52 protein-coding genes (2 of these 52 cut by a window edge) are annotated in these 55,604 nt (G+C 65.8%); 27 read left to right on the forward strand and 25 right to left on the reverse strand.

Annotated elements, in window-relative coordinates:
• Window positions 1-138, forward strand: partial view of an EamA family transporter gene (locus B7X65_RS06195; protein ID WP_293593419.1) — the final stretch only. 777 nt of this gene lie to the left of the window's left edge; only the last 138 of its 915 coding nucleotides appear in the window; its start codon lies off the left edge, out of view; its stop codon occupies window positions 136-138.
• Here B7X65_RS06195 and B7X65_RS06200 read toward each other — a convergent pair.
• Window positions 125-1,024 carry a LysR family transcriptional regulator gene (locus B7X65_RS06200; RefSeq protein ID WP_293593420.1) on the reverse strand — a complete coding sequence of 300 codons (900 nt, stop codon included), beginning with the start codon at window positions 1,022-1,024 and terminating at the stop codon, window positions 125-127. The genes B7X65_RS06195 and B7X65_RS06200 overlap by 14 nt on opposite strands.
• 130 nt (window positions 1,025-1,154) lie before the next feature.
• On the opposite strand from B7X65_RS06200, the gene B7X65_RS06205 reads away from it, so the two are divergent.
• The gene (locus B7X65_RS06205) at window positions 1,155-1,799 is read left to right on the forward strand and encodes an NAD(P)-dependent oxidoreductase (RefSeq protein WP_293593421.1); all 645 of its coding nucleotides are present in this window, start codon (window positions 1,155-1,157) and stop codon (window positions 1,797-1,799) included.
• A 111-nt stretch (window positions 1,800-1,910) separates the two neighbouring features.
• Here the strand turns inward: B7X65_RS06205 and B7X65_RS06210 are convergent, their stop codons facing one another.
• From B7X65_RS06210 to pyrF, 4 genes are all read right to left on the reverse strand, one after another.
• Window positions 1,911-2,885, reverse strand: a complete 975-nt coding sequence (locus tag B7X65_RS06210) for a succinylglutamate desuccinylase/aspartoacylase family protein (protein ID WP_293593422.1) — start codon at window positions 2,883-2,885, stop codon at window positions 1,911-1,913.
• The gene (locus tag B7X65_RS06215; protein WP_293593423.1) at window positions 2,882-3,862 is read right to left on the reverse strand and encodes a tripartite tricarboxylate transporter substrate binding protein; all 981 of its coding nucleotides are present in this window, start codon (window positions 3,860-3,862) and stop codon (window positions 2,882-2,884) included. The genes B7X65_RS06210 and B7X65_RS06215 overlap by 4 nt, the downstream gene beginning before the upstream one ends.
• A 164-nt stretch (window positions 3,863-4,026) precedes the next feature.
• Window positions 4,027-4,920 (reverse strand): LysR substrate-binding domain-containing protein, encoded by an 894-nt coding sequence (locus B7X65_RS06220; RefSeq protein WP_293593424.1) that lies wholly within the window; start codon window positions 4,918-4,920, stop codon window positions 4,027-4,029.
• Window positions 4,921-4,959: 39 nt separating this feature from the next.
• A complete protein-coding gene (pyrF, locus tag B7X65_RS06225; protein ID WP_293593425.1) occupies window positions 4,960-5,784 on the reverse strand; it encodes an orotidine-5'-phosphate decarboxylase in 825 nt (274 codons plus the stop codon).
• Between the two features lie 301 nt (window positions 5,785-6,085).
• Here pyrF and B7X65_RS06230 point away from each other — a divergent pair, with 301 nt between their 5' ends.
• Entirely contained in the window at window positions 6,086-6,967 is an 882-nt protein-coding gene (locus tag B7X65_RS06230; RefSeq protein ID WP_293593426.1) for a DMT family transporter, read from the forward strand.
• Window positions 6,968-7,085: 118 nt separating this feature from the next.
• On the opposite strand, the gene B7X65_RS06235 is transcribed toward B7X65_RS06230, so the two are convergent.
• The 4 genes from B7X65_RS06235 to B7X65_RS06250 are packed head-to-tail and all read right to left on the reverse strand — an operon-like array spanning window position 7,086 to window position 10,261.
• Window positions 7,086-7,973 (reverse strand): uracil-DNA glycosylase, encoded by an 888-nt coding sequence (locus B7X65_RS06235; protein WP_293593494.1) that lies wholly within the window; start codon window positions 7,971-7,973, stop codon window positions 7,086-7,088.
• Window positions 7,974-7,989: 16 nt separating this feature from the next.
• Window positions 7,990-8,490, reverse strand: a complete 501-nt coding sequence (gene rimI, locus B7X65_RS06240) for a ribosomal protein S18-alanine N-acetyltransferase (protein ID WP_293593427.1) — start codon at window positions 8,488-8,490, stop codon at window positions 7,990-7,992.
• A 6-nt stretch (window positions 8,491-8,496) separates the two neighbouring features.
• Window positions 8,497-9,225, reverse strand: a complete 729-nt coding sequence (gene tsaB, locus B7X65_RS06245; protein WP_293593428.1) for a tRNA (adenosine(37)-N6)-threonylcarbamoyltransferase complex dimerization subunit type 1 TsaB — start codon at window positions 9,223-9,225, stop codon at window positions 8,497-8,499.
• Window positions 9,226-9,241: 16 nt separating this feature from the next.
• Window positions 9,242-10,261 carry a DMT family transporter gene (locus B7X65_RS06250; RefSeq protein WP_293593429.1) on the reverse strand — a complete coding sequence of 340 codons (1,020 nt, stop codon included), beginning with the start codon at window positions 10,259-10,261 and terminating at the stop codon, window positions 9,242-9,244.
• A gap of 54 nt (window positions 10,262-10,315) precedes the next feature.
• Between B7X65_RS06250 and dacB the strand changes: the two genes are divergently transcribed.
• A complete protein-coding gene (gene dacB, locus B7X65_RS06255) occupies window positions 10,316-11,812 on the forward strand; it encodes a D-alanyl-D-alanine carboxypeptidase/D-alanyl-D-alanine-endopeptidase (protein ID WP_293593430.1) in 1,497 nt (498 codons plus the stop codon).
• 498 nt (window positions 11,813-12,310) lie between these two features.
• On the opposite strand, the gene trxA is transcribed toward dacB, so the two are convergent.
• Entirely contained in the window at window positions 12,311-13,210 is a 900-nt protein-coding gene (gene trxA, locus B7X65_RS06260; protein WP_293593431.1) for a thioredoxin, read from the reverse strand.
• A 160-nt stretch (window positions 13,211-13,370) separates the two neighbouring features.
• Here trxA and purE point away from each other — a divergent pair, with 160 nt between their 5' ends.
• The 5 genes from purE to B7X65_RS06285 all read left to right on the forward strand — a co-directional run bounded on the left by purE (window position 13,371) and on the right by B7X65_RS06285 (window position 17,370).
• Window positions 13,371-13,880, forward strand: coding sequence for a 5-(carboxyamino)imidazole ribonucleotide mutase (purE, locus tag B7X65_RS06265; RefSeq protein ID WP_293593432.1), 510 nt, complete (start codon window positions 13,371-13,373; stop codon window positions 13,878-13,880).
• Complete coding sequence (locus tag B7X65_RS06270; protein WP_293593433.1) at window positions 13,877-15,100, forward strand: 5-(carboxyamino)imidazole ribonucleotide synthase; 1,224 nt, start codon at window positions 13,877-13,879, stop codon at window positions 15,098-15,100. Before purE ends, B7X65_RS06270 begins: the two co-directional genes overlap by 4 nt.
• Window positions 15,097-16,092: an L-threonylcarbamoyladenylate synthase gene (locus B7X65_RS06275; RefSeq protein ID WP_293593434.1), complete on the forward strand. Its 996-nt coding sequence runs from the start codon at window positions 15,097-15,099 to the stop codon at window positions 16,090-16,092. Before B7X65_RS06270 ends, B7X65_RS06275 begins: the two co-directional genes overlap by 4 nt.
• A 28-nt stretch (window positions 16,093-16,120) precedes the next feature.
• Complete coding sequence (locus B7X65_RS06280) at window positions 16,121-16,351, forward strand: hypothetical protein (protein WP_293593435.1); 231 nt, start codon at window positions 16,121-16,123, stop codon at window positions 16,349-16,351.
• A gap of 173 nt (window positions 16,352-16,524) precedes the next feature.
• On the forward strand, window positions 16,525-17,370 hold the full coding sequence (locus tag B7X65_RS06285) for an ATP-binding protein (protein WP_293593436.1): 846 nt from the start codon (window positions 16,525-16,527) through the stop codon (window positions 17,368-17,370).
• 195 nt (window positions 17,371-17,565) lie between these two features.
• Here B7X65_RS06285 and B7X65_RS06290 read toward each other — a convergent pair whose 3' ends face one another.
• On the reverse strand, window positions 17,566-18,612 hold the full coding sequence (locus tag B7X65_RS06290; RefSeq protein WP_293593437.1) for a homocysteine S-methyltransferase family protein: 1,047 nt from the start codon (window positions 18,610-18,612) through the stop codon (window positions 17,566-17,568).
• A gap of 199 nt (window positions 18,613-18,811) precedes the next feature.
• Here B7X65_RS06290 and B7X65_RS06295 point away from each other — a divergent pair, with 199 nt between their 5' ends.
• The 3 genes from B7X65_RS06295 (at window position 18,812) to B7X65_RS06305 (ending at window position 23,043) form a co-directional block, all read left to right on the forward strand.
• Window positions 18,812-19,204, forward strand: a complete 393-nt coding sequence (locus tag B7X65_RS06295) for a rhodanese-like domain-containing protein (RefSeq protein ID WP_293593438.1) — start codon at window positions 18,812-18,814, stop codon at window positions 19,202-19,204.
• Between the two features lie 89 nt (window positions 19,205-19,293).
• Window positions 19,294-21,183, forward strand: a complete 1,890-nt coding sequence (recQ, locus tag B7X65_RS06300) for a DNA helicase RecQ (RefSeq protein WP_293593439.1) — start codon at window positions 19,294-19,296, stop codon at window positions 21,181-21,183.
• Window positions 21,184-21,318: 135 nt separating this feature from the next.
• Complete coding sequence (locus tag B7X65_RS06305) at window positions 21,319-23,043, forward strand: 7TM diverse intracellular signaling domain-containing protein (protein ID WP_293593440.1); 1,725 nt, start codon at window positions 21,319-21,321, stop codon at window positions 23,041-23,043.
• A 77-nt stretch (window positions 23,044-23,120) separates the two neighbouring features.
• On the opposite strand, the gene B7X65_RS06310 is transcribed toward B7X65_RS06305, so the two are convergent.
• Window positions 23,121-25,481 (reverse strand): ATP-binding protein, encoded by a 2,361-nt coding sequence (locus tag B7X65_RS06310; protein ID WP_293593441.1) that lies wholly within the window; start codon window positions 25,479-25,481, stop codon window positions 23,121-23,123.
• 172 nt (window positions 25,482-25,653) lie between these two features.
• Between B7X65_RS06310 and B7X65_RS06315 the strand changes: the two genes are divergently transcribed.
• Window positions 25,654-26,856 carry a threonine ammonia-lyase gene (locus B7X65_RS06315; protein ID WP_293593442.1) on the forward strand — a complete coding sequence of 401 codons (1,203 nt, stop codon included), beginning with the start codon at window positions 25,654-25,656 and terminating at the stop codon, window positions 26,854-26,856.
• Window positions 26,856-27,260, forward strand: a complete 405-nt coding sequence (locus tag B7X65_RS06320) for a PaaI family thioesterase (RefSeq protein WP_293593443.1) — start codon at window positions 26,856-26,858, stop codon at window positions 27,258-27,260. Before B7X65_RS06315 ends, B7X65_RS06320 begins: the two co-directional genes overlap by 1 nt.
• 9 nt (window positions 27,261-27,269) lie before the next feature.
• Here B7X65_RS06320 and B7X65_RS06325 read toward each other — a convergent pair whose 3' ends face one another.
• Together B7X65_RS06325 and B7X65_RS06330 are read right to left on the reverse strand one after the other, a co-directional pair.
• On the reverse strand, window positions 27,270-27,800 hold the full coding sequence (locus B7X65_RS06325; RefSeq protein ID WP_293593495.1) for an MOSC domain-containing protein: 531 nt from the start codon (window positions 27,798-27,800) through the stop codon (window positions 27,270-27,272).
• Between the two features lie 59 nt (window positions 27,801-27,859).
• Window positions 27,860-28,327, reverse strand: a complete 468-nt coding sequence (locus B7X65_RS06330) for a glycine zipper family protein (RefSeq protein ID WP_293593444.1) — start codon at window positions 28,325-28,327, stop codon at window positions 27,860-27,862.
• Between the two features lie 171 nt (window positions 28,328-28,498).
• On the opposite strand from B7X65_RS06330, the gene B7X65_RS06335 reads away from it, so the two are divergent.
• A complete protein-coding gene (locus B7X65_RS06335) occupies window positions 28,499-28,666 on the forward strand; it encodes a hypothetical protein (RefSeq protein ID WP_293593445.1) in 168 nt (55 codons plus the stop codon).
• Between the two features lie 723 nt (window positions 28,667-29,389).
• Entirely contained in the window at window positions 29,390-31,252 is a 1,863-nt protein-coding gene (locus tag B7X65_RS06340; RefSeq protein ID WP_293593446.1) for a phosphoenolpyruvate carboxykinase (GTP), read from the forward strand.
• A 146-nt stretch (window positions 31,253-31,398) separates the two neighbouring features.
• Here B7X65_RS06340 and B7X65_RS06345 read toward each other — a convergent pair whose 3' ends face one another.
• Window positions 31,399-31,935, reverse strand: coding sequence for a hypothetical protein (locus B7X65_RS06345; protein ID WP_293593447.1), 537 nt, complete (start codon window positions 31,933-31,935; stop codon window positions 31,399-31,401).
• Between the two features lie 142 nt (window positions 31,936-32,077).
• Between B7X65_RS06345 and B7X65_RS06350 the strand changes: the two genes are divergently transcribed.
• On the forward strand, window positions 32,078-33,034 hold the full coding sequence (locus B7X65_RS06350) for a LysR family transcriptional regulator (RefSeq protein WP_293593448.1): 957 nt from the start codon (window positions 32,078-32,080) through the stop codon (window positions 33,032-33,034).
• A gap of 73 nt (window positions 33,035-33,107) precedes the next feature.
• Here the strand turns inward: B7X65_RS06350 and B7X65_RS06355 are convergent, their stop codons facing one another.
• Complete coding sequence (locus B7X65_RS06355; RefSeq protein WP_293593449.1) at window positions 33,108-33,284, reverse strand: hypothetical protein; 177 nt, start codon at window positions 33,282-33,284, stop codon at window positions 33,108-33,110.
• Window positions 33,285-33,508: 224 nt separating this feature from the next.
• Between B7X65_RS06355 and B7X65_RS06360 the strand changes: the two genes are divergently transcribed.
• Window positions 33,509-34,363, forward strand: coding sequence for a metallophosphoesterase (locus B7X65_RS06360; protein WP_293593450.1), 855 nt, complete (start codon window positions 33,509-33,511; stop codon window positions 34,361-34,363).
• Window positions 34,364-34,421: 58 nt separating this feature from the next.
• Here B7X65_RS06360 and B7X65_RS06365 read toward each other — a convergent pair whose 3' ends face one another.
• From B7X65_RS06365 to B7X65_RS06375, 3 genes are all read right to left on the reverse strand, one after another.
• The gene (locus B7X65_RS06365; protein WP_293593451.1) at window positions 34,422-37,037 is read right to left on the reverse strand and encodes a CHASE domain-containing protein; all 2,616 of its coding nucleotides are present in this window, start codon (window positions 37,035-37,037) and stop codon (window positions 34,422-34,424) included.
• Between the two features lie 221 nt (window positions 37,038-37,258).
• Window positions 37,259-37,834: a TetR/AcrR family transcriptional regulator gene (locus tag B7X65_RS06370; RefSeq protein WP_293593496.1), complete on the reverse strand. Its 576-nt coding sequence runs from the start codon at window positions 37,832-37,834 to the stop codon at window positions 37,259-37,261.
• Between the two features lie 367 nt (window positions 37,835-38,201).
• Complete coding sequence (locus B7X65_RS06375) at window positions 38,202-42,272, reverse strand: PAS domain S-box protein (RefSeq protein WP_293593452.1); 4,071 nt, start codon at window positions 42,270-42,272, stop codon at window positions 38,202-38,204.
• A 259-nt stretch (window positions 42,273-42,531) separates the two neighbouring features.
• Between B7X65_RS06375 and B7X65_RS06380 the strand changes: the two genes are divergently transcribed.
• Window positions 42,532-42,855 carry a hypothetical protein gene (locus tag B7X65_RS06380; protein ID WP_293593453.1) on the forward strand — a complete coding sequence of 108 codons (324 nt, stop codon included), beginning with the start codon at window positions 42,532-42,534 and terminating at the stop codon, window positions 42,853-42,855.
• A gap of 131 nt (window positions 42,856-42,986) precedes the next feature.
• Here B7X65_RS06380 and B7X65_RS06385 read toward each other — a convergent pair whose 3' ends face one another.
• The gene (locus B7X65_RS06385; protein WP_293593454.1) at window positions 42,987-43,838 is read right to left on the reverse strand and encodes a M14 family murein peptide amidase A; all 852 of its coding nucleotides are present in this window, start codon (window positions 43,836-43,838) and stop codon (window positions 42,987-42,989) included.
• Window positions 43,839-43,877: 39 nt separating this feature from the next.
• Between B7X65_RS06385 and B7X65_RS06390 the strand changes: the two genes are divergently transcribed.
• Window positions 43,878-44,396: a flavin reductase family protein gene (locus B7X65_RS06390; RefSeq protein ID WP_293593455.1), complete on the forward strand. Its 519-nt coding sequence runs from the start codon at window positions 43,878-43,880 to the stop codon at window positions 44,394-44,396.
• Between the two features lie 28 nt (window positions 44,397-44,424).
• Window positions 44,425-45,318, forward strand: coding sequence for a DMT family transporter (locus B7X65_RS06395; protein ID WP_293593456.1), 894 nt, complete (start codon window positions 44,425-44,427; stop codon window positions 45,316-45,318).
• Between the two features lie 24 nt (window positions 45,319-45,342).
• Here the strand turns inward: B7X65_RS06395 and B7X65_RS06400 are convergent, their stop codons facing one another.
• Complete coding sequence (locus tag B7X65_RS06400; protein WP_293593457.1) at window positions 45,343-47,367, reverse strand: acetoacetate--CoA ligase; 2,025 nt, start codon at window positions 47,365-47,367, stop codon at window positions 45,343-45,345.
• Window positions 47,368-47,548: 181 nt separating this feature from the next.
• On the reverse strand, window positions 47,549-48,145 hold the full coding sequence (locus tag B7X65_RS06405; protein ID WP_293593458.1) for a hypothetical protein: 597 nt from the start codon (window positions 48,143-48,145) through the stop codon (window positions 47,549-47,551).
• A 177-nt stretch (window positions 48,146-48,322) separates the two neighbouring features.
• Between B7X65_RS06405 and B7X65_RS06410 the strand changes: the two genes are divergently transcribed.
• The 3 genes from B7X65_RS06410 to B7X65_RS06420 all read left to right on the forward strand — a co-directional run bounded on the left by B7X65_RS06410 (window position 48,323) and on the right by B7X65_RS06420 (window position 51,399).
• A complete protein-coding gene (locus B7X65_RS06410; protein WP_293593459.1) occupies window positions 48,323-48,925 on the forward strand; it encodes a helix-turn-helix domain-containing protein in 603 nt (200 codons plus the stop codon).
• A gap of 211 nt (window positions 48,926-49,136) precedes the next feature.
• Window positions 49,137-50,021, forward strand: a complete 885-nt coding sequence (locus tag B7X65_RS06415) for an alpha/beta fold hydrolase (RefSeq protein WP_293593460.1) — start codon at window positions 49,137-49,139, stop codon at window positions 50,019-50,021.
• Between the two features lie 79 nt (window positions 50,022-50,100).
• Window positions 50,101-51,399: a solute carrier family 23 protein gene (locus tag B7X65_RS06420; protein ID WP_293593461.1), complete on the forward strand. Its 1,299-nt coding sequence runs from the start codon at window positions 50,101-50,103 to the stop codon at window positions 51,397-51,399.
• A 33-nt stretch (window positions 51,400-51,432) separates the two neighbouring features.
• Here B7X65_RS06420 and B7X65_RS06425 read toward each other — a convergent pair whose 3' ends face one another.
• Both B7X65_RS06425 and B7X65_RS06430 read right to left on the reverse strand, forming a co-directional pair.
• Window positions 51,433-51,780, reverse strand: coding sequence for a hypothetical protein (locus B7X65_RS06425; protein ID WP_293593462.1), 348 nt, complete (start codon window positions 51,778-51,780; stop codon window positions 51,433-51,435).
• 183 nt (window positions 51,781-51,963) lie between these two features.
• Window positions 51,964-53,274, reverse strand: coding sequence for a glycine zipper domain-containing protein (locus B7X65_RS06430; protein ID WP_293593463.1), 1,311 nt, complete (start codon window positions 53,272-53,274; stop codon window positions 51,964-51,966).
• A gap of 152 nt (window positions 53,275-53,426) precedes the next feature.
• On the opposite strand from B7X65_RS06430, the gene B7X65_RS06435 reads away from it, so the two are divergent.
• On the forward strand, window positions 53,427-53,855 hold the full coding sequence (locus B7X65_RS06435) for a hotdog fold thioesterase (RefSeq protein WP_293593464.1): 429 nt from the start codon (window positions 53,427-53,429) through the stop codon (window positions 53,853-53,855).
• A 64-nt stretch (window positions 53,856-53,919) separates the two neighbouring features.
• Here the strand turns inward: B7X65_RS06435 and B7X65_RS06440 are convergent, their stop codons facing one another.
• The gene (locus B7X65_RS06440) at window positions 53,920-54,486 is read right to left on the reverse strand and encodes a cob(I)yrinic acid a,c-diamide adenosyltransferase (RefSeq protein WP_293593465.1); all 567 of its coding nucleotides are present in this window, start codon (window positions 54,484-54,486) and stop codon (window positions 53,920-53,922) included.
• A 146-nt stretch (window positions 54,487-54,632) separates the two neighbouring features.
• Between B7X65_RS06440 and B7X65_RS06445 the strand changes: the two genes are divergently transcribed.
• Window positions 54,633-54,986: an EF-hand domain-containing protein gene (locus B7X65_RS06445; protein WP_293593466.1), complete on the forward strand. Its 354-nt coding sequence runs from the start codon at window positions 54,633-54,635 to the stop codon at window positions 54,984-54,986.
• An 89-nt stretch (window positions 54,987-55,075) separates the two neighbouring features.
• Window positions 55,076-55,604: the start of an FAD-linked oxidase C-terminal domain-containing protein gene (locus B7X65_RS06450; protein ID WP_293593467.1), read on the forward strand. 896 nt of this gene lie beyond the right edge of the window; the window shows 529 of its 1,425 coding nt (coding positions 1-529); its start codon is at window positions 55,076-55,078; the stop codon falls past the right edge of the window.

The following is a 55,604-nucleotide window of genomic DNA, read 5'->3' on the forward strand; positions in this document are numbered from 1 at the left end:
GGCGTGCCGGTGGTGGGCCTGACCACCGGCATGCTGGTGCTCGGTGAAGCCATCACGCCCTGGCAGTGGGCCGGCATCACGCTGGTGGTGGCGGCGCTGGCCTGCGTGATGCTGGGCGGGATGCTCAAGCCGCGCTGAGACGCGTCGGCCCTGCGGCTGGCTGATTGAAATACGCGGCCAGCAGCTCCAGCGCATGGCGTACCTTGGCGGGCTGCTCGCCGCGCCGCGGCGTCACCGCGTACACCGGCAGGTCAGCCAGTTGCCAACCGGGCAGCACCGGCAGGAGTCGCCCGTCGGCCAGCGCACGGCGGTCATCGTCGCTGACCACAATGCTGATGCCCCAGCCCGCCACACACAAGGCGTGCAGGGCCGTCACCTGCGTGGCCTGCACGCGCCCCTGCATGCGCACCGTCTGGTGCTCGCCGTCCGGGCCCTGCAAGTCCAGCAGCTCGCCGCCGGCCGCGCCCGGCCGGCCGCCCAGCCAGTCGTGTTGCAGCAGGTCTTGCGGCTGCGCCGGCCAGCCCCGCCCGGCCAGATAGGCCGGCGATGCGCACAGTTGCCGCTTCATGCTGCCGAGCTTGCGCGCCACCAGCGTTGAATCCGCCAGCGCACCCACACGCAGGGCGATGTCCACGCGGGCGGCAATCAGGTCGATCACCGCGTCATCCAGCAGCAGGTGCAGCGACAGCTTCGTGTGGGCACGCAGGGGCGCAAGCGCCGTGGCGAGCAGCCCGCCAAAACCGATGGGGGCCGCCAGCCGCAACTCGCCTTCGGGCTCGTCACGCAGACGCGCCAGGGCCTGGTCGGCCGAGCGCGCCGCGGCGACCATGGCCGCACAACCCGTGTGGTAACGCTCACCGGCTTCGGTCAGCGTGAGCCGCCGGGTGGAGCGGTGCAGCAGGGCCAGACCCAGCGACTCCTCGAGCTGGCGCAAATGCTGGCTGACCGCCGACGGTGTCATGCCCAGCTGGCGCGCCGCCGCCGTCAGCGAGCCCGCGGCCACCACCTCGGCAAAAATCGCCATGCGTTTATAGGGGTCCAGTTTTGGCTCTATTGGTTAGTTGAGCTTCACAGTATTAGCGATTTTTGCCGGCTATTCAATTGTTTATGAAGAAATCAGACTACAGGCTTCTTCAATCACTCTGGAGTTTTTCATGAAGATCGCATTGATAGGCGCCACTGGTTTCGTCGGCTCCCCCATCCTTTCCGAGTTGCTGGGTCGTGGCCACCAGGTCACCGTGCTGGCCCGCACGCCGTCCAGACTCCCCGCGCAAACCGGGCTGACCGTGGTGCAGGCCGACGCGCTCGACGCCAAGCAGGTCGCCCAAGCCGTCGCCGGCCATGAGGCGGTGATCAGCGCCTACAACCCCGGCTGGAGCGAGCCGGCCATCCACGCCCTGCACCTGCAGGCCAGCCGGGCCATTGTGCAGGGCGTCAAGGCAGCAGGCCTGAAACGCCTGCTGGTGGTCGGCGGCGCCGGCAGCCTGTATGTCGCCCCCGGTCTGCAGCTGGTGGACACGCCCGAGTTTCCGGCCCAGTACAAACAGGGCGCGCTGGCGGCCCGCGAGGCGCTGAACGAACTCAAGAAAGAAACCACGCTGGACTGGAGTTTTGTCTCGCCGCCGATTGCCCTGGCACCGGGCGAGCGCACCGGGAAGTACCGCGTCGGCGCCGACGACCTGCTGCCCGGCCAAGGCGACCAGCCGGCCGGCATTTCAGTGGCCGACCTGGCCGTGGCCATCGTTGATGAAATCGAAACGCCGCGGCATGTGCAGAAGCGGTTTACCGTCGCTCATTGAACCAAATCGGCCTCCAGCCCTTTAAACACGGGCGCCGACAGCTACTGAAAATATAGCAAACCAGCCCGCTGCAACGCCTGCGAAAAACCTGCAGCAACGCAGCGAGGCTTTTTACAAAGGCCGGCGGCGCGCGAAACGAACCACGGTGACACCGGCGCGGGCTTGGCGCACCGAAGGCATCACCAGCACACAGTCGTCGTAGGGCGTGCTCACAGGCTCGCTGTCGTTCCAGCCAATCACGGTGCCGGCGTGTTCTATCAGCTCCAGCCCCTGGAAGGCGTGGGTAAAACGGAACCGGTCGTTGCACGCCACCACCGGGCCTGTGACTTCCAGCACCCACTGGCGCGGGGCATCTCCTTGCTGCCAGCCCGGCAGGGCGCGTTGCAGGGTCGCCTCGTCCAGCACCCCGGCGGCCAGCAGGAAACGCACACACATGTCCTGGGCCACCACGCGGCTGCCCAGGTCGCCATGAAAGCCGCATTCCAGCAGGAGTGAACAGGCCGCGTCCTCGCCCTGCGGGTTGAGTTCTCCAAAGCGGCCGAAGTCGCGCATGCGCACGCCGTCCTTGTGCCCGGCATCCACCACCACGTGTTCAGGCGCACGCAGACGGCGGGCCAGCGCCAGGTTGCGTGGCTGCATGCCGGCCAGCAGCAAGGGGGCGGCGCGTTCGTGCATGGAGTGCAGATCCAGCAGCCAGTCGGCCTGCTCGACAAAGGGCAGCAAGGCCGCCGCACGCCGGCGCTCCTGTGTGCCACCGACGTGCATGCGCTCGGGCGACCATTGGCGGTTGAGGTCCTCGTCCACGAAGCGGGAGGCATCGTGGTTGGCCGCATCGAAGCGGTCGAACGCGGCCAGGTTGCAGAACGCCAGCGTCAGACGCCCCTGCTTCGGCCGTACGCCGGCCTCGAGCAGGCCCTTGAGCGCCCAGGCGCCGCACAGCTCGTTGCCGTGGATCAGGGCGGTGATCAGCACCTGCCTGCCCGGCAGGCCCGAATCAAACTGCCAGACACCTTCGGTGCCGGTGTTGCCCGCGCGCCAGGCGGCGATGTCCGGCTTGGGCAAATCAAATGGCAAGGCGGTGCTCATTCTTTGATGTTCGCAAACTCGACAATGCGCTTGTATTTGGTGGTTTCCTGGCTCAGGAACCGGGGCATGTCCACATTGAGGGGCGAAACCGTCGAGCCCGAATCTTCCAGCTTCTTGCGCAGCTCGGGCGTCTGCAGGGAATCGTTCAGGGCTTTCTTGAGCTTGGCCACCACCGGCTCGGGCAGGCGGGCCGGTCCCATCAGCGCAAACCAGATGTTGATGTCGATGCCCTTGAGCCTGGGCGTCTCGGCCAGGGCCGGGATGTCGGCAGTCATCGGCGAGCGCCGGGCTTCGGTGGTGCCGAGCGCGACCACCTTGCCGCTGCGGATGTGCGGCAGGCCGCTGGACAGCACGAACACACCGAAGTCAATGTTGTTGCCCAGCAGATCGTTGGCCAGGGGCGCCACGCCGCGGTAGGGAATGTGGGTCATGAAGAGGCCGCCCTGGTCCTTGACCATCTCGCCGGCCAGATGCAGGGCGGTGCCCACGCCGGAGCTGCCAAAACTGTACTTGCCGGGGTTTTGCCGGACCAGGCTCATGAACTGGTCCACCGTCTTGACGCCCGACTTCTGCGAGGCCACCAGCACCATGGGCTGTGTGGCAATCAGGCCGATCGGCGTGAAGTCCTTGACGTCGTACTTGACTGCGCTCGACACCAGCCGGGTGATGGCGATTTCATTGCTGGCGCCGACCAGCAGCGTGTAGCCGTCCGGTGCGGCATTGGCGACCTTCTGCGCGCCGATCGCGCCACCGGCACCGCCCACGTTGTCAATAATCACCGGCACGCCCAGCTTGCGCGACAGTTCGGCGCCCAGGGTGCGGCCAGTGAGGTCGGTGCTGCCACCAGGCGGGTAGGCCACCACGATGGTGATGGGTTTGCTGGGATAGCTGTCAGGCTGGGCGCTCACGCTGGCGCAGGCCAGCAAAGCCAGGGCAGCGCAAACGGCGGTACGGCGCGAAAGAGGCAGGAACGACATGGTTTTTCTTTCAACAATCAGGGGAAGGGAGGTTATTCGGTGATCCTGGCGTAGCATGGGCGGACATCGCGACTCCTGAAAGGACACAGACCTTTTCATTGTCTTGATGGCGGCTTTCCGTTTGGTGCCGTTTCGGCACCGTTCATGGCTGTTTTGGCAACAGCTCAGCGCTGGGCCATCACCTGCCACAGACGTTCTGCCAGCGCGTTCAGGCGGTGTTTGGCGCGGTAAGCCCGCACTTCGAAGCCGACCTCCAGGTGCGCGTCGCCCAGCACCACCAGCTGGCCCTTCTTGCAGGCAGCCGACACCATGGACCACGGCAGCCAGGCCACCCCCAGGCCCTTGAGGGCATATTCGTACACGGCGTCGGCCGAGTCGCACTCGATCACCCGCTGCAGGCGCGGAGCATGCGGGTTGTTGGCCAGATGGTCCTGCACCAGCCGGCCCAGCGCCAGGGTGCTGGCATAGGCCAGGTAGGGCGTGTCGGCCCTTGCGCCGAAGCGGTGCTGCCCGCGCCCCTGGGCATTGGCCCGGGTGACCGGCACCAGCCGGTCCCGGGCCAGCGTCAGGTGCGCGTACTCGCGCGCACTGAGGCGCACGGCCAGCAGCGGGTGATGGTAAATCAGCATGAAGTCGACCTCGCCGCGTTCCAGCATCTGCGCGGTGTCGGTCAGGGAACGGGTCAGGATACGCAGCTCGCCCTCCCCCAGCAGCGGCCTGAAACGCAGCAGCAGATCGGCCGCCAGGGTGCGCGCCAGCGTGCGCCCGGTGGCGAGCGCGACCAGGTTCTCGTGGCGTCCGGCGGCATTGAGCAGCTCGTCGTGCGCGGACTTCAGGTTGCCCACCATCTGCTGCGCGTTGTCCAACAGGCTGGTGCCGGCGGCAGTGAGTGTCAGCGGGGTTTTCTCGCGCTCGATCAGCGTCGTGCCGGCCCAGGCCTCCAGCGCCTTGATGCGGCGCCCGAAGGCTGGGTGCGTGACGTGGCGCAACTCGGCCGCGCGGCTGAAGCTGCGGGTTTGCGCCAACGCCACGAAGTCTTCCAGCCATTTGAGTTGCATCGCTGACCCGGGAGTGGTGGCTGGGCTGCTACCAGAAGCTCAGCTTCGCGCGGCCTGCAGCACGTCCCGCGTCCGGAGGGCTTCACGCCGCGCGGCCTCGGCAAAGTCGTCACCCGACGAGGCGTAAATGATGGCGCGTGAGGAGTTCACGATGATGGGCGCGCCGGGTCGCCAGCCGGCTTTCACGGTCGCCACGGCGTCGCCGCCCTGTGCACCGACACCGGGAATCAGCAGCGGCAAGGTCGGCGCCACCGCGCGCACACGTTCGATCTCTGCCGGGTAGGTGGCGCCCACCACCAGGCCCAGCTGGCCGTTGAGGTTCCACGGGCCCTGCGCGAGCCGGGCCACGTGTTCGTAAAGCAACGGCTGCCCTTCGATGGAGGCCAGGCGCTGGTTCTGCAGGTCGTCCCCGCCGGGGTTGGAGGTGCGGCACAGCAAAAATGCGCCCTTGCCGGCGTGCTTGAGATAGGGCGCGACCGAGTCAAACCCCATGAAGGGCGAGAGGGTCACCGCGTCGGCGCCGTAACGCTCGAAGGCCTCGACCGCGTACTGCTCGGCGGTGCTGCCGATGTCACCGCGTTTGGCGTCCAGGATGATGGGCACCTGCGGTGCCACGCGGCGCATGTGTTCCATCAGGCGTTCGAGCTGGCCTTCGGCGCGGTGCGCGGCAAAGTAGGCGATCTGCGGCTTGAAGGCGATGGCCAGATCGGCCGTGGCGTCCACAATGGCCGCGCAGAAGTCGTAGATCTTGTTGGAGTCGCCCTTGAGCTTGCCCGGGAACTTCGTGGGCTCCGGGTCCAGGCCCACACACAGCATCGATTGGTTCTGGCGCTCAGCCGCGCCCAGCATCTCGAGGAAAGTCATGCAGTATTTTAGAGCCCCCACGGTCGCTCACTTCGTGTAGCTCCCTGCCCCCCGAGGGGGCCGCTGCGCCTGCGGGCCGGCAAAGCCGGACCCGCGGCCCCGGCTTGAACAGACATGCCTCCTACTGCCGCTCACAACGCGCAAGTTCCCTGCCCCCGAGGGGGCCGCTGCGCCTGCGGGCCGGCGAAGCCGGACCCGCGGCCCCTGCTGGTTAAGCCGGGGAGCCTCATAGCTGTCCACTGCAGGATTTCCTCGCCGCCCGGACAATAGCGGCACCCATCACCTTCCACCCCAGCCGCCCATGCAACTCTCACGCCGCCAGCTCATCCTCCTCGTCCTGCTGACCTTGGCCTGGGGCATCAACTGGCCCATCATGAAAGTCGGCGTCGCCGACTTTCCGCCACTCACTTTTCGCGCCCTGTCGATCTGGCTGGGCATTCCGGTGCTGGGCGCGGCGATGCTGCTGATGAAGGTGCCGTTTTTTGTGCCGCGCGAGAAATACCGCGAGCTGTTCTGGCTGGCGTTTGCCAACATGTTTGTCTGGCACGGGCTGATCATCCTGGCGGTCAAAAACCTCAGCAGCGGGCGCGCCGCCATCCTGGGCTACACCATGCCGATTTTTTCGGCGCTGTTTGGCGCCTGGTTCTTCGGCAACCAGCTGCAGCGCCGCAGCTGGCTGGGTGTGGCCGCAGCCGCGCTGGGCGTGTCGCTGCTGCTGTGGCACGAGTTGACCAACCTGTCGGGCCGGCCCATCGGGGTGCTCTGCGCGCTGGCGGCCGCGGCCACCTGGGCCGTCGGCACGCAGAAGCTGCGCAACACCACGATGCCGGTGGCCACCCTGACGATTTCCTTCTGGATGACGGTGATGACGGCGGTGGTGATGACCGGGCTGAGCGCGGCCTTCGAGATGCCGCAGTGGAAGGCGCCCCCGGCCGTGAGCTGGGCCTCGATTCTCTACAACGCTGTGATCATTTTCGGTTTTGCCCACGCGGCCTGGTTTTTCCTGGCGCGCAGCCTGCCGCCGATTGCCTCCACCCTGAGCGTGATGATGATTCCCATCCTGGGCGTGTTCTCGGGCGCGCTGGGCCTGGGCGAGGTCCTGCACTGGCAGGACTGGGCCGCCGTGGTGCTGATGGTGGTGGCGATTGCCTCGGTGCTGGCGCCGCAGCGGACAGCCAAGTGACGGGCTAGCACAGAGGATCTCTTCATACCAGCAGGGGCCGCGGGTCCGGCTTCGCCGGCCCGCAGGCGCAGCGCCCCCTCGGGGGGCAGCGCAGTACGCGAAGCGACAAGCGTGGGGGCTATAGCTGCGCCTGCGCAAGGCACAGGTCGTCCCAGGCCTTGGCCTTGTCGCCCAGGCTGCGCAGCAGGTAGGCCGGGTGGTAACTGACGACCACCGGCACGCCGAGGTAGCGAAACACCTGGCCACGCAGCTTGCCGAGCGGGATTTTCTGCACCTCGGGCACGCTGTCCTGCAGCAGCGACTGGGCGGCAAATTTGCCCAGCGCCAGGATCATTTTCGGCTGCAGCAGTTCGACCTGGCGTTTCAGGTAAGGCTCGCACTGCGCCACTTCCGCCGGGTCGGGGTTGCGGTTGGCCGGCGGGCGGCACTTGAGCACATTGGTGATGAAAACGCTGGTCGAGAGACCGGCCCGCGGCGCGGCAGCGTCATGGCCGCGCTGCAGGCCGATGGCCAGCAGCATGTTGTCGAGCAGCTTGCCGGCCTGGCCGACAAAGGGTTCACCGGCGAGGTCTTCGTTTTCGCCGGGCGCCTCGCCGACGATGAGCCAGTCGACCTGCGGCGCGGCGCCGTCGGCGGCCACTGGCCCGATGCCAAACACCGTGTTTTTGCGGCTTTCGCAGAGGGCGCAGGCGCGGCAGCCGGCCACCGCGGCCTGCAGGGCGGGCCAGTCCATCAGCTCCACGCCGGCAGGACGCGGCTGCAGGCCGGTGGCCGGCCGCGCCACGGGCACTTGGGCCGGCGGTCGCACCGCCGGTGCGGCGGCGGGTGCGAGCGCACGTGCCGGTTCGGCCTCAACATCAAATCGGCCTTCAGCCCTTTTCGGAGGGGCGTCAACAGCTACTGTATTGATAGCAGCATCCGCTGCCACCGGCGGTGGCGATGGCGGCTGCCAGAGGCGCACGCCCATTTCACGCAGCATGGCGCGCTGGCGTTTGTCCAGGTCCAGGCTCACGGCAGCACTTTCATGGCTCGCTGTGTCCGGCTTGCAGTGCCATGCTCATGACCACGGCGTCTTCGCGGGTGGCATTCGCCGCGGGGTAGTACTGGCGCCGGGTTCCGACGTGACGAAAGCCGTAACGCTCGTACACCGCCCTGGCCCGGCCGTTGCTCACGCGCACTTCCAGCCACAGCCACTGCGCGCCCTGGCCGCGCGACCAGAGTGCCAGCGCATCGAGCATCACGCGGGCCCAGCCCTGGCGCTGGTGGGCAGGCGCCACTGTGATGTTGAGCAGATGCACCTCGTCCACACCTTTCATGGCCACAAAATAGCCCAGCAGCTCCGCGCCCGGCCCGCTGCCGCCGGTGAGCACCAGCGCCTGGTAACCGGCCTTGAGCGAATCGCTGAAATTGCCGCGCGTCCACGGGTGCGCATAAGCACTTTGCTCGGCCCGCAGCACCGCATCGAACCACGACTCGGTCATGGGTTCGAACTGGGCTTCGAGGGGTTCGAGAACGGCGCTCATGGCTCATTATCGGCCGGCCGCCGCGGCGATGCCGGCCTTGACGCGGGCGCGCTCTTCGGTGGTCAGCGCCACCTTGTCACGCACGTACAGCGGCAGCGCCTGGCTGGCCGGCACGCCGTGGCCGGCGGCCAGCAGCGCAGGCGCCAGCCGCAGCATGGCCACAGCCGTGGGCAGGGCGGTGAGGCGCGGCAGGCTGTCCGGAAACACCGGCAGGCGCGCCGCGTAGACGCCGAACACATTGCCGGCCAGCAGGTCGTCCGCCGGATCGAGCGGCAGGTTTTCCGGGCGTATCAGGGCGCAGTCGGCCAGCGAGGTCCAGCGCCCGGCGTCGCAGGCAAAACGCTGCACATACATCTCGTCCATGCGTGCATCGAGCAGCGCCGTCACCTGCAGGCGGGTCGCGGCCTGCGGACCTTCGTGCTGGAAGCGGGCCTCTTCGGCCACCGCCATCAGTGTGTCCAGCGGCAGCACCGGCAGGCGCGCCCCCAGCGCCAGGCCCTGCGCCACGGAGCACGCCGTGCGCAGGCCGGTGAAGGAGCCGGGGCCGCGGCCGAACACCAGTGCGTCCAGATCGGCCAGCGCCAGCCCGGCCTGGCCCAGCAGTTCGAGAATCGCCGGAATCAGCGTGCTCGACGCCTGCGCGCCGCCGGGGCCGGTGTGCTGCCAGATGCGCTGACCGTCGGTGAGGGCCAGCGACATGCTGTCGGTGCTGGTGTCAAAAGCCAGGAGTTTCATGGGTTGATGAGTCAAATCAGGCCTTGGCCCTTGTGGAGTCTGCGCTAGCAGCTATCAAATCAGGAGTGGTTGTCGTGATGCGTTGGGCCTGCACACGCACGCCGAACACAATGCCCAGGGTCACCAGCGCCAAGCCGGCGAGCAGGTTCCAGTGCAGCGGCTCGCCGAGGAAGATCACCGCGCCCAGCGCCGACAGGCCGGGCACCACCGCGGTGATCATGGTCGAGCGCACCGGGCCGAAGGACTGAACCATCTTGGTGAAGGTGATGCCGGAGATCACCACCGAGCCCACGCCCTGGAACACCATCTGGAAAACAATCTCACTCCAGGGCGCGCTGGCCAGCCGGGTGGCGATGACGCCCGAATACGCCAGCAGGCTGTAGACCGGCACATAGGTCATGAAGGCAAACACGCTGATGGCAATGGTGGCAGACACCGCCTGCAGCGCATGTTTGCGCACCAGCACCGAATAAACCGCCCAGCAGGTGGAGGCGCAGAGAAACAGCAGATCGCCCTTCCAGACCTGGCTGCCGGCCTGCGTCCAGGCCTGCAGCAGGCTGGCGCCGCCCACCATCACGTCGCCCAGGAAAATCAGGCCCAGGCCGATGGCGCGTACCCGCGTCACGCGGTCTTTCAGGATCAGCACGGCCATCAGGGTGGTGCTCAGCGGCAGGGTGCCGGGCAGCAGCACCGAGGCATGGGCCGCCGGGGCGAAATAAAAGCCGCTGTAGGCCAGGCAGGCGTAACCGACACCGCCGACCAGGCCGATCAGCGCGGTGAGCCGGAAACCCAGTGGCGACAGGCCCAGCCAGCTGGGCGGCGCCAGAGCGGGGCGGCTGTCGCGCGCGCGGCGCCAGACCAGCCAGGCACCCCAAGGCAGCAGCACCATCGCCGCACCGATGAAACGCAACAGGCTGATGTCCAGCGGCGTGAGGCTGCGGTGCGCCGTGGCGCGTGCAATCACGATGAAGGAGGTCCAGATGGCGACGGTCACGATGGCGGCAAGCACACCGACCGTCTTGGGAGAAAAACGCATGGCTTGATTATCCGGGCAAGCGGCCGCTTCGCAGGGCAAGGCCGATAATCAGCCATGCTCCCCTCTCCCCTGTTGCTCTGCCGGCTGGCTGCCGCGCTCGCCCTGGGCCTGGCCCCCGGCTGGGCGCTGGCCCAGAAAGCCGTGCGCGCCCCCAGGCTGGCGCTGCCGCCGGCCATCGCCAAGGCCCTGGTGCGTGCGCGGGTTCCGCCCGACGCCGTCACGCTGCTGGTGATGGATGCCTCGGGACGGCAGCCGCCGCGCCTGGAACACCGCAGCACGGTGCCCATGAACCCGGCCTCGGTCATGAAACTGGTGACCACCTACGCCGCACTCGACGTGCTCGGGCCCGACTACACCTGGAACACCCGCCTGACGATGGACGGCAGCCTGTCGGAGGGACTCCTGCACGGCAATCTGGTGGTGCGCGGCGGCGGCGACCCCAAGCTGGTGGTCGAACGCCTGCAGGCACTGCTGGGGCAGGTGCAGGCCAGCGGCGTGAAGGTGATACGCGGCGACATCGTGCTGGACCGCAGCGCCTTCCTGGTGCCGGCGCTGGACGCCGGCGAGTTCGACGGCGAACCGCTGCGGCCCTACAACGCGCGCCCCGATGCCTTGCTGATCAACTTCAAGTCACTGGTGATGCGCTTCACGCCCGACCTGGCCAATGGCCACGCACGGGTGCAGACCGAGCCGCCCATGGCCGGCCTGCTGGTCGACGACACGGTGCCGCTGGCACGTGTGAGCCGCTGCGGCGACTGGCGCAGCGAGCTGCGCGCCAGCGTGCACAGTCCCGACCGCATCCAGTTCGCCGGCAGCTACTCGTCGGCCTGCGGCGAACGTCTCTGGCCGACGGCCTATGCCGAGCCCGCCACCTTTGCGGCGCGCGCCATCGAAGGCTCGTGGCGCGCGCTGGGCGGGCTGCTGACCGGCAGCGCACGCGACGCCACACCGGCCGAGCTGGCCATGTTGCGCGCACGCGGCACGCTGTCCGGTGAAAAAGCGCCGCTGCGCCTGGACGCGCCCTCGCTGCCGCTGCGCGACATCGTGCGCGACGTCAACAAGTTCTCCAACAACGTGATGGCCCAGCACCTCTTCCTCACGCTGGGGCGCAGCGCCCAGCCGGGCGAACACCCCCAGGGCACGCCGGAAACCGGCCGTGCCGCGCTGGCAGCCTGGTGGAAAAAAATCCTGCCGCGGCAGGAGGCCCCGGTGATGGACAACGGCTCGGGCCTGAGCCGCGTCGAACGCATCAGCGCCGCCAGCCTGGCGGCCATGCTGCAGGTCGCCGCGCAGGGCCGCGTGGCGCAGGACCTGCTCGACTCCCTGCCGATCGCCGGTGTGGACGCCACCATGCGAACACGCGCCACCGCGGTCACCGGGCAGGCCTTCATGAAAACCGGCTCGCTGCGCGACGTGACGGCCGTGGCCGGCTATGCCAACGGCGCGAGCGGTGCGCGTTACATCGTGGTCGGCATGGTCAACCACCCGAATGCGATCGCGGCGCGACCGGCGCTGGATGCGCTGATTCAGTGGGCGGTGCAGGAACGGTAATGCCGCGTTGGGTTGTTGCATCACGCTGCGGCTTGGGTTCGCTATGGACAGTAGGCGCAACTCCCCACTCCCACCCCTAGCCCCTGCCCTCGCCCCGCTGGGCGATGGAGGGGGACTTCATTTGGCTGCGTGTGCTGCGCTCGCGTGCAACCATGACGGCCACTTGACTCCGACATGACGCGCTACGCGCGTCATGTCTCCCCGCACCCGAACCCGTATTTGTTTCCCCCACCCGTCGGGCTGGGCCGAGGAGTGCAGGCAAAAGCGGATCAGGGCTCGCGATTGTTTGAGACGGGAGAGTGCTAGCGAGACCCCGCTTTTACCGAGCACCGGAGGTTGCCCGCAGCGAAGCGAAGGGACCCAGACCATCGGGTCGCTTTTTTCTTTGCTTACTTTCTTTTTGGCGACGCAAAAAGAAAGTGAGTTGCCGCCGGGCAACCCCCGGCTTGCCGGCGAACTACAAAAGACCGCACAGTGCGAGGACGGCGGCCCCGCGAATCAGCTCAGCACCACACTGCTCAAGCGCCGGCGGTAAGTGGCCACGGTCGGATCATCCGGCGGGATCTGGCCGTCGGCGACCTTGACTTTGGGCGGCTCGATGATTTCGAGGATGGACACAAAGGTCTTGCGTGCCAGTTCCCCGTTCCAGGCCTTGTCGCGCATCAGAATTTCCAGCAGCTCGTCCATGGCCGGCACCCAGCGCTGCTGGCTCATGTGCAACTGCGCCAGCGCGTAACGGGTGTCGAAATCCCGCTTGTTGGCTGCAAGCTTTGCATCAAATCCGGCTTGAGCCCCCGCTGCATCTGCGTGAGCAGCTCCTGATTCGATAGCATTGAACCAGTGCTGCAGGGCTTCGAACTTGCGCACGGTCGGCGCCTTGCTGGCCACCGGCGCAAAAGCGGCCTTGGCGTGTTCCACCTGACCATGCTGCAGCAGCAGGCGGATGTAGTCGAAACGGGCGTTGTCGTTGGCCGGGTCGCTGGCGACGGCGGCCTGCAGTTTTTCCAGCACGGCGGCCGGGCTGGTGTCTTCCGGCTCGGCGATGTCTTCCTCGGCGGGTGGCAGCTCTTCGGCCGGCGGCAGGTGTTTGTCGAGAAACTCCTTGACCTTGCCTTCGGGCAGTGCCCCCTGGAAGCCGTCCACCGGCTGGCCGTTCATCATCAGGATGCAGGTCGGGATGCTGCGGATGCCGAAGGCGGCGCCGAGTTGCTGCTCCTGGTCGGAGTCGATCTTGGCCAGCTTGAAGCGTCCGCCGTAGGCGATCTCGACCTTCTCCAGAATCGGGCCGAGTGATTTGCAGGGCCCGCACCAGGGCGCCCAGAAATCAATCAGCACGGGGATGGTCATGGAAGCCGCAACGACTTCCTCTTCGAAATTGGCAATGGTGACGTCGATCATGGTGCTGGACAAATAGGGGTGGGTGAAGGGGTTTTCAACAGGCACAGCGGTGCCGCGCTGGCACGATAGCATGCGGCGGCCGGCCCGGCTGGCCCACCAGCCCGTAAAATCAGCGCTGGCAGCCAACGATTGACCGCACAGCAGGCCCGGAAAGCAACACATGACAACAACGCAAGATCTCAAGCCGCCCCTCGTGGGTGTGGTGATGGGTTCCAGCAGCGACTGGACCACCATGCAGCATGCCGTGCAGATTCTCCAGCAGTTCGGCGTGGCGCACGAAGCGCGCGTGGTCTCGGCCCATCGCATGCCCGACGAGCTGTTCGCCTATGCCGAACAGGCCGGCGGGCGCGGCCTGCAGGCCATCATTGCCGGTGCCGGCGGTGCCGCCCACCTGCCGGGCATGCTGGCCGCCAAGACCGCGGTGCCGATTCTCGGTGTGCCGGTCGCCAGCAACCACCTGCAGGGCGTCGATTCGCTGCACAGCATCGTGCAGATGCCCAAGGGCGTGCCGGTCGCGACCTTTGCCATCGGCAACGCCGGTGCGGCCAACGCGGCCCTGTTTGCGGTGGCCATGCTGGCCCTGCACGACAAAACCCTGGCCGACAAGTTGCAGGCCTTCCGCGCCGAGCAGACCGCCGCAGCGCGCGCCATGACCTTGCCGCCCGCATGAGTTTTTCGCCGATTTTCCCGGGCACCGTCGATGCCGCGGGCCAGCCCGCGACCCTGGGCGTGATGGGTGGCGGCCAGCTCGGCCGCATGTTTGTGCATGCGGCGCAGCGGCTCGGGTATTTCACCGCGGTGCTCGACCCCGACCCGACCAGCCCGGCCGGCCGCGTCAGCCACTACCACATCCAGACCGCTTACCGGGACGAGAACGGCCTGGCGCAGCTGGCTTCACTGTGCGCCGCCATCACCACCGAATTTGAAAACGTTCCCGCCGACGCGCTGCAAACCCTGGCCGTGGACCGGCCGGTGGCGCCCGGCGCGGCGGCCGTCGCCATTGCGCAAAACCGCATCGAGGAAAAAGCCCACTTCACCGCCAGCGCCGGCATGGCGGGTGTGACCTGCGCGCCTTATGCCGTGATCGAAACGTCGGCGCAGCTCGCCGCCGTGCCGGCCGACTTGCTGCCCGGCATCCTGAAAACGGCACGCATGGGTTATGACGGCAAGGGCCAGGTGCGCGTCAAAACCGCTGCTGAACTTGCCGCCGCCTGGGCCGATTTGAAGCAGGTGCCCTGCGTGCTGGAAAAGCTGCTGCCGCTGAAGGCCGAATGTTCGGTCATCGTCGCGCGCGGCTGGGACGGCACCATCACCGGTTTTGCGCCGCAGTACAACGTGCACGTTGATGGCATCCTCGCCGTTACCGCGGCTTATGAGGGAAACATGCCTGCAGCCCTTGCACAGCGGGCGCGAGCAGCTACTGAATCCATAGCTAATCACATCGCTTATGTGGGCGTGTTGTGCGTGGAGTTTTTTGTGATCGACGACGGCAGTGCCGATGGCGCGCTGGTGGTCAACGAAATGGCGCCGCGGCCGCACAACAGCGGCCACTACACGATGGACGCCTGCGACGTTTCGCAGTTCGACCTGCAGGTCCATGCCATGGCCGGCTTGCCGCTGCCGCAGCCGCGCCAGCATTCGCCGGCCATCATGCTCAACCTGCTCGGTGACCTGTGGTTTGACGCCGCCGACCAGTTGCGCACGCCCGACTGGCAGGCCGTGCTGGCCTTGCCGGGCACGCATTTGCACCTGTACGGCAAGCTCGAAGCGCGCGCCGGCCGCAAGATGGGCCACCTCACCGTCACCGGCGCCGACGTGGCCAGCGTCACCGCGGTCGCACGCCAGGCCGCGCAGCTGCTGGGGCTGCCCGGCCTGGACGCCTTGCGATGATTCGGGGCGGCACCGACCCGGCGGCCATTCTGGAAGCCGCACGCGTGATCCGCGCCGGCGGGCTGGTCGGTTTTCCCACAGAGACGGTGTATGGCCTGGGCGCCGATGCGGCCAGTGACACCGCCGTGGCCGGCATCTTCGCCGCCAAGGGCCGGCCCAGCGATCACCCGCTGATCGTGCATGTGGCGGATGCCGCGCAGGTGAGCGACTACGCGAGCAGCGTGCCGCCGTTTGCCGCACGCCTGATGCAGGCCTTCTGGCCCGGGCCGCTGACCGTGATCCTGCCGCGCAAGCCGGGCGTGGCCGCCGCCGCCGCCGGCGGGCAGGACTCCATCGGCCTGCGCTGTCCCGCGCACCCGGTAGCACTGGCCTTTCTGAAGGCCTGCGCCACCGGTGTGGCCGGGCCCAGCGCCAACCGTTTTGGCCGCGTCAGCCCGACCACCGCCCGGCATGTTGCTGAAGAATTCGACGACACGCTGCTGGTGCTCGACGGCGGACCCTGTGAGGTCGGCATCGAGTCCAGCATCGTGGACTGCACGCGCGGCCGTCCGGTGCTGCTGCGCCCCGGTTTGCTCACACGCGCGCAGCTCGAAGCCGCCTGTGGCGAGCCGGTGTTCGACAAGGACGATTGGCAGCAGGAAGAGGCAGCACTCGGAGAAGCACCGCGCGCATCCGGCACGCTGGCATCGCACTACGCGCCCAACGCCCGGGTGCGCCTGATGGACGCCAGCGCGATCCAGACCGCACTCGACGTACTCGGCGCGGAGGCCGCGCACATCGCCGTGTATGCCCGCAGCATCGTGCGCATCAAGTCGGCGCAGGTGCTGTACCGCCGCATGCCCGACGATGCCGCCGCCACCGCGCAGCAGTTGTTCGCCGTGATGCGCGACTTCGATAGCCAGGGCGTCAAGCTGATCTGGATTGAAAACCTGCCGGCCGACCCGGCATGGGATGGTGTGCGCGACCGGCTGCAGCGGGCCGCCGCGAGTTGAGGCGCGTTGAAGTGAGCAAGGCTGTTCCATGTCCGCATCGCGAAACCTCAAAACCCGCCTGGCCTGGTTTCTGGCGTGCCTGTCGGCAGGCACCGCTGCCGGCATGGCGGGTGCCTGGCTCACCGGCAACCCGTATTGGTTCCTCGCCATTCCGGCGGCGCTGGCTGTCGGGTGGCTCTTCGTGGCCAACCCGGACGAGTGCACCCCGCCCTCCACGCACCGTGCCGGCAGGGAACCGGACGACGAAGGTGCCCCCTGAGCCGGCGCCGGCTTCCCGTCGCCTTCGCGAGCCCGCGGCTTGACGCCCGGGCCCCGCACCATGCATAGTGACCCATTCACCCGCTGTTATCCAGGGACACCGATGACATTCTCACTCTCAACACCGCGCACCCATCGCCCCAACACAGCGACCCCTCCAGCGCAAGGCCTGTCATGACCCAACCTCCCGGACCCGTCGCCGTGAGCGCCGTGCCTGCCGTTTCGGTCCTGCTGCAGCAACTGCGTGACGGCAGCGACCGCGCCGCGGCCGAGCAGGAAATCCTGCGCATCACGGCCCATCTGGAGGAGCAGCTGCGCCAGCGCGGCGCCGAGGTGGCCGCCGCCAACAAGGAACTCGAAAACTTTTCCTATTCGGTCTCGCACGACCTGCGCGCGCCGTTGAGCACGATCGACGGTTTCAGCCGGCTGCTCGAGGGCGCTGTCGCCAAGGGCAATGCGGAACGCAGCACGCACTACCTGCAGCGCATACGCCTGGGCGTGGGCAACATCAATGAGCTGATCGCCGCGCTGCTGGCCGTCTCGCGCCTGCTGCGCGCACCGCTGGCGCCGCAGGCGGTGGACCTGGGCGCGCTGGCCCAGGCCGCGTTTGCCGCGCTGCAGGAAGCCGACCCCGCGCGGGTAGCCGACATTACGGTGCAGCCGGCACTTGCCGCGCACGGTGATCCGGCGATGCTCAAGCAGCTGGTCGATCACCTGGCCGGCAACGCGTGGAAGTTCACCTCGAAAAAGGAACGCGCCGACATCGTGGTGGGCAGCCAATCGGGGCAGGACGGTGAAACCGTTTACTTCTTCAAGGACAACGGCGCGGGGTTCGACATGGCCTACGCCGAGAAACTTTTCGGGATTTTCCAGCGCATGCATGTGAGTTCGGATTTCCCCGGCATCGGCGCCGGGCTGAGCACGGTGCAGCGCATTGTGATGCGGCATGGCGGGCGAATCTGGGCGGAGGCCGCGCCTGAGCAAGGCGCGACGATCTACTTCACCTTGCCAGGGGCCTGATCGCCGCTGTTGCGACAGGGATGCATGTGCGCATGCATCACGCTCCGATCCCGTTTCACCCAGGACAGTAGGCGCAACTCCCCACTCCCACTCCCACGCCGGGCAACCCCCCGCTTGCTGGCACACCACAACAGCCAAACCAACGCAGGTGGCTGGCAAACATGGATCCCGGATCAAGTCCGGGATGACAACACCTCAGGCCGCTTCCTTGTAGAAGTAGTCGCGTTTGATGCCGCGCGGCGCCAGCGGCTCGACCGCCTGGTGAATCGCCCCGATGTGCTCCGGCGTCGTGCCGCAGCAACCACCCACGATGTTGACCAGGCCTTCGTCGGCAAACTCGCGCAGCAGGCGCGAAGTCACCTCGGGTGTCTCGTCAAACCCGGTGTCGCTCATCGGGTTGGGCAGGCCGGCATTGGGGTAGCAACTGATGAAGGTGTCGCCGGCCACACGCGCCAGTTCCTGGATGTAGGGGCGCATCAGCGTCGCACCGAGCGCGCAGTTCAGGCCCACAGCCAGCGGCCGCGCATGGCGGATGCTGTGCCAGAAGGCGGTGACCGTCTGGCCGCTCAGGATGCGGCCCGAGGCATCGGTGACCGTGCCGCTGATGATCAGGGGCAGGCGTTCGCCGGAGTTCTCGAAATACTCGTCAATCGCAAACAGCGCAGCCTTGGCATTGAGCGTGTCGAAAATGGTCTCGACCAGCAGCACATCGGCGCCGCCTTTGACCAGGGCTTCGGTCTGCTCGTAATACGCCTTGCGCAATTCCTCGAAGCTGGTGTTGCGCGCGCCCGGGTCGTTGACGTCGGGGCTGATGCTGGCAGTCTTGGGGGTGGGGCCGAGAGCGCCGACCACAAACCGCGGCCTCTCTGGTGTGGAAAATTTGTCGCAGGCAGCGCGGGCAATGCGGGCCGATTCGTAGTTCATCTCGACCGCGAGGTCAGCCATGTCGTAATCGGCCTGGGCCACGGTGGTGGCGCCAAAGGTGTTGGTCTCTATCATGTCGGCGCCGGCGGCCAGGTAGCCTTCGTGGATGTCCTGGATCACGTCGGGCCGTGTCAGGCTCAGCAACTCGTTGTTGCCCTTGACGTCCTTGGGGAAGTCCTTGAAGCGCTCGCCGCGGTACTGCGCCTCGTTCAGCTTGAAGCGCTGGATCATGGTGCCCATCGCCCCGTCGAGGATGGCGATGCGTTTTTCCAGAATGGCAGGGAGCGCAGCTCCGCGGGTGTAGATGACTTGCTTCATACCCCGATTTTAGGACGCCGGCCGAACGTGTACCCACCAAGGGCCAATTTTCCGCAGGTCCGCGCCAGCCGGGGCCGCGGATCTGGCTTCGCCAGTCCGCAGGCGCAGCGCCCCCTCGGGGGGCAGCGTATTACACGAAGTGAAAAGCGTGGGGGCTCTATTTTCCCCTGACAATAGCGCCTACATCCGAGCCCGACCCATGAAACACCTCCAACCCAAAGAAGCCTGGGACTACCTGCAGCAGCACCCCGACGCCCTGTTTGTCGACGTGCGCATGGAAATCGAGTCGCTGTATGTGGGCCGGCCGCCCGGCGTGGTCAACGTGCCCTGGTACGAATACCCCGACCTGCAGCCCGACCCAACGCGGTTCGCCGAAGCAGTTGAACGCGAGGCCAGCGGCAAGGAGCAGCCGGTCTTGCTGATCTGCCGCTCGGGCCAGCGCACGCTGGCCGCCGGCCAGGCGCTGGAGGTAGCGGGTTTTGCCGAAGTCATCAACGTGGTGCACGGCTTCGAAGGTGAGCTCGATGAGCAGTTCCAGCGCTCCACCCTGAGCGGCTGGCGTTTTGACGGTTTGCCCTGGGAGCAGATGTAGCCACGGATTTTTGATCAGATCCGGCCCCGGCCCTTGTCCCACTTGCGCAAATAGCTCCTTTTTCGATAGCACTTTTAACCTCCTCCGCCTTGTCCCTGCCGCACCCCACGCCCCCTCTTTCCCCGCTGGACATCCTGGGCCAGGTCTTCGGCTATTCGGATTTCCGCGGCCCGCAGCAGGCCATCGTCGAGCATGTGGTCCAGGGCGGCGACGCGCTGGTGCTGATGCCCACCGGCGGCGGCAAGTCGCTGTGTTACCAGATCCCGGCCATAGTCCGGCAAAACGCCGGCCATGGCGTGACGGTGGTGATCTCGCCGCTGATTGCGCTGATGCATGACCAGGTCGGCGCCCTGCACGAGGCCGGCGTATCCGCCGCTTTCCTCAATTCGACGCAGACGCAGGAAGAAAGCAGCGCGCTGGAAAAGCAGCTGCTGCGCAACGAGCTGACCCTGCTCTACGCCGCGCCCGAGCGCATCAACACGCCGCGCATGAAAGGCCTGCTGGGCTCGCTGCACGAACGCGGCCTGCTGAGCCTGTTTGCGATCGACGAAGCGCATTGCGTGAGCCAGTGGGGTCATGATTTCCGGCCGGAGTACCGCTCGCTGAGCCTGCTGCATGAAACCTTTCCCGACGTGCCGCGCATTGCGCTGACGGCCACCGCCGACGCGCTGACACGCCAGGACATGATCGAGCGGCTCAAGCTCGAGGACGCGCGTGAATTCGTCAGCAGCTTCGACCGGCCCAACATCCGCTACACCATCGTCGAAAAAACCGACGCGACGCGCCAGTTGCTGCGTTTCATCGAGAGCGAACACGCGGGCGAAGCCGGCATTGTGTATTGCCAGTCGCGCAAACGCGTGGAAGAAGTGGCCGGCATGCTGGAAGACGCCGGCCTCAAGGCCATGGCCTACCATGCGGGCCTGGACAGCAGCCTGCGCCAGCAACGCCAGGACCGCTTCCTGCGCGAGGAGGGCATGGTGATGGTCGCGACGATTGCCTTCGGCATGGGCATCGACAAGCCCGACGTGCGGTTTGTCGCGCACCTGGACATGCCGAAGAACATTGAAGGCTACTACCAGGAAACCGGCCGCGCCGGCCGCGACGGCCTGCCGGCCAACGCCTGGATGGCCTACGGCCTGCAGGACGTGGTGAACCAGCGCCGCATGATAGACACCAGTGAGGCGGCCAGCGAGGAGTTCAAGCAGGTGATGCGCGGCAAGCTCGACGCGCTCCTGAGCCTGGCCGAAGACACACGTTGCCGGCGCGTGAGCCTGCTGCATTATTTCGGTGAAGACAGCCAGCCTTGCGGCAACTGCGACAACTGCCTGGCCCCGCCCAAAGTCTGGGACGCGACCGAAGCGGCGCGCAAGATGCTCAGCTGCATCTACCGCGTGCAGCAGGCCAGCGGCATCAGCTTCGGCGCCGGCCACCTGATGGACATCCTGCGCGGCAAGGCGACCGAAAAAGTGCTGCAGCACAGCCACGACAAGCTCAGCACCTTTGGCATCGGTGCCGACCTGGCCGAGGTGCAGTGGCGCGGCGTGTTGCGCCAGCTGATCGCCAAGGGCATGGTGCGGGTCGACCCCGACGCCTTCAACACCCTGCAGCTGCTGCCCGACGCGCGCCAGGTGCTCAAGGGCGAAGTCAGCGTGATGCTGCGCGAACAGGCGTTGGGCGGCTCGGCCGACCGCCGCAAGGGCAGCAAAAAGGGCACCAAGACCTCGGCCAGGGGCCTGGCCGAGGCGTCGCTCAACGCCGGCGCGCTGGAGCGCCTGGCCCGGCTCAAGGCCTGGCGCGCCGAGGTGGCGCGCGAGCACAACCTGCCGGCCTTCGTCATCTTCCACGACGCGACCCTGCGCGCGATTGCCGAGCGGGCGCCGCAAAGCACGGCGGACCTGGAGGGCATCAGCGGCATCGGGGTGAAAAAGCTCGAAGCCTATGGCAGCGAGGTATTGCGCGTCTGCACCACTGAAGCCTGACCGGCCGGCGCCGCAGCTGCAGCGAACCGCCGGTCAAGCCAGCGACCCCGACAGTCCATGTCAACACCCTCTGCTGCAGGGCTTGCTGCACAATACCGGCCTGTGGGAGCCAGGAAAAACTTCACTGCCGCAGGAGTGCTGACCGCCTTTGTCCGGGCGTTGCTGGCCTTTGTCTGCCTGCAATCTGCCCTGCTGGCCGGCCCTGTGGGGGCAGGCGAGTTGCTGACACTGGACCAGCAGCGCGCCCCGCTCAACACGCTGCAGGCGCTGGAGTTCTGGCTCGATGTGAAAGCCCAGGCCTCGGTGGAACAAGTCGAGGCCGGTGCCCACACCCTCGAGTTTGCGCCGGTTCAGCGCGGCCGGCCCTACGAGCTTGACAACGCGGCGCTTTGGCTGCGTTTTAACGCCGTGGTCCAGAATCCGCTGACACACTGGAAACTGGAGTTGCCCATGTCCGGTGTCGACAAGGTCACTCTGTATTACCGCGACAGTCTGGGCAGATGGGTGGTTCAACAAGCCGGCGACAGCCTGCCCATGAGCGCATGGCCGCAGCCGGGGCGCTATCCGGTGTTCTCGCTGAGCCATGAGGTCGGGCAGCTCGTCACTTATTACCTTCGCGTCGAGCATGCCCGCATCCCCTTCTCCGCGCTGCCGCGCGTGACAAGCGACGCGCAGGTCACCACGGCGCGTCAGCTGGAACACCTGCTGCTGGGCGCCTATTTTGGCCTGGCGGCGCTGGTCACCGTATTGGCCCTGATCAATGCCACGGCCTATCGGGATTGGGGGTTTGCCACGTATGCACTGTATGTGGCAACCTTTGCGGGCTCACAGGGCGCCTTCTCCGGCGTGGCTGGCCTGTACTTGTGGCCGGAGCTGCCGAAGCTGAACAATATTTCCATTGTGCTGCTGCCATTGACGGCCGCCGCCGCAGCCCTCTGGTTTGTCCGGACCGTCACCACCCCCAAGCGCTTTTCGCGGGCGCTGGACTGGTTCATCGTGGCACTGATGGGATTGCTGCCGGCGGTCGCACTCATCGATGCGGCCTTTCCGACCATCGAAAGTTTTGCCCTCCTCAATATCCTGGTCAGCGCCGGCATGGTGGTTGTGTTGATGGTGGTCGGGGTGTCACTGCTTGAAGGCGATCGCCATGCACGCTGGATAGCCCTGGGGTTTTTGCCCATCATTTTGGCCACCCTTTTCCCCTTGTTGCGCAATTACGGCGTGCTCGCGTCCAGTTTTCTCACCCAGAACGCGCTGATGCTGGGCTCCGCCGTGGAAGCGCCCATCCTGTTTTACGGCCTGTTGCGCCGCGTCACATTGCGGCGCGAGTCCGAAACGCGTGCAACGGCCTTGCCCACGACCGACCCCCTGACCGGGCTGGGTACGGCCAGGCTGCTGCTCGGCAGGCTGCGCCAGGCCCTGCGCACTGCCGAGCGTTACAAGCAACCCTGCGCGCTGCTGATTGTCAACCTGAGCAACCTCCCCAGCCTGCAGCAGCAGCACGGCCGCGAGACGGGCGACCGCGCCATGGTGATGGCGGCCGCACGCCTACGCGCCGCCGCCCAGCCCGCGGACACGGTGGCGCGGGTCGGCGACAGCCTGTTCGCCTTGCTGATGGAAGGCCCCATGAGCAGCGATTCGGTGACCCAGGTGGCCACCAAGATCCTGGCCAGCGGCCTGCGGCCCTCCAGAAAGCTGCCCGAGGCCGACCCGCTGCTTTTCCATATCGCCATCGGTTATGTGGCCGAGTCGGCACGGCTGGGGCCGGATCAGGCCCAGGCTTGCCTCAATCGCATGCTGCAGGCGGTCAAGGAGATGAACGACGGGTCGCGCAAGGCGATCCGCCTGATCCATCTCTGATTTACCTTGCGGAGAAATCGGCCGTTAGCGCGCGCCCATGTTGCGTGAGCAGCTATCCATTTCGCAGCATTCGCAACTCACTGAATGAACCCCATGCCGCGAGCGTCACGCACGTCGGGCTTGATGCGGTGCTCGGCTTCGAGCTGCTCCAGGAATTCTTCCACGCTGAACTCGACCGACAAAATATCGGTCTGGCGCTTGACGGCGGCAAAGTCACCCGGGCAGAGCTGGTTCAGGCGGGCCAGCCGTTCGCGCAAGGCAGCGGTCAGCGCCGCAGTGTCACCGGCCAGCGCTTCCGTGACGAACATCTGCTCGCGCTGGAGCGGCGTCAGCGGCATGAACTTGATCTTGAAGGTAAAACGCCGCAGCGCCGCCTGATCCAGGCTCTCGAGCAGGTTGGTGGTGCAGACAAAAATGCCGCTGAAGCGCTCCATGCCCTGCAGCATCTCGTTGACCTCGGTGACCTCGTAGGTGCGTTGCGCGCCGCGCCTGTCCTGCAGGAAGCTGTCGGCTTCGTCGAGCAGCAGCACGGCTTTCTCCTGCTCGGCCTCGGCAAACATGGCGGCCATGTTCTGCTCGGTCTCGCCCACGTACTTGCTCATCAGGTCGCTGGCCTGCTTGATGATCAGCGGGCAGTCCAGCGCCCGGGCCATGTGTTCGGCCAGGGCCGTCTTGCCGGTGCCCGGTGCGCCATAAAAACACAGCGTCCCGTGACCGCGCGCCTTGAGGGCCTCGACGATGCGCGGGACGTCGAAGCGCGACTCCACATGAAGCATGGACAGGTCGTAGGTGGTCACGCTATGCCGTCCGCCGGCGCCTGCCCTGTTGCCCAGCGCCTGGTCGGCGTTTTTGAGCTGGCGCTCGATCAGGGATTCCATGAGCGCCGTGTGGCCGCCGGACAGGACGGCCGCCATGCCGGCGGCATCGGTGCTGGCACCCGGGCTGCTTGCCAGCTTGGCAAAACGCACCGCCGTGCGGATCTGCGCCGGCGTCAGGCCCTTGCGGCCGGTCAGCCTGGCCACCAAGGCGTCGCTGACGGGCACGCCTTCGAGCGTCTTGCGCACCAGGATCTCGCGTGCGCCCGGCGGCGGCGACTTGAGTTCCAGGTGGTAGGCAAAGCGGCGCCGGAAGGCGGGGTCGATCTGCTCGATGCGGTTGGTCACCCACAGGGTGGGCACCGTGTTGGACTCCAGAATCTGGTTAACCCAGGCCTTGCCGTTGACTGACGTGGCCGCCGGCGCGGACAGCTGCTCGGAGCGCGCCATCAGCTGCGCCGCTTCGCTGGAGATCGGCGGGAACACATCCTCAACCTCGTCAAACAGCAGGGCGGCATGGGCACTGCCCTTGAGGAAGACCTGGGCGATCTGCAGCGAGCGGTAGCGGTCGCGCCCGCTTAGCGAGTTGCCGTCCCGGTCGGCATATTCAACTTCGAACAGATCCAGGCCGGCCGCCTGCGCGACCACCTTGGTCAGCTCGGTCTTGCCCGTGCCCGGCGGCCCGTAAAGCAGCACGTTGACCCCCAGCTCCTTGCCGGCCACGGCATTGCGCAGCAACGCGACGAGCACCTGGACATCCTCCAGCGCGAAGGAGAAATCGGCCAGCCCCAGGCTGCTGCGCTCCACCGGCCGGGTGAACACCGCCATCAACTCATTCTGGTCGCGGTACTCGCGCATCAACACCGGTGGGAGTTTTTCACTGACCTTCATGAGGTCGGCCAGGTCGGTGATGTTGTGCTCGGAAATCAGGTTTTCGACCATGCCGATGCGCTCGAGCCGAGAGCCGGCGCGCAGGGCCTCGGCCACCTCGTTGGCTTTCACGCCGGCCACCTCGGCCAGCGCGGCATAGGCTTCAGGCGCATTGCTGACCTTGAACTCCACCAGCATGGAGCGCAGGTCGCGCTGGTAACGCGCCAGCGTGCCATACAGCAGCAAGGCGCGTTCGGCCTGGTTCAGCTGCAGCAGATTGGCCAGGGCGTCGATGTTTTTCTCGACCAGCGTGGACTGCTTTTTGAGCGCGTGGGTCAGCCAGTCGCCAGTGGCCGACAGCACCGACAGCAGGTCCTTGGGCTGGTCCTTGGCGTATTCGTCGAGGTAGAAGAACAGCGTGCCTTCCTCATACGGTCCGCGCCATGCGCCATGGCGACTCATGAACGCGGCATCACCCAGAGCCTCGTGGCCCTGCCAGAACTCGTTGCCCCTGCAGCGGCGGCCCAGGAATTCACGCAGGCGCTGCAAGGCCGGCAAGGGCCACACCAGGTGCCGGCCCGACAGCGACAGAAGACTGTTGAGGTCGCGCCGCACATTGAACTTGGCACCCTGCCGGGCCGCCAGCGTCAGCACAAAATGCGAACACATCAGGTCCAGCACCGGCGCCTCTTTCAGGCCGGGAGAAAGCAGCAGCGGACCATGCCTGTCAGCACTACCCGAACGCTTGCTCATTGAGACACCTCCGGCCTGGAAGAAGGCCACAGCAGTTACACATGCACCCTGATGACGTATGCCTAACCATAACGCAGCTTCATGCCCGATGGAAGACGCTAATTGAATACCCCCGTGTGAATTGCGCCACAAAACCGCGCCACAATCGACGCTTCTCCCGGAGGCCTTTCCCATGCTTGCTTTGACCGATATTGAGGCTGCGGCGCTTCGCCTGCAAGGCCAGTTGCTTGATACGCCCTGCGTGGCGTCCAAAACCCTGTCGCAAATCACCGGGGCGGACGTTTTCCTGAAGTTCGAGAACCTGCAATACACCGCCTCCTTCAAGGAGCGCGGCGCCTGCAACAAGCTGGTGCAGCTCTCGGGCGAAGAAGGCCGCCGCGGCGTGGTGGCGATGAGCGCGGGCAACCATGCCCAGGGCGTCGCCTACCATGCGCAGCGCCTCGGCCTGCGCGCTGTGATCGTGATGCCGCGTTTCACGCCCGGTGTCAAGATCGAGCGCACGCGCGGCTTTGGCGCTGAAGTCGTGCTGCACGGCGACACGCTGGAGGAGTCGCGCAGCCACGCCCTGGCCCTGGCCGAACGCGAAGGCCTGGTGTTCATCCACCCCTATGACGACGAAGCCATCATTGCCGGCCAGGGCACGGTGGGCCTGGAGATGCTGCACGCCGTCCCCGACCTCGATACGCTGATCGTGGCCGTCGGCGGCGGCGGCCTGATCGCTGGCATGGCAACGGCCGCCAAGGCGATCAGGCCCGGTATCGAAGTCATCGGCGTGCAGACCTCGCGCTTCCCGGCGATGGTCAATGCGATCAAGGGCACACACTACCCCCAGGGCAGCAGCACGATTGCCGAGGGCATTGCCGTTGGCACGCCCGGCGTGATCACGCAAGCCATCATTGCGCGCCTGGTGGACGACCTCGTTCTGGTGGAAGAAGGCGACATCGAGCAGGCCATCGTCATGCTGCTCGAAATCGAAAAAACCCTGGTCGAAGGGGCGGGCGCGGCCGGTCTCGCGGCCTTGCTGAAATACCCGGAGCGTTTCATGGGGAAAAAGGTCGGCCTGGTGCTGTGCGGAGGCAACATCGATCCGCTGCTGCTGGCAGCCATCATCGAGCGCGGCATGGTGCGCGCCGGCCGGCTGGCGCGCATCCGCGTGAGCGCGCGCGACGTGCCCGGCTCACTGGCCAGAATCACCGCCACGGTCGCCGATGCCGGTGCCAACATCGACGAGGTGCATCACCAGCGGGCATTTACCATGCTGGCCGCGCAGAACGTCGACATTGAACTGGTGATCCAGACGCGCGGGCGCGCGCATATTGCGCAAGTGCTGGACGTGCTGAAAACCGCCGGCTTTGAAGCCATGGAGCAACAATGATGAGTATCGAAACCCTGCAAGCCTCCCTGCCCGACTATTTTGCACCCTGGGTACAGGCCCTGGGCCTGCAAGTCGCCTCGTTTGACAGCCAGGGCGTAACCTTGCGCCTCCCGCAGAACCCGCAACTCTCGCGGGTCGGTGGCATGCTTTGCGGCCAGGCCATGATGGCCGCCGCCGACACGGCCATGGTGCTGGCGCTGATCAACCATTTTGGCGCGTTCAAACCCTGCACCACGGTCCAGATGAACAGCAGTTTTCTCAAACCCCTGTCGAACCAGGACGCCCTGATCGAAGCGCGCGTGATACGCGCCGGCAAATCGCTGGCCTTTGGGGAGATCGACATTCGCGGCGCCGACGACGGCAAAAGTGTCTGCCGCGCCACGACAACCTACGCTTTGCTCTAGGGGCGTCTTCTAGCGCAGATGTTTGCCCATTTTGGCGGCAAACAGCTGGGTGATGCTCACGCTGCGCCGGCCCGGCACAAGTTCGAAGCCTTCCCCCGCGCTCAGGGTGCCTGGCGTCAGGACCGACAGGTAAAAGCCGCAAAAGCCGCTCTGCGCCATCAGCCTGGAAGCCCGCGCAAAACCCATGGCGGCATTGAATTTGTAGCAGGGCTCGCGCGGAATACGCACCTGAAGTTCGCAGTGTGGGAACCTCAGCACGTCCCCGGCCCACACCTCGCTTTCCAGCAGCCCCTGGAGCGTGAGGTTTTCACCCAGACTGCCAAAAGGCAGGCTGTCGTCCATCTGGTCCAGGCCCTGTTCGCGGCGCGCAGCCTGCCAGAAGGGGTAGTGTTCTGCCGGGTAGGCATAAACGGCTTTTTCGAGCCCGCCATGCACCGAAAGATCGGCCTGCTCATCACCGAGCAGGCCCAGGGGCAACACAGGCACCGGGCCGGTCAAGGCCTGCTTGCCCATGGCCGTGAGCACTTGGCGCCCGCCCATGCTGACGCGCCGGGCGGCGGCAAGTTGCACGGATAGCACCTGGAGCGAGAGGGCCAAGTTCAGTTCCAGCCAATCACATCGAACCCCTTGTCGGCCAGGCAGCGCTGCACATAGGTGCGGTAGGTACTGCTGGGCCGGTCGTTTCGGAAAGCGCCCTGAACCGCACCGGCCGAACCGCCAACGGCGGCGCCGCCTGCACCGGCACGGAGCACCCCTTCCGTGCCCCTTCCGGTGATCAGGGCACCGATAGCGGCGGCCACGCCGCCAGTGGCCGCGCCGACCCCGGCGCCCCGCGCCACCGCATTGGTGTTCTCGGCGGGTGTCAATCCTGCTGCTGCTGCCCGGGCCATGCAGGCATCGGCCTCGGCACGGCCCTGCGCGTCACCTACGCGATGGAGCGTGGCGTTGGGATACAGGACGGGCCGCGCAGACGGGCTGGCCGAGCCGGTGCTGGCGCAGCCCGGCAAGATGCCCAGCATCAGCGCAAGAACAAAACCGCCGCCCCGGCGCGTCAGATCACATTGCATGCTTCATAACTCCAGAGTAGAACTGCAATAACGCTGCCCGAATGCCACCGGACGACTGGAGAACGGCTTTCCGTCCGCTATGCGGACCGCGTCCATCCGGGCGGCTTGCGGCCGTCCGGGCCAAAAAGGTAAAATCATCCAACTTACTTTCCCCCGTTTGCAGGAACCACCATGTCAAGCCCAGCCGATCGCTCCACCAACGCCGCCCACAGCAGCCCCACGCCAGCCCAGGAACAGGACGCCGTAGAAGCCATTGTGCCGCTGATGCCCATCGTGCTGCCGGTCGCTGGCGGTGTCTTGATGTTCCTGCTGGCCTTCATCGCCATTTACATGGCTTGAGGCGATTCGCGGCCAGGCGCGCATTGTTAAACCTGCGCACCTCGGAGCACTTGGCCAATACCGAAGCTCTTGTCAGACTTCAGTTCACCGCACTGAATCAAGAAAATTGATCCCGATGTCGAGGCTTTCGGCGTAAGCGCGACCTACAGCGCCTCGCCTGTATACATGCGGTTCAGGTCTACGCCTCCGCCTCCGCGGCAAACTTACCCACCCTAACACCTGCCAACCCAACGCCACTGGGTTCGGCCTGATGGCTTCGACCAGGCAGCAACGGCGTCCCAGGACCAGCGGCCACACCGTCGAGAGCCACGTAACAGCGCCCGCTTTAGGCGCGCATCGCGTATTTCATCCCTCCAGGTCACGACTGCCCGAACCCTTCCGTCCTATATGCATAAAGTCATGCAAGTTCTGCATATCTTTTGCCTGTAACGTCCATGTAACCCGTGCCGATGTTCTTAAAATGGCTTTTCCGGCAGGCCGTGGAAGCCTGAAAGGCATGCCACAAACTGCTTTTTCGACTTTGACCCCACGGCACATCCAGACTGTGGCCCGCCTGCAGACCAGGACTTGCCGATCGCAGGCCGTGCCTTTTGTCCGGCTGGTCGAAGCCTTGTGTGATGCGCGCCCGCAAGCCTTATTTCGACAAACGCCTCGCGGCCACAGCCCTGCTGTCTGCGGGCCGGCGTTTTCCGAAATGACGCTTTTTAACTTTGGAGCTTTTCGATGAACCACCCCGCGATGCAAGGGCTGAACCTGAACACACCCGGTTATGTCAAGAACGCCAGGCTCATTGCCTGGGTAGCCGACATGGCTGCGCTGTGCAAACCGGACAATGTGTACTGGTGCGACGGCAGCGACGCCGAGTACCAGCGCCTGTGCCAGCAACTGGTCGACGCCGGCACCTTCAAAAAGCTCAACGAAGCCAAGCGGCCCAACAGCTTCCTGGCCTGTTCCGACCCGAGCGACGTCGCACGCGTGGAAGACCGCACCTACATCTGCTCGGCCGACAAGGAAAACGCCGGCCCGACCAACAACTGGATGGCACCGGCCGAAATGCGCAGCACCCTGCAGCCGCTGTTTGACGGCTGCATGCAGGGCCGCACCATGTACGTGGTGCCCTTCAGCATGGGTCCGCTGGGATCGCACATCGCCCACATCGGCATTGAACTGACCGACAGCGCCTATGTGGCGGTGAACCAGAAGATCATGACGCGTATGGGCAAGGCGGTGTTCGACGTGCTCGGCGTCGACGGCGCGTTCGTGCCCTGCGTGCACACCGTGGGCGCACCGCTGGCCGAAGGGCAGAAGGACGTGACCTGGCCCTGCAACAAGACCAAGTACATCGTGCATTACCCCGAGACGCGGGAAATCTGGTCTTATGGCTCGGGCTACGGCGGCAACGCGCTGCTGGGCAAGAAATGTTTTGCGCTGCGGATTGCCTCGAACATGGGCCGCGACCAGGGCTGGCTGGCCGAGCACATGCTGATCCTGGGCGTGACCAACCCCCAGGGCAAGAAATACCACGTGGCAGCGGCCTTCCCGAGCGCCTGCGGCAAGACCAACTTCTCGATGCTGGTGCCGCCAGCCGGCTTTGACGGCTGGAAGGTCACCACGATTGGCGACGACATCGCCTGGATCAAGCCCCATGCCGACGGCAAGATGTACGCCATCAATCCGGAAGCGGGCTACTTTGGCGTAGCCCCCGGAACCAACTTCCACACCAACCCGAACTGCATGGCGAGCCTGGACAAGAACGTCATCTTCACCAATGTGGCGCTGACGGACGACGGCGACGTGTGGTGGGAAGGCATGGAAAAAGACGGCGGCAGTCTGCCGGCCCACCTGATCGACTGGCAGGGCAAGGACTGGACGCCGCAGATCGCGAAAGAAACCGGTGCCAAGGCCGCGCACCCCAATGCCCGTTTCACGGTGGCGGCGGTCAACAACCCGGCACTTGACCCGGAATGGGACAACCCGGACGGCGTGGCGATTGACGCCTTCATCTTCGGTGGCCGCCGCTCCACCACCGTGCCGCTGGTCACCGAGGCCCGCAGCTGGATGGAAGGGGTTTACATGGCCGCCACGATGGGCTCGGAAACCACGGCCGCCGCCGTCGGCCAGATGGGTGTCGTGCGCCGCGACCCGTTTGCCATGCTGCCTTTCTGCGGCTACAACATGAGCGACTACTTCCAGCACTGGCTGGACATGGAGCACAAGCTCGAAAGCCTGGGCCACACCCTGCCCAAGATCTTCTGCGTGAACTGGTTCCGCAAGGACGAGGCCGGCAAGTTTGTCTGGCCGGGGTATGGCGAGAACATGCGTGTGCTCAAGTGGATGATCGACCGCCTCGAAAACCAGGCCAAGGGCCAGGACACCATTTTCGGCATTGCACCGCAATACGCCGAAATCAACTGGACCGGCCTGGACTTCAGCGCCCAGCAGTTCAACACCGTGACCAGCATCGACAAGGCCGCCTGGACTGAAGAGCTGAAACTGCACACCGACCTGTTCAAACAACTCGAACATCACCTGCCGAAAGAGCTGGGGGAGACCAAAGCCGCGATTGAGCGCCGTCTGGCGGCCTGACCGGCCCCCGGACGAGTCCGGGCGCGGCGCATGATCTGCGTTGCGCCCCCAAGAGCCTGTCGGGCAAGCCGCCCGGACGCAAAAAAGCCACCCGACCGGGTGGCTTTTTTTGTGACAACGCAGGCGCGGTAAGCGCGCCCGGCAACTCAGATGTAGTAGCTGGGGTATGCGCGCAACACGCGGCTACCCAAGTCGATGGGTTTGTCTTCCCGCGCCTTGGCCGCTGCCACGGCAACCACAGGCGGCACGCCAGCCACTTCTTCCGAGACTTCCTGGCGCGCCATGGCGACCTGCAGGTCGGCCATCACACGGGGGTCCGCCTTGGCGGCTTCCCACAGCCGGACATCGGCACGCGCCTGGGCAATGGCGCTGGACCAGGCGTCCAGTGCCGCGAGCACACGCGCCGCCAAGTGGCGGGCCGTCCCGGCAAAAAGGGCGATCACGGAGAAGGCAACCGCCCACATGGCAACCCAAGCCACCAGCAAATGGCCTTCGGCCCAGTTCTCGACGAGCTGGTCAGCCACCACCACCATGGCCGCAACGATGGCTGCCAGCAGCAGACCCGCCAAGCCCCGGGTGCTGTCAAAGCCGTTGCGCAGTTGGCGAGCCGCACCCACGGCCGACTCAAAACGTGCCACACCGGGATGTTCGGCGGGATATTTGATGTTGACAAAACTGGTCATGATGGTTCCCCTGATGAGTGCCACCACCGGTATTGGTTTGGGCACAGACGGATATTAGGGTTAACGCTAATGTTATTCAACTTTATCTTTATGATGCAATCTATTCACAACAGTGATAACTCGCGCTGAATCAGGAAAAATCGTGACTCCACCGAACTTCCGTACCCTGGACCTGAACCTGCTTCGCGTGTTTGACGAGGTCATGGCCGAGCGCAGCCTCACGCGGGCGGCGCGCAACCTGTCGCTGACCCAGCCCGCCGTCAGCAATGCGCTGCGCCGCCTGCGCGAGACGCTGGGCGACGAGCTGGTGCAGCGCAGCGGCCAGGGCATGGCGCCCACGCCGCGCGCACTCGCGATCTGGCCGGCCGTGCGCGAGGCGCTGCAACAGTTGCAGGAGTCGCTGATTCCCAGCACGTTTGTGCCCGGCGAAGCCCATTCCACGTTTGTGCTGGCGATGGCCGACGCAACGGCCGCCGAGTTGATACCGGGGCTGGTGGACATCATGGAGCATGAGGCGCCGGGGGTGTCCATCCGCGTGGTGCCGCTGACAACGCGCGATCCGCGCAAACTCCTTGACGAGGAAGCCTGCGACCTGGCGATCGGCTACTTCCCCTCCGTGCTGGCGGACCTGACGGCCCGCGCCCAGAGCGGCGAGGTCATGCCTTTTTTGCACCAGCGGCTGTATGACGGCGAATATGTGTGTGTGATGCGCGCCGGCCATCCGCTGGCTAGCGGCCCTTTCACGCTGAACCGGTATTGCGCTGCGCGCCACATGCTGGTGAGTTTTTCCGGCCGCCCTTACGGGTTTATCGACGAATCACTGGCGTCGCTGGGCCGCGAACGCAAGGTGGTGCTGACAGTCAACCAGTTCTTCACGGCCGGCCGGGTGGTCGCCAACTCCAACCTCCTCACCGTGCTGCCCCGCCACTTTGTGCGGGTCACGGGCATCGCCGAACAGCTGGTGTTGCGACCCCTGCCCTTTGACGTGTCGCCGGTGCATGTCGATGCCATATGGCACCGCCGCGCCCAGCAGCACGGCGCCCATGTCTGGCTGCGCCAGGCCCTGGTGCGCGCCGCCGACAAGGCCTTTTCAGGCTGACGCTGCCGGACGGGGCATCACCCGGCCAAACCTGCGGCCACAACGGGTCGCCGGCGTGAACCTTCAGGGCGTATCAGCGGACCACGCTGAGATAAGCGCGCGCCGCACGGCGCAGTTCCTGGGCCTGCTGCGGGTTGCGGCCGGCCCGGGCTTCGGCACGTTCCATCAGGTTGTGTGCCACGCCGTGAACCGGCGCCACGGCGCGGGGAAATGGAAGAAAACGGAAAACCTGCGAAAGAAGGGTGTACATGTCTTGGCGCCATCCCGTGGCGAAAAATTGCGATACCTCTACATTAAGGGTTTTCCCTAGGGCTGCAAGCCCAAAACAGGCCGATACCCATGCATAAGGCGCATAGTTGGCCTGCCAGTCGGCATAGACGGGCGTTTCCGCTCTCCGGGGGCTCCCTGACCTCTTCCCGGGTTGGAAAATGCCGCCAACCGTTGGCGAAACAGGCTTCCTGCACAATCGGCAGGGTGAATATCCAGCTTCTGTCCGACCTGCACCTTGAATCCAATCCGCATTTCGTGGCCCAGCCCGTCCCGGGGGCGGACCTGCTGGTGCTGGCAGGCGATATCGGTTCCTACCAGCCGGGATCACTGCTGACCGACATGCTGGATGACGACGACTTCGGACTCGCCCGCTTTTCTCCCCTGCCGGTGGCGCAGGGCGGCGCGGCCTGGCCGACGCCGGCTTTTTTCCTGCCCGGCAACCACGAGTACGACGGGCAGGACTTCGAGGCCACGCACACGCGCCTGCGCGAGACCTGCGAGCGGCTGGGCCTGGTCTGGCTGGAACGCGAGACTGTGCAGTGGCGGGGCGTCCGTTTTGTCGGCTGCACCTTGTGGACCGACTTTGATGCGCTGACCGCCACACAGGCGGCCGACGGCAGCCTGACCACGGGCGATGTCCTCAAGGCGCGTGACAAGGCCTTTCGCGCCGCCAATTTTTACCTCCGCAAAAACCACGCCTTCAGGGATGGCCAGCCCATGCTGGCGGACGCCGTGCGCGAACTGGGCCTGCAAAGCCAGGCCTGGCTAAGGCAGGCGCTGGCGATCCCCTTTGACGGCCCGACCGTGGTCGTCACGCACTTTGCACCCAGCCTGCTCAGCGGCGACCCGCGCTACGGCCTGGCGCCCGGTACGGCGGGGTTCTGCAATGCGCTGGACGATCTGCTGGCGCAGGCGCAGCTGTGGCTGCACGGCCACCTGCACTGCCCCAACGACTATGTCAGCAACGGCTGCCGGGTGGTGGCCAATCCGCTCGGTTATGCCCGCAAGGGTGAACAGGATGGATTCAAACCCGATTTGTTGATCAAAATCGGGGTATAGCCCATATCTGGCGGGCGCAAACAGCTATCAAAACAATAGCGATGCCCCAAAAAAAAACTCACATCCCGGGGCTGCCCAGCGTGAAAAAGAAGCGGGCCCCCGCGCCGCGGGCCGACTCTGCCCAGATCTGCCCGCCGTGGCGCGCAATGATGCGCTGGATGTTGGCCAGCCCCACCCCCGCGCCGGGGAAGTCCTGCGGGGCGTGCAGGCGCTGGAAGCTGCGGAACAGTTTGTCGACATGGGCCATGTCGAAGCCCTCGCCGTTGTCGCTGACCACGTAGACGGCTTGCGTGCCTGTTGCCGGCGCCGGCTGCAGGCCAAAACTGACCTCGGTGTGTGTCTGCCGCGACGTGAATTTCCAGGCATTGCCGAGCAGCTCCTGCATCACCAGCCGCAGCAGCATCGCGTCGGCCTGCACCACCAGGCCCTCCTGGATGCGGATGCAGCGCGCGCGCGCGGGCTCCTCCAGCTGCAGGGTGTCCATCACACTGTGCGCAATGGCACTGAGGTCCACCGCCTGCACGCGCAGCTGCACGCGCGACAGGTTGGCCAGCGCCAGCAGGGCTTCTGTCAGCTCCCCGGCCTGCCTCACGCCGGCCTTGATGCGGTTGATGTAATGCCTGGCGCGGTCGTCCGTCACCCGGCGCTCAAGCAAACCGCTGAAGCCGCCAATCGCAATAAAGGGCTGGCGCAGGTCATGGGCCACCGAGTGGGCAAACTCCTGCAAATCCCGGTTGGACGCTTCGAGCTGGGCGGTCCGCCGCCCCACCCGTTGCTCCAGCTCGGCGTTGACCAGTGCGATGCGCGCTTCCGAACGCTTGCGCTCGCTGATGTCGCGCAAGATAATGTTGGCGCAGGGCGCGTTGTTCGAATCCAGGAAGATCGACGACGACAGCTCGCACTCGAAGGCGGTTCCGTCACCGCGCAACATGCGCAGCTCGCCGCGCGTTTTTCCTTCACGCTGGCGTTCGTCGAGCAGGGCCTGCAAGCGTGTGTCGCCGGGGTCGACCAGCCCGCCCCGGCCGCGCTCGCGCAACTCCCCCACACTCATGCCAAACAGCTCACAGGCGGCGGCGTTGGCGTTGAGCACCTGTCCATCCGGCCGGGTTTGCAAAATGCACTCCAGGCTGGTTTCAAACAGCTGGCGAAAATGCTCCTCGCTGTTGCGCAGAGCCAGCTGGGCGGTCTGGCGTTCGGTGATGTCCATCAGGGTACCCGCCATCAGCGCCGGCTGGCGGTCGCCGCCCCATGCACAGACGCGGCCGCGCGACAGCACCCAGATCCAGCGGCCGTCCTTGTGGCGCAGCCGCAGCTCGCAGTCAAAGTAAGGCGTCCTGCCGGCAAAATGCTGCTTGAGCAGTCCATCGGCGTGGAGCAGGTCCCCGGGATGAGTCAGGTCGCGCCAGGTCTGGATGTTCAGGGGCCGCATCCCATCGAGCGTGTGGCCGGTGATGGCAGCCCAGCGTTCGTCGAAGCGGGTTTCCCCGGTCTGCACATTCCACTCCCAGGTGCCGACATTGGTCCCCTCCACGATGCTGAGCAGGCGCTGCTGCTCGTGCGCCAGGTCCAGCGTCATGCGCTGGGCCACGGACAGCGCCCGGGCCCGGCTGCTGCCGAGCAGCCAGAGGCACAAGGCCAGCAGCAGGCTCAGCAGGCCCCCGCTCAGTCCGAGCAAGGCCGGCATGAGGCTGGTCGCCTCGGCTTCAAACGCAGGCGTGGTGCTGACACGCAGGGTCAGGGTGCGGCCACCGGCCAAAACCGGCCGGGAAGTAGAAAAACGATGCTGGGCGGCGTGGTCCGACACGGGGTCCCTCCGGCCCGCCGCCAGATGCCCGTCGAGACCGTACACCAGCGTCTGTGCGTTCAGCGATTCGCCATCAAAAAGCTCGAAATCTGCCTGCCCCTGGGTGGCCTCGGCCGCCCCCTGCAAGACCTCGCTGACCAGCATGGGCGCAAACAGCACCCCGGTCAGGAGCGCCTGGCGTTGCACTGGCGTGCTGGGGTCCTCCCCCGTGCGGTAAACCGGCAACAGGTAAACCCACCCCGGGCTTTGCTGCTGGTCCTGCAGCAGGGTGGTTTTTCGGGTCAGGGTAGGCTCGCCCGTCGCCACCGCACGTTCGATGGCCTCGCGGCGTACCGGGTCTGCCCCGACGTCCAGGCCCAGCGCCGACTGGTTCCGGGCCTGGGGTTCCATGAACTTCACCACATACAGGTCGGGCGCACTGCTGGTGGTCGGCGAGCCGGGCATCGCGGTGACGGCAAAGGCGGGCTCCTCGTCGGCACGTTCGGCGGCCACGAAACGATCCAGATCCTCCCGCAGGACCCGCGCCATGAAACCGAATCCGCGCACGCCCGGGAAATCGCGCCCCACCTGGCTGAACTGCACATAGGCGCGAAACTCGGCCCGCTCGACCGAGTTGCTGGCCGCATACACACCGGCGGCGCCGCGCAGACCGAGCAACGGGGCGTTCAGGCGGTCCTGCACATCGGCCTGGACACGGTCGGCCAGCCGGTCGAAATGCTCCATGGCCTGGCTCTGAAACGTGTTGTTCACCCAGAAAACGCCAGCCCCGGTAAAAAGCAGGCCAAGCACCAGGGCCAGTCCCGCCATAGCCATCGCCAGGCGCCGGCTTCGGATGGACTGGGAATCCGAAGACGCCAGCTGACGGGTCATGGCCGGTCCGGCCACACCCGCGAGGCGCGGGCGCCCAGGAGCCTGTCGGACGCCGATCTGGCCGGGTTCATGCGCAAAGCGGGCGACTTCATGGGTTGGAACGGGGTTTCCCCCGGCAGGAAGGCTGACCCACGGGGAGCAACAGACACAAAAGAGTTACACAATGTAATGCAAATCCCGGCTTTTGCGAATACTGCCAGGACAGTCGGATTTGCAGGTTTTTAACGCGCGCAAAGCCCCTCGAAGCACGAGCGAATCACCAGCTCAATGATCTCTTCATCGCTGTGCTGGCCGCCGGCCCGCAGAAACTCCAGCACCGGGTCGCAGGCGCGGGCGTACAAGGTGTAGAGCACCATGATCGGTGGAATGTCGGCGCTCAGGGATCCGTCTTTTTGCGCACGTTCTATCCAGCCGCCGATCTGGTCGCTGACAAGCACCAGTCCGTCGAGGTAGGCCTTGTTGTTCATCAGCGTGGTACGCAGGCTGGAGTTCTGGTGCGGCAGCGAAGGCATTTCGCCGGCCAGCTGCAATTGAAGCATCCAGCGCACCATCGCCTTGAGCTGCGCCAGGGGCTGGGCGTCCGGGGGCAAGCTGGCCAGAAAGGCCTGCGCCAGCCCCACCACACGTACCATGGCCGCCGCGGCCAGGTCTTCCTTGCTGGGGAAATGCTTGTAAAGACTGGCCTTGGCAATGCCCACATCGGCCGCCACCTCGTCCACCGTCATCAGGTCAAAGCCTTTTTCCGCCAGCAGCCGGTTGACCGCCTGCACAATGGCGTCCTCCCGGGCGGCCAGCATTTGCGCCTTGAAAGAGATTTTGGGGCCGCCATGCACGGCGGGTCTGGCCTTGAGGGCCGGCGCGGTAGAAGGGGTGGTGCTCATGCCGATATTTTAGCCGCTCGCGTCTGAATCGGTAGTAGCCGCTTTATTTTCTACCTCACGGTCACAATAGAACCTTCAGGTCTCGGATGGTTTGTTCCCAATGGCCGTGCCTTGCCTGGTGGCGTCATGTCTCTTGCGCAGTTCGGATCCTGTTTGTTCTTGATGGAGCACGAGACTCGCAGTAGTGATCAACCGGCAGGGCCGACGTGCTGGCCCGCACCGAAGACGCATTTGACGCCGGCAAGGCGGACAAGCTGCGTGAAGCCTTGCAGCCGCAGGACGCTCAGGAGGCGTCCAAGCCCCCGGCCGGAGCGTCACCCAGGGTGAAATAGAACGCGGCCCCGTGCCCCGGCGCGGACTCGGCCCACACCCGCCCGCCGTGCCGCGTGATGATTCTGTGCACCGTCGCCAGGCCAATGCCGGTTCCGGCAAACTCCGAGACGTCGTGCAGCCGCTCGAAAGCGCCGAACAGCTTCTCGGAATAGGCCATGTCAAACCCCACCCCATTGTCCCGCACCACATACACCGCCTCACCGCCAGCGCTTTGCTCTCGCCTGAACGCGATCAGGGATTGCGGCTGCTGGCTGCTGAACTTCCAGGCATTGCCCAGCAGGTTGTCCAGCACCTGCAGCAGCAGGCGCGCATCGCCCTGGGCCAGCAGTTCCGGCTGGATGTCGAGCAGGGCCGCGCGGCCGGGGTCCCTCTCGCGGTAACCCTCCAGTATCTTTTGCGCCAGGGCGCTCAGGTCAACGGTCTCCCAGCGCAGGCTGGTGCGCGAGACCTGGGCCAGCGACAGCAGGGCGTCGATCAGCTCACCCATCTGCACCACGCCGGCCCGGATGCGGGCCAGGTAATGCCTGCTGCGTTCGCTTGCTGCGCCGCCCTCCAGTTCCCGCACGAGCAGGGTGCTGAATCCACCAATGGAGCTGAGCGGTGTGCGCAGGTCGTGCGACACCGAATAGGAAAAGGCCGCGAGCTGCTTGTTGGCAAACTCCAGTTGCCCGGTGCGCTGCTGCACCCGGTCTTCCAGACTGGCATTGAGTTGCAGGATTTCCTCGCGCGCCCGCTTGCGCTCGCGGATGTCGGTGTTGATGCCCAGCACGCCGTTGACCCGGCCTTGCGCATCACGCACCACGGTCCAGCGCGCCTCGATGCTGATGGGTGAGCCGTCCCTCGCCACCTGCTCGAGCTCACCGCTCCAGTCGCCGTCGTTGGCCAATGTCTGGTTCATGGCGTCGATCAGCACCTGGGGGCTGCGGTACATGTATTCGTCCATGGTTTTGCCGAGCACCTCGTCGGAGGTCCAGCCGTAGAGGCGCTCGGCGCCCTTGTTCCAGAAACGCAGGGTTCTGTCCAGGTTGCGCACCATGATGGCGTCCTGCGCACGGTCGAGCAGCGAGGCCTGCTCGCGCACCTGGGCCGCCGCCAGGCGCGCCGCCTCCTGGCTGCGCTGACGCTCCAGCCGGGCGCGCAGGCTGCCGATGCCAAACGCCAGGTTGTCAGCCATGTCCTGCAACAGCTTGATTTCATCGCCAGCGAGTTTTTCCACCGAATCCGAGTACAGGCCCAGCAATCCGAAAGTATGGTTGGCGTCGCGCAGGGGCAGGAACACCGCACTGCGATAGCCGCACGCGGAGGCAATATCGCTCCAGAAAAACTGGTTGGCACCCTGCGTGATGTCTTCACTGACGCGGGGCTGTCCACTGCGTATGGTCTGGCCGGCCGGCCCGCGCCCGGTCTGTTGCTCCTCGTCCCAGGTCAGCTTGATGGCCGACAGATAGCCCTCTTCATGGCCCGCATGGGCCATGGGCTCGATGCTGCAGGCCGCATCGTCCCGCGCGTAACCGACCCACGCCATGCGGTAGCCACCCACCTCCACCGCCAGCCGGCACACCTGCAGCAACAGATCGGCTTCGTCGTCGATGCGGGTCAGCGCCTGGTTGCAGCGGCTGAGCATCTGCAGCGCCCGGTTGGTCCGCGCCAGTTCGCGGTCCGCCCGTTTGCGGCCGGTCACGTCACGCGCGGTGCCGACAATGCGCTCCACCGAGCCGGCTTCATTGAGGACCGGGTAGGAACGGTCGCGAACCCAGCGGACCTCACCATCGGGCCGGACAATCCGGTATTCCACATCCGTGACAGCACCCGTCCCCTGCCGGTGTTTGGTCTGCGCTTCCGCATCCCGGTCGTCGGGATGGATGGACTCGCGGTAGGAGTCGGGTGCCGCGTACAGTTCTTCCGGGCGACGATGCCACAAGGTCTCATAGGCCGGGCTGATGTAGAGAAAGCGTCCGCTGGCAAAGTCGCGGTTGTAAAACACGTCCTGGATGTTTTCCGCAAGCTCCCGAAAGCGCGCCTCGCTGCCCAGCAGCGCCGCCTCGGCGCGCGCGCGCTCGATCGCAATGCGGGCCAGCCGCACGGCCGTGTCCACCAGGTCCTGGTCGGCAGGCTGGGGGGTGTACGGCGTGTGATGGTAGATGGCGAAGGTGGCCAGGACATCCCCCGCTGCAGAAAGAACCGGCGTGGACCAGCAGGACTGCAGGTCGAATTCGCGTCCGAGTTCGCGGTAGTTGCGCATCAGCGGATCAGCGGCCCAGTGCTCCACCACGACCGGCTTTTTGCGGAACGCCGCCGTCCCGCAGGCGCCAACACCTTCACTGATCTCCAGCCCGTCGATCTGCCGGCTGAAGGCGGCCGGCAGGCTGAGCGCCGCGCCATGGCGCAGGTGAGTGCCCTCGCGCAGCAAAATCGAACACAGGCTGTCGGCGGAACGGCCCTCGATCAGGCCCACGATGGCCTCCAGGGACTGCGACAAGGGCACGCCGTAGGCAATCAGCTCCAGCACCTGCTCCTGGTCATGGACCAGCTGTTCGGAGAACTTGCGCTCGGTGATGTCGGTAAACACCACCAGCCCACCCACCAGCTGCCCCGCCTCGTCGTGCAGGGGCCGGACATTGTTGCGCAGTACATGGTCCCTGGCGCCGGGCCGGCGCAGCAGGACATCCCAGTTGTCGACGCTCTCGCCGCGAATGGCCCGGCTCAGCGGCCGGTTCTGCGGCGCACACACCGTCTTGCCGTCCAGCAGCAGCACCTCGTGGTCGGCCCGCAATTGGGCCAGCGTTTTGCCTGCCACATAGCCTGGAAAATACTTTCTCGCGGCCGCGTTGAACAGCAGGAAGCGACCTTCGACATCGATGGCCAGCACCCCTTCACTCATGCTGTTGATGATCAAGTCCAGCATGCCGCGCTCCTTGCCGATGCGCGCCAGCGATCCGTCACCCTGCTGGCGACTCAACTCCAGCGATTCGGCCATGCGGTTGAAGGTTCGTGCGAGATGTCCGAGCTCTCCCTGGTAAAGCGGACTGAGCTCAACCCGGGCCGCGAGGTTGCCGCTGGCCAGTTCGTCGGCTTCATGCACCATGGCGTTGACCGGGTTGACGATCAGGCGTTTGCCCATGCCCCAGGCGCAGGCCATGCCGAACAGGCCGACGACCAGCAGGACACCCAGTTCCAGCGCCAGCGCTTTCGCCGGTTCAGCGGCGATCAGCGCGCGCGTCATGCTCACGGCCACAAACAGCGCACCGTCCGCCGTGCCGCTCACCGGGGCAAAGGCGTATACACGCTGCTCCCCGCCGGCATCCGGCGCCTCCTCGACGCCTACGCGCGGGGCTTGCAAAAAGGCCCGGATGGTTGCATCGGTCTGCAGGCTGCCGACCGCGCCGGCAGTTGCAGGCTGAGCGGCCAGGATGGTGCCTTTGCGGTCGGTCAACACCACGCTGGCCCCTGCCGTCGGCGCCACCTGCTCCAGCAGGGACGCAAAGGCCTGCACGCTGAGCGCGACAAAAACCACCCCGCTCAGCACACCGGCGTTGTCATGCACGGGCGCCGCAAAACCGATGCCCGGCTGGCCGCTGCGCCTGCCCACGCCATATTCGCCGATTGAAAACTGGCGGCTGGCCATGACCCGCTTGAAAAAAGGCCGGGCGCTGGCATCGGTGCCCACCAGTGCCGCTTCGGAGTGACACAGCACGGTGCCGTCGAGCGCCACCACCCCCAGATCGGCGTACTGCGGATGCATCCCCTGCAGGTTGCGCAGGTATTCGTTGCACAGGCCCTGCAGCCGGCCCTTGACCGAGGGCGCACTGGCCAGATCGCCCAGAAGCTGTTTGATCGCTTCGATTTGCGGCTGCTGGCTGGCGGCTGTCAGCAGCGCCTGGGACCGCAGTGTGGAGCGCGCCAGCTTCAGGGCATCGCTCTGCTTGCTGGTTGCCGTCCAGGCAAACAGGCCAAGCACCGGCAGCAGCGCCACCACGACCAACAACACCAGACGGGCGCGAAGCCCCAACGAACTGACCATTCCATTCCTTTGCGCCTTCCGCTGGCCCGGAGCCCTTGCGGGCCATTCTTCACTGCAGACCCTGGCCCCGTGCTGCGAAGCCGGCACTTTGAGCCCTGTGTACTTTGTACCATCGTAGTACTTTGGCTTGCGCATGGCCACCCGCTGGTCACCCGCCCGCCGTCCTCCTACACCCGGACGCAGAACAGGCTGACAAAACGCCTGCGGGTGAAGCAGCAAAGTGGTCGCTCAATCCCTTGTTGCAACAGAAAGAACGCCTGTGGCCAGCCCGCTTCCTGATCCGTCCAAACAGCCCAGCCCGTCCGCGCGGAAGCAGGCCACCGACCAGCCCGGCCAGAGTGAGGGCATGCCCGTCAAGACACCGGCGGCAGGACGCCCGCGGCCCGGGCGCACAGAAACGCCTGCCGATGCATCGGACGAAGCCAGTCTCGCACTGCCGCATGAGCGCGACCAGTCCATCGACATGACCGATGCACAGGCCGATCCGCAAGTGCAGCAAGCCAGTCGCGACCTGCGCCGGGGCCTGCAGGACACCGGCAAAAGCGTTCCCATGGACAAGGCCTATGACCGGCTCAAGCGCTGAAGACAGGCATTCTGGCGCGGGTCACTGCTACTGATTTCATAGCTATATACGCCCATTGCAAAAGGGCTGCAGCCCGTTTTCATCATAAACAGAGAGGCGAAGGCACGGGCGGCGAGGCCCGGCGCAGGGCGTCAGGGCGTGCGCGACGACACCTCGGGCGCGCCCACCGGCACACGCTCGGTCATCCAGCGCAGCAGGTCCAGCCACATCTGGCGCATCTCGGCGTCCAGCGGTGTGCGCATCGCATTGGGCAGTTCAATGGTGACCACCGGCACCCCTTTGTGCACACCACCGTAATTGCCCAGCGAGCCCGGGAAAATACCGACCTGGTCCAGGTACAGCCGCCCCAGTTTGGAGGGCGGAACCGACGGCCCGTCGAAGTCGAGCACACCGTAGGGCGCATGAATGCTGACGATCAGGTGGGGCTTGAAGCGCTGCATCTCCTGATGCAGAAAGCGCGACTCCGGCTCGGACAGGGGCTTGGTGCCCGGCCAGCGGCGCGGATCCTTGCGGGTGCGTTTTTCCCAGTACACCTTGGCGTCACGCTCCCAGAACGGCGTCGGAAAGTTGCGGTTCAGATCAACGCCGTTGGCGTTGACGCGGCGTGGCGGGCTGGCCAGCAGCCCGTCGGGATTGAGGGCCGGTATGAAACGCCAGTGAATGGCTTGCGACCAGGGCGCCGCGGCTTCCTCGGCCAGGCGGATCCAGTGCAGGGCCACCGAGGCTGACGACAACTCGTCGCCATGAATCGCGCCCAGCACCAGCACACGCTGGCGCACATCCTCGGGCTTGATATCGCGCATCCACAGGGTCTGCCCCTTGACCGAACGGGCGGCCGTGGGCTGCAGCTGGGCGGCCTCGCAGAGGTTGCGCCTGAGATTCGGAAGCTTGCGAACAAAATCATCGCAAGGCCCCGCAGCCTGTGCGCCAGTCGCTATCAATAATGAAGCTGCCAGAAGGGCCGCGGTGCAGGTTAAACGCATGCCGTGATTTTACGCGGGGCATTGGGGTAAATTAGCCCCATGACGCCTCCCACTGCCTTGCGCCGGGCCAGCCACCCCAGTTTTTCAACGCGCGAGTTCCGTGCCTGCCTGGGCATGTTTGCCACCGGTGTCACGATCGTCACCGCGCGCACAGCCGGCGGCGAGCTGGTCGGGCTGACGGCGAACTCCTTCAACTCGGTCTCGCTGGAGCCGCCGCTGGTGCTCTGGAGCCTGGCGCAGGCGGCCGGCTCCATGCCGGCGCTGAGTACCGGCTCGCACTACGCCATCAACATCCTGGCGGCCGACCAGAAAGGACTGGCCGAGCGTTTTGCGGCCAAACGCGAAGGCCGCTGGGAGGGTGTCGCCTGGACCGAAGGTGCCGGCGGCTCGCCCTTGCTGGCCGGTGCTGCGGCCACCTTTGAATGTTTCAACCGCAGTCGTTATGAAGAAGGCGACCACGTGATTTTTGTCGGCGAGGTCGAACGTTGCAGCCACCGCGCCGGCGCGGCGCCGCTGCTGTTTCACGGCGGCCGCTTCTACACCGAGCATCCGCTCTGACAGCACCTGCTGCAACCCACCGCCACGCATGACGTCACGCAAGACCCATCTCGACACCCTCGCCATCTCCCTGCTGCTGGCCTGCTGCCTGTTCTGGGGCTTCCAGCAAGTGCTGGTCAAGGCAACGCTGCCCGAAGTGGCGCCGGCCTTCCAGGCCGCCATCCGTTTTGCCGGCGCCACCGTGCTGCTCGGGCTGTGGTGCGCCTGGCGCGGCGTCAAGCTGTTCAGCGCGGATGGTTCGCTGCGCGCGGGGCTGCTGGCGGGCTCGCTGTTCGCGGGCGAGTTTGCCTGCCTGTATCTGGGCCTGCAGTACACCAGCGCGTCGCGGCTCACGGTGTTTCTCTACACCTCGCCGTTCTGGGTGGCGGCCTTGCTGCCGATCTGGGTGAAGTCCGAAACGCTGCGGCCGTTGCAGTGGGTGGGCCTGGCCTGCGCTTTTGCGGCAGTGGCCTTTGCGTTGCGCGAGGGTTTCAGTGCCGCCGGTGCGCCGACCTGGGTCGGTGACGTGATGGCGCTGGTGGCCGGCATGTTGTGGGGCCTGACCACGGTGGTCATCCGCGCCTCGTCGCTGGCCAGGGTCTCGCCGGAAAAACTGCTGTTCTACCAGGTGGCCGTCAGCACCGTCACCCTGCCGCTGCTGTCGCTGGCACTGGGCGAGCGCTGGTCCTGGAGCTTCAGCCCGTTTGCCCTCACCTCGCTGGTGCTGCAGACGGTGGTCGGCGCGTTCGCCAGCTACCTCGCCTGGATGTGGATGCTGGGCCGTTATCCGGCGACCAAAATTTCCGTCTTCGTGTTTTTGACGCCGCTGTTTGCGCTGCTGTTCGGTGCGCTGTGGCTGCACGAATCCGCCACGCCCAGCCTGCTGGCGGCGCTGGTGCTGGTGGCGCTCGGCATCGTGCTCGTCAACCGCAAGCCGGCCTGAGCCGACCTGCGCTCGCAGCAAGCCTCAGGCGGCGTTGGCGCGCTGCTCTGCAAACGCAACGTACCAGTCCAGGCAACCGGGGTTGGCCATCGCGTCACGATTGACCACCTTGTCGATCGGCTGGCCCAGCAGCAGCTTCTTGATCGGCAACTCCTGCTTCTTGCCCGACAGCGTGCGCGGGATCTCCGGCACCTGGAAAATTTCGTTGGGCACAAAACGCGGGGACAGCGCTGTCTTGATCGCGTTGTTGAGCCTGGCCTTCATCGCATCGTCCAGGGCCACGCCCTCGCGCAACACCACAAACAGCGGCATGTAACTTTCGCGCCCCAGGTATTCCAGGTCCACCACCATGGAGTCGATCACCTCCGGCAGCGCCTCGACCGCGCTGTACAGCTCGCTGGTGCCCATGCGCAGGCCGTGGCGGTTGATGGTGGCGTCGGAGCGGCCGTAGATGATGCAACTGCCCGAGGGCGTGATCTTGAGCCAGTCGCCGTGGCGCCAGACATTGGGGTACATGTCGAAATAACTCGAGATATAACGCGCGTTGCCGGTATCGCCCCAGAAGTACAACGGCATCGAGGGAATCGGCTGGCTGCAGACCAGCTCGCCAACCTCGCCGATCACCGGCTGGCCCTGCTCGTTCCAGGCCTCGACCGCGCAGCCGAGCAGGCGGCACTGCATCTCGCCAGGCACCTGCGGCAGCTCGCGGTTGCCGCCTATGAAGGCGCCTGCGAAGTCTGTGCCGCCGGAAATATTGCACCACCAGATGTCCTGTTGCGCTTCGGTTTTGGCAATGCGCCTGAACTGCTCCGTGCCCCAGGTCTGCGCCTCGGGCGACAGCGGTGAGCCGGTGGTGCCCAGCGCGCGCACGGACGACAGGTCGCCGCAGGTCGACAGGTCCACGCCGGCCTTCAGGCAGTTGGCAAAAAAGGCCGCGCCGGCGCCGAAGAAGGTCACGCCCAGTTTCGCGCCGAAGCGCCACAAGGTGGTCCAGTCCGGCTTGTCCTTGCCGCCACCGGGGTTGCCGTCGTAAATGCAGCAGGTCGTGCCGTTGAGCAGGCCGCTGACCTGGGCGTTCCACATCACCCAGCCGGTGGAGCTGTACCAGTGGTAACGCTCACCGAAAGAGTTTGCTTCGTAGCTGCAGCCGATGTCGTTGTGCAGGGTCTTGAGCGCCAGCGCCACCAGCACGGTGCCGCCATGGCCGTGCACGATGGGTTTGGGCAGGCCGGTGGTGCCGCTGGAATAGACGATCCACAGCGGATGGTCGAACGGCAGCCAGAGCGGTTCAAACGCCGAAGTTTCGGCATCATTTCGGGCTGTAGCGCTTTCAAACCGTGCGCTGTCAGCTATGGAATTAGTAGCATCGAGGTTGTAGTGGACGATCACGTGCTGCAGCGAAGGCAGGGCCGCACGGATCTCCGCCACCACCGCCGTGCGGTCGATGTCGCGCCCGCCGTAAGTGACGCCGTCGCAGGCAATCAGCACCTTGGGTTCGATCTGCCGGAAGCGGTCCAGCACGGCATTCGTGCCCATGTCGGGCGCGCAGATGCTCCACACGCCGCCTATGCTGACCACCGCGAGGAAAGCCACCATGGCCTCGGGAATGTTGGGCAGGTAAGCGGCCACGCGGTCGCCCGGCAACACACCCTGGGCTTGCAGGTGCAGCGCCAGCGACGCCACCTGGCGGCGCAACTCGGGCCAGCTCAGCTCGCGCGGCGGCGCGCTGTCGAGGCTTTTTTCGTTGTGGCTGAGCAGCGCGGGAAAGCCCGCCGCATGGGCGCGATCAACGTGCCGGAACACTTGCTGCGCGTAGTTGAATTGCACCCCGGGAAACCAGCGGGTCCCGGGCATTTTTGCCTCGACCAGCACGTCGGTAGCGGGCGTGGGCGATTGCAGATCAAAGTAGTCCCAGATGCTTTGCCAGAAAGCGTCCAGGTCCGTCACCGACCAGCGCCACAAGGCGTCGTAATTGTCAAAAGACAGCTGGCGCGTGTCGCGCAGCCAGTTCTGGTACAGGCGGATTTGGGGGATGTAGGGGGCGCTCATGGGGCGAAAGCTTAGCAGGCCACCCCTCGCGCAAGCATCCACCTTGGCGACAGGCGCGGGGGGTACCGCCGTCGCAAAAGCAAAAGGCCGCCCGCAGGCAGCCTTGGGGCGGGTCAGGACCCGCTACAGGGCCGCATCAGGCGTGCGTGACGCCCGATGCAACCGCCGCAAGACACCTCCCTTACTTGGGCGTGCCCATCATCATTTCGACGTCGGTCATGGGCACCATGCCGTTTTTGGCCGGCTTCATGCTTTTCCACATGGCGGTTTGATAGCGGTTCCACTCCCTCGAGGAAACCATGCCGTCGCCGTTGGTGTCCATGCTGTTCATGGCGGTGTTGTTGAGCTTGGCGTCCACCTTCATCTCGGCCTTGGCGGCGGGCGTGCCACCGGCGGCGGAGGGGTTGATCTGCGCATTGGCAGCAGCGCCGCCGGAACCGGCCACGGGGTTTTGGGCGGACAGCGTGGAACCATTGGCCTTCTTGGTGTCGACGTTCATCTCGGCCTTGGCCGCAGCTTTGCCGCCCGATGCGGACGGGTTGATCTGCGCGTTGGCAGCAGCGCCGCCGGAACCGGCCACGGGGTTTTGTGCAGACAGGGTGGAACCATTGGCCTTTTTGGCGTCAACGTTCATCTCGGCCTTGGCCGCAGGTGTGCCGCCGGAAGTGGTCGGGCTGGCTTGTGCGGAAGGCGTGGCAACCACGCCAGCGGGTGCCTGGGCAAAGGCAGCGGTACAGGCCAGGGCGGCCAGGGTCAGGACAAGGGATTGCTTTTTCATGGGGGCTCCAAAAATGTAAGAGCGATGTGCTCAAAGTCATCTTTGTCTGGCCGGCATACCCCCGCTGTAGGATGAACACCGTGGTGACCGTCAGGGTCTGTCGGCTCCCGGGCGTCGCGAATCAGTCAAAAATGTGCTCGGCAACATAAATCGCACAGTCGTGCTAATATTTGCGCCATGGACGCCAAAACCCAGAAAAGCGAGATGACCCGCGCCGCCATTGTCGGTGCGGCGCTGGACCTCGCGTCCGCAGAGGGACTGGAGGCCATCACGCTCCAGGCTGTGGCCGACCGCCTTGGTCTGTCCAAGAGCGGGGTGTTTTCACGCATCGGTTCGCGCGAGGCCCTGCAGAAAGCGGTGATCGACGAGTTCGGAAGACGATTTCTGGCCGATGTGTTTGTCCCCGCCGTGCAGCAGCCCAAAGGCCTGCCGCGGCTGAATGCCATTGTGCAGCGCTGGATTGTGCGCACGCGGGACGTGGAGGCGCATACCGGCTGCGTGTACAGCGCCGGTGCCTTTGAGCTGGACGACCGCGAAGGCCCGCTGCGCGACCACCTGCACGGCGAGATCACGCGCTGGCGCGCCGCCCTGCGCCGCACCATCGTGCAGGCCGTCGAGAAGGGCGACCTCCGGTCCGATACCGACCCCGAGCAGCTCGTGGCCGAAATCTACGCCCTGATGCTGGGCCTGATCCACGACACGCGCTTCCTGCGCGACTCCCGCGCCGCAGAACGTGCGCAGGCCAGTTGGCAGCGCCTGGCCAGAAGTTACCAGCCATGAGTTTTGTCAGCCCCACAAGGGCTTTTTGTTGGTCAATGTTTCGCACAACCGTGCGAAGAAAGGGAAATGCCATGTTCTTCCTGTTTGCAGTCATCGCCGTGTTTGCCGGCGCCCATGCGGTTCGCACCGCCCTCGCCTCGCTGCGCTCCCTGCCGCGCAGCAATGAAGACTGGATCTGGTACTGATCCGGTAAAGCACCAAGGAGCCTTTCATGACACGTACATCACTTGAAGCCACTGCCGCCTACTACAACGCCAGTCCCGTGACCCGGCTGTTCCGCTGGGGCCTGGGCGCCTCGCAGCGCCTCTGGCCGGCGCTGGCCGTGCGCGCCGCCTACCGCCTGTTCGGCACGCCGCTGCCGCCCCGCTGGCTGGGCCGCCGGCGCGCCTGGGCGCCGGACTGGCGCATCAGCAGCTGGTCCTTCGAAAACGCCAGCCTGACGATTTATGAACGCCCGGCGGCACCGCATGGCCCGCTGGTGCTGCTGGTGCATGGCTGGGGCGGGCACGCCGGCCAGATGCTGGCACTGGCCGACACACTGCAGGCGCAGGGCCTGCGGCCGGTGATTCTTGAAATGCCGGCCCATGGCCGCAGTAGCGGATCGACCAGCAACCTGCCGCAGTTCGCGCGCGCCATCGACTACACCGTGGCGCGCCTGCAGCAGGCGGGGCACCAGGTGCAGGCGCTGGTCGCGCATTCGCTGGCCGCCAATGCCGGCGCCTACGCGGCCAGCCGCGGCCTGCCGGTCGGCAAGCTGGTGCTGCTGGCGCCCCCGGCCTCGCCGCATGAATACACGCGGCTGTTTGCACATGTGTTCGGCCTGCGCGAGTCCACACGTGCGGCCATGCAGCGGCGCATTGAAGCGCGCGAAGGCATCCTGATGCCGCAGTTCGAACCCGCCGCCGTCGGCCCGCGCATCGCACAGCCCACGCTGGTGGTGCATGACCGCAATGACAGCATCAACCGCTTTGCCGACGGCGTGGCCTACAGCCAGGCCATCACCGGCGCCCGGCTGCTGGCCACGCAGGATCTCGGGCACCGGCACATCCTGAAAGACGCCGGCGTGCTGCGCGAACTCGCCGCCTTTCTGGTCTGAAACGCGCGACTGCGCCGCAACACCCCTTGTGCGGCATGCCCATTGCTTCTAGGATGGCGCCACTTACAAGGAGCGGTTGATGGGAAATTCAAAAGGGTTGTTCAGCTGGACAGAAAAAAGCAGCGCGGTATTGCAACAGGGCGGCGTGATCGGCCCCGATGAACGCCTGCCCTGGCCGCAAACGGCGGTGATGGGCGTGCAGCACGTGATTGCGATGTTCGGCGCCACGGTGCTGGCACCCATCCTGATGGGGTTCGATCCGAACATCGCCATCCTGATGAGCGGCATCGGCACGCTGATCTTTTTCCTGATCACCGGCGGCAAGGTGCCGAGTTACCTCGGCTCGAGTTTTGCCTTCATCGGCGTGGTGATCGCCGCCACCGCCTACGCCGGCAAGGGGCCCAACCCCAACATCGGCGTGGCACTCGGCGGCATCATTGCCTGCGGCGTGTTGTACACGGTTATTGGCGCCATCGTGCAGGCCGTCGGCACCGGCTGGATCGAACGTTTCATGCCGCCGGTGGTCACCGGCGCCGTGGTGGCGGTGATCGGCCTGAATCTGGCCGGCATCCCGATCAAGAACATGGCCGCCAGCAACTTTGATTCGTGGATGCAGGTCGTGACCTTTGTCAGTGTGGCACTGGTCGCAGTGATGACACGCGGCATGGTGCAGCGCCTCTTGATCCTGGTCGGCCTGATCGTCGCGACGCTCATTTATGCGGCGCTCACCAACGGCATGGGGCTGGGCAAGCCGGTGGATCTGTCGCCGATTGCCAATGCCGCCTGGTTCGGCCTGCCCGGCTTTGCCGCCCCGGTGTTCAGCGCCAATGCCATGCTGCTGATTGCGCCGGTGGCCATCATCCTGGTCGCGGAAAACCTCGGTCACATCAAAGCGGTGACGGCCATGACCGGCAAGAACCTCGACCAGTACATGGGGCGCGCCTTCATCGGCGACGGCGTGGCCACCATGGTCTCGGGCGCTTCGGGCGGCACCGGTGTCACCACCTATGCCGAAAACATCGGCGTGATGGCCGCGACCAAGATCTATTCGACGGCGGTGTTTGTGGTCGCCGGCCTGATCGCGGTGGTGCTGGGCTTCAGCCCCAAGTTCGGCGCGCTGATCCAGGCGATTCCGCTGCCGGTGATGGGCGGCGTCAGCATCGTGGTGTTCGGCCTGATTGCGGTGGCCGGCGCCAAGATCTGGGTCGACAACAAGGTCGACTTTTCCGACAACAAGAACCTGCTGGTGGCGGCCATCACGCTGGTGCTGGGCACCGGCGACTTCACGCTGAAGTTCGGCCAGTTTGCGCTGGGCGGCATAGGCACCGCCACCTTTGGCGCCATCCTGCTGTACGCCCTGCTCAATCGCAGGAAGTAAAACCAGGCAGCCCGTGCCCCGCCTGCGCGGGGCCTATTTCGCCTGCGCCTTGGCCAGCGCGGCCTTGGTGGTGGCCAGCTCGCGTTCCACATCGGCACGTTCGCCGATTTCCTGCTCCAGCAGCTCGTTGACATGCGCGAGGTCGGCGGCGGACTCCTGGATCTTGCCCTCCAGCTCGCCTGTTTTCTCCAGCGCCTGCGCCACATCGCCGGTCTGGATATGGTCGGGGATTTCCTGCTTGAGTACCGCGTTGATCACAAACAGCTCGGCGCTGGACTGTTTCACGGTTTCCTCGACAGTTTCGTTCCGGTCCAGCGCACGTGCCAGTGGCGTGTCTGCGGAAGGGGCGGACTGCGGGGACGGCTGGGATGGCTTGGACATGGTGAGCACCTGGAGGGAAACGGGAATGATCTGGCGACAAACGGCGCCCGGGGGCACGCAAGGCCGCCCGACCCCTGAAGCCCCTATGGTAACCAAGTGCCCTTCCCGGGGCCAGCGATGTCCCCACCGCCATCAGGCCTCAGGGCAAGCTGGAAAAGGCGGGCCGGTTCGGGAGGATGGCGCTCAGGGCGCCGTTCCCGGCGTTGCGGGTGCGGGCGTACCGGGCTGGCGGTCCGGCCCGGAATTGAAAATCCTGCCCAGGGTGGCGCCCAGACGCGCACCGATGGCCGTGCCGATGCCGGGCAGCACCGCCGTGCCCAGCAGCGCGCCGGCCACAGCACCCTTCGGCACCGACACGGCCACCTTGTCCACCGGCCCGCTGAGCACCAGCGGCACCCCGACGATGCCGTCCACCAGATCCACCGCAAATTCGGCCTCGATCTGCCGGTTGGCCAGCCGGGCCTGGCCGGACGCACTCAGGGCGCCCGAGCTGGCCTTGATCCCGGTGAATTGGGTCACCATGCCGCGCGGCGTGTTCTGGGTGTCGAGCTGGCCGGACACCGCGTCGAGCGGCGTCTGCCCCGCATGTTCCTTGCCGAGGCTGCGCACGGCCCGGTCCAGATCGAAGCGCAGCAGGGTTGAAGCGCCCATGGTGAACACGGTTTTTGTATGCAGCGACTGCGCCAGTCCGACCAGGCTGTCCCCCTGGGCCGACAGCACGGTGTTTCCCGTGGCCTTGCCGGCAATGACCGGCTTGCGGTTGAAGGCGGCCACCGCGCTCGCCACGTCAACCCCGCTGGGCTGCAATTGACCGGCCAGCACCAGGCGGCCGTCGGCACGGGCCTGCAACTGAACCTCGCCATGGGCCGTGCCGCCGCCGACGTTGATACGTGTGGCCCAGCGGTCTTCCTGTCCTTGCCGGGTCAGGGTCAGATCGGTGGCCGGCGTGAAGCCGGGGCGCCGCAACACGGCCTGGCGGGGTCGCCAGCCCGGGTCAAAGTCGATCTCGCCGTCGTACACCACCGCCACGCCATGGCGCGACAGCCAGGTCAGGTCGCGAAACACAAAACGCGCCAGCGGTATGGCCACAGCTTCCACGGTTTCCACAGCTTCCGCAGGGACGCCGCGTGACGTCGCGTCCAGCACCCGCAAGGACAGTTGCGGCACGACCGCACCATCGAGTTCCACGCGGTCCAGGATCACACGCCGCTGCAGCAGGGCCAGCAGGTCCGGATAGGCGGCGAGCTTTTTGACCGTGATGGCCTGCGGCTGGTCGGTCGCCACGTCCTCCAGCACGATGGCCGGTACCGGCAACAGACGCCAGTGCAGTGCGCCCAGCCGCACCGGCACGCCAAGCCGGGCCTGCAGCTCACCGGCGGCGTGGGCGGCCAGATCCTCGTCACTGGGGATGAACCACAGCAGCGCCAGCCACACCGCGCCCAGCAGCAGCACCAGGCCACCTGCGGCCACCATCCATGTTTGTCTGCGTGCCATGCTGCCTTCCGCCGTTGTTGCACCGTCTGCCATCTGCATCTGCATCTGCCATCCACCTTCCTGAGCTTAAGAGGCTGGCCGCGCGGCACTTGTAGGCCGCAATCTCTTTATAGTCTGGGTTGCATACCCTTTTGACGCCCTGTGGAACCACGATGCCTATCTGGAAACAACCGATTTCTGTCGAACTGCTGACCCTCAACAACGCCAACAGCGCCGTGACGCACCTGGGCATCGAATTCCTGGAGGTCGGCGACGATTTCATCCGGGCCCGCGTGCCGGTCGATGAACGCACGCGCCAGCCCTATGGCCTGCTGCACGGCGGGGTGTCGGTGGTGCTGGCTGAAACGCTGGGCTCCTGCGGCGCCGCCTTTGCAGCGCCCGAAGGCCACCGCACGGTGGGCCTGGACATCAACGCCAACCATCTCAAGGGCGTCACCAGCGGCTGGGTCATCGGGACCACCCGACCGGTGCACATCGGCCGCAGCACCCAGGTCTGGGCCATCGAGTTGACCAACGAGGCCGGGGAGCTGACCTGCGTCTCGCGGATCACGATGGCGATGCTGGCCCCGCGTCAAGAGTAAAATCGGGCTCCAGCCCTTATCGGACGGGCGCAAACAGCTATTAATACGATAGCAAATGAGCGTTTCAGTCCGCGGCCGTCCGGGCCATGCGTTCGCTCTTCCAGTACACGTCGTCGCCGCCGTTCATGCGGTTGAGCACGCGCGACAGCACGAACAGCAGGTCGCTCAGACGGTTCAGGTACTGGCGTGGCGACTCGTTCAGCGTCTCGGCCTTGTCCAGGGCCACCACCGCGCGTTCGGCGCGCCTGGCCACGGTACGGCACACATGCGCCAGCGAGGCAGCACGCGAACCGGCCGGCAGGATGAACTCCTGCAGGCGCGGCAGGGTCGCGTTGTATTTTTCGAGCGCCGCATCAAGCAGCGCCACCGCTTCGGGCTTGAGCAGTTCAAAACCGGGAATCGACAGCTCACCGCCCAGGTTGAAGAGCTGGTGCTGCACCTCGACCAGCAGTTCGCGCACGTCGGCCGGCATCTCTTCACACAGCAACACGCCGATCTGCGAGTTCAGTTCGTCGACCTCGCCCATCGCATGTATGCGCAGGCTGTCCTTGGACACGCGGGTGTTGTCACCGAGCCCGGTCGTGCCGTTGTCGCCGGTGCGGGTGGCGATCTGAGTGAGTCGGTTGGCCATGGTAAATATCCGGCAGGTTACGCCGGGAAAGAAGATGTTGTGGAGCGACCGATGATGTCAATGAGGCAACAGCGTGCAAGAGTGCTGGCCGGCGCGGGCTCCCTGCGCTGCAATGACAGCTTCTTCAACTTCAAGGACCTGTCTCGATGACGTCTGCTTTTCATTTTATTCCCAACTTCGAAATCCGCAGTGTTGCGCTGCTCGCCGCGCTGACCGTCGGCGCCGCGCTGGGTGCGCATGCCCAGGGCGCCGACAGCGGCGGCATGAAAACACCCCGTGGCGCGGGGACGCCCGCCACCCAGGGCACACCCTCGCCGTCCGGCCCCACCAACCAGGAGGTGGGCGCTGCCTTCATCCGTGCCGACGCCAACAAGGACGGCAAGCTCAGCCGGCAGGAGGCTGTGCGTTTTCCAGCCGTGGAACAGCGTTTTGACAAGATCGACACCAACAAGGACAAACTGGTGTCGCGCGAAGAGTTTGAAATCGCGCTGAAGTCCTGACGGAGGTGGCCAGAGAGCCCGTGGGGCGCCGGATGGCCCCCCATGGGCTAGTGACTCGTCGTAAACTGGGGCTTCCGACCGGAGACACCATGAACGCCCCCACCCATCCCGACCACCTGCTGCCCCAACTCAATCTGCGCGCTGTGCCGCAGGCCCTGATCGAGGCCCTGAAAGAACGGTTTGCCGAGCGCTGCTCCACCGCCCTCGTGGTACGTGAGCAGCACGGCCGCGACGAGTCCTCGTTTGCGGCGCCGCCGCCAGCGGCCGTGGTGTTTGCCGAAAGCACGGCCGACGTGGCCGATGCGGTCAAGCTGGCCGCCCAGTACCAGGTGCCGGTCATTCCCTTTGGTGTCGGCACCTCGCTCGAAGGCCATCTGCTGGCCGTGCAGGGCGGCATCAGCATTGACGTGAGCCGCATGAACAAGGTGTTGTCCATCAATGCCGAGGACCTGACCGTGACCGTGCAGGCCGGTGTCACGCGCAAACAACTCAACGAAGAGGTCAAGAGCACCGGCCTGTTCTTCCCCATTGACCCCGGCGCCGACGCCACGATAGGCGGCATGAGCGCGACGCGCGCCAGCGGCACCAACGCCGTGCGTTACGGCACCATGCGCGAAA

This window comes from Polaromonas sp. 39-63-25 (assembly GCF_002278925.1).
GTDB lineage: Bacteria > Pseudomonadota > Gammaproteobacteria > Burkholderiales > Burkholderiaceae_C > Polaromonas.

Excerpts from the sequence above, each read along its gene's own strand:
- trxA (WP_293593431.1), bottom strand. The coding sequence starts at position 13,210 with ATGATCGACGTCACCATTGCCAATTTCGAAGAGGAAGTCGTTGCGGCT.
- B7X65_RS06340 (WP_293593446.1), top strand. The coding sequence starts at position 29,390 with ATGAACCACCCCGCGATGCAAGGGCTGAACCTGAACACACCCGGTTAT.
- B7X65_RS06205 (WP_293593421.1), top strand. The coding sequence starts at position 1,155 with ATGAAGATCGCATTGATAGGCGCCACTGGTTTCGTCGGCTCCCCCATC.
- pyrF (WP_293593425.1), bottom strand. The coding sequence starts at position 5,784 with ATGACTTTCCTCGAGATGCTGGGCGCGGCTGAGCGCCAGAACCAATCG.
- purE (WP_293593432.1), top strand. The coding sequence starts at position 13,371 with ATGACAACAACGCAAGATCTCAAGCCGCCCCTCGTGGGTGTGGTGATG.
- B7X65_RS06345 (WP_293593447.1), bottom strand. The coding sequence starts at position 31,935 with ATGACCAGTTTTGTCAACATCAAATATCCCGCCGAACATCCCGGTGTG.
- B7X65_RS06295 (WP_293593438.1), top strand. The coding sequence starts at position 18,812 with ATGAAACACCTCCAACCCAAAGAAGCCTGGGACTACCTGCAGCAGCAC.
- B7X65_RS06325 (WP_293593495.1), bottom strand. The coding sequence starts at position 27,800 with ATGGGCGGGCGCCAAGTGCTCACGGCCATGGGCAAGCAGGCCTTGACC.
- B7X65_RS06430 (WP_293593463.1), bottom strand. The coding sequence starts at position 53,274 with ATGGCACGCAGACAAACATGGATGGTGGCCGCAGGTGGCCTGGTGCTG.
- B7X65_RS06335 (WP_293593445.1), top strand. The coding sequence starts at position 28,499 with ATGTCAAGCCCAGCCGATCGCTCCACCAACGCCGCCCACAGCAGCCCC.
- B7X65_RS06315 (WP_293593442.1), top strand. The coding sequence starts at position 25,654 with ATGCTTGCTTTGACCGATATTGAGGCTGCGGCGCTTCGCCTGCAAGGC.
- B7X65_RS06230 (WP_293593426.1), top strand. The coding sequence starts at position 6,086 with ATGCAACTCTCACGCCGCCAGCTCATCCTCCTCGTCCTGCTGACCTTG.
- B7X65_RS06390 (WP_293593455.1), top strand. The coding sequence starts at position 43,878 with ATGACGCCTCCCACTGCCTTGCGCCGGGCCAGCCACCCCAGTTTTTCA.
- B7X65_RS06400 (WP_293593457.1), bottom strand. The coding sequence starts at position 47,367 with ATGAGCGCCCCCTACATCCCCCAAATCCGCCTGTACCAGAACTGGCTG.
- rimI (WP_293593427.1), bottom strand. The coding sequence starts at position 8,490 with ATGAGCGCCGTTCTCGAACCCCTCGAAGCCCAGTTCGAACCCATGACC.
- B7X65_RS06320 (WP_293593443.1), top strand. The coding sequence starts at position 26,856 with ATGAGTATCGAAACCCTGCAAGCCTCCCTGCCCGACTATTTTGCACCC.
- B7X65_RS06425 (WP_293593462.1), bottom strand. The coding sequence starts at position 51,780 with ATGTCCAAGCCATCCCAGCCGTCCCCGCAGTCCGCCCCTTCCGCAGAC.
- B7X65_RS06215 (WP_293593423.1), bottom strand. The coding sequence starts at position 3,862 with ATGTCGTTCCTGCCTCTTTCGCGCCGTACCGCCGTTTGCGCTGCCCTG.
- tsaB (WP_293593428.1), bottom strand. The coding sequence starts at position 9,225 with ATGAAACTCCTGGCTTTTGACACCAGCACCGACAGCATGTCGCTGGCC.
- B7X65_RS06275 (WP_293593434.1), top strand. The coding sequence starts at position 15,097 with ATGATTCGGGGCGGCACCGACCCGGCGGCCATTCTGGAAGCCGCACGC.
- B7X65_RS06420 (WP_293593461.1), top strand. The coding sequence starts at position 50,101 with ATGGGAAATTCAAAAGGGTTGTTCAGCTGGACAGAAAAAAGCAGCGCG.
- B7X65_RS06445 (WP_293593466.1), top strand. The coding sequence starts at position 54,633 with ATGACGTCTGCTTTTCATTTTATTCCCAACTTCGAAATCCGCAGTGTT.
- B7X65_RS06385 (WP_293593454.1), bottom strand. The coding sequence starts at position 43,838 with ATGCGTTTAACCTGCACCGCGGCCCTTCTGGCAGCTTCATTATTGATA.
- B7X65_RS06200 (WP_293593420.1), bottom strand. The coding sequence starts at position 1,024 with ATGGCGATTTTTGCCGAGGTGGTGGCCGCGGGCTCGCTGACGGCGGCG.
- B7X65_RS06355 (WP_293593449.1), bottom strand. The coding sequence starts at position 33,284 with ATGTACACCCTTCTTTCGCAGGTTTTCCGTTTTCTTCCATTTCCCCGC.
- B7X65_RS06270 (WP_293593433.1), top strand. The coding sequence starts at position 13,877 with ATGAGTTTTTCGCCGATTTTCCCGGGCACCGTCGATGCCGCGGGCCAG.
- dacB (WP_293593430.1), top strand. The coding sequence starts at position 10,316 with ATGCTCCCCTCTCCCCTGTTGCTCTGCCGGCTGGCTGCCGCGCTCGCC.
- B7X65_RS06330 (WP_293593444.1), bottom strand. The coding sequence starts at position 28,327 with ATGCAATGTGATCTGACGCGCCGGGGCGGCGGTTTTGTTCTTGCGCTG.
- B7X65_RS06250 (WP_293593429.1), bottom strand. The coding sequence starts at position 10,261 with ATGCGTTTTTCTCCCAAGACGGTCGGTGTGCTTGCCGCCATCGTGACC.
- B7X65_RS06440 (WP_293593465.1), bottom strand. The coding sequence starts at position 54,486 with ATGGCCAACCGACTCACTCAGATCGCCACCCGCACCGGCGACAACGGC.
- B7X65_RS06290 (WP_293593437.1), bottom strand. The coding sequence starts at position 18,612 with ATGAAGCAAGTCATCTACACCCGCGGAGCTGCGCTCCCTGCCATTCTG.
- B7X65_RS06415 (WP_293593460.1), top strand. The coding sequence starts at position 49,137 with ATGACACGTACATCACTTGAAGCCACTGCCGCCTACTACAACGCCAGT.
- B7X65_RS06365 (WP_293593451.1), bottom strand. The coding sequence starts at position 37,037 with ATGACCCGTCAGCTGGCGTCTTCGGATTCCCAGTCCATCCGAAGCCGG.
- B7X65_RS06310 (WP_293593441.1), bottom strand. The coding sequence starts at position 25,481 with ATGAGCAAGCGTTCGGGTAGTGCTGACAGGCATGGTCCGCTGCTGCTT.
- B7X65_RS06395 (WP_293593456.1), top strand. The coding sequence starts at position 44,425 with ATGACGTCACGCAAGACCCATCTCGACACCCTCGCCATCTCCCTGCTG.
- B7X65_RS06220 (WP_293593424.1), bottom strand. The coding sequence starts at position 4,920 with ATGCAACTCAAATGGCTGGAAGACTTCGTGGCGTTGGCGCAAACCCGC.
- B7X65_RS06210 (WP_293593422.1), bottom strand. The coding sequence starts at position 2,885 with ATGAGCACCGCCTTGCCATTTGATTTGCCCAAGCCGGACATCGCCGCC.
- B7X65_RS06375 (WP_293593452.1), bottom strand. The coding sequence starts at position 42,272 with ATGGTCAGTTCGTTGGGGCTTCGCGCCCGTCTGGTGTTGTTGGTCGTG.
- B7X65_RS06370 (WP_293593496.1), bottom strand. The coding sequence starts at position 37,834 with ATGCTGGCCGCCCGGGAGGACGCCATTGTGCAGGCGGTCAACCGGCTG.
- B7X65_RS06285 (WP_293593436.1), top strand. The coding sequence starts at position 16,525 with ATGACCCAACCTCCCGGACCCGTCGCCGTGAGCGCCGTGCCTGCCGTT.
- B7X65_RS06435 (WP_293593464.1), top strand. The coding sequence starts at position 53,427 with ATGCCTATCTGGAAACAACCGATTTCTGTCGAACTGCTGACCCTCAAC.
- B7X65_RS06405 (WP_293593458.1), bottom strand. The coding sequence starts at position 48,145 with ATGAAAAAGCAATCCCTTGTCCTGACCCTGGCCGCCCTGGCCTGTACC.
- B7X65_RS06280 (WP_293593435.1), top strand. The coding sequence starts at position 16,121 with ATGTCCGCATCGCGAAACCTCAAAACCCGCCTGGCCTGGTTTCTGGCG.
- B7X65_RS06410 (WP_293593459.1), top strand. The coding sequence starts at position 48,323 with ATGGACGCCAAAACCCAGAAAAGCGAGATGACCCGCGCCGCCATTGTC.